48 protein-coding genes and 1 pseudogene (1 of these 49 running past the window's edge) are annotated in these 57671 nt (G+C 65.4%); 17 read left to right on the top strand and 32 right to left on the bottom strand.

Annotated elements, in window-relative coordinates; genetic code table 11:
• From fdxA to HMPREF9056_RS00965, 11 genes are all read right to left on the bottom strand, one after another.
• Positions 1 to 230: the 5' portion of a ferredoxin gene (fdxA, locus tag HMPREF9056_RS01015; RefSeq protein ID WP_009394099.1), read on the bottom strand. 121 nt of this gene lie to the left of the window's left edge; only the first 230 of its 351 coding nucleotides appear in the window; its start codon is at positions 228 to 230; its stop codon lies beyond the left edge, outside the window.
• A 211-nt stretch (positions 231 to 441) separates the two neighbouring features.
• Positions 442 to 2940 carry a VanW family protein gene (locus HMPREF9056_RS01010; RefSeq protein ID WP_009402031.1) on the bottom strand — a complete coding sequence of 833 codons (2499 nt, stop codon included), beginning with the start codon at positions 2938 to 2940 and terminating at the stop codon, positions 442 to 444.
• Between the two features lie 15 nt (positions 2941 to 2955).
• On the bottom strand, positions 2956 to 4878 hold the full coding sequence (gene typA / locus HMPREF9056_RS01005) for a translational GTPase TypA (RefSeq protein ID WP_009402029.1): 1923 nt from the start codon (positions 4876 to 4878) through the stop codon (positions 2956 to 2958).
• A gap of 152 nt (positions 4879 to 5030) precedes the next feature.
• Complete coding sequence (locus HMPREF9056_RS01000) at positions 5031 to 5678, bottom strand: PH domain-containing protein (RefSeq protein ID WP_253269885.1); 648 nt, start codon at positions 5676 to 5678, stop codon at positions 5031 to 5033.
• A 20-nt stretch (positions 5679 to 5698) separates the two neighbouring features.
• Positions 5699 to 7600 carry an ABC transporter ATP-binding protein gene (locus tag HMPREF9056_RS00995; protein WP_009402025.1) on the bottom strand — a complete coding sequence of 634 codons (1902 nt, stop codon included), beginning with the start codon at positions 7598 to 7600 and terminating at the stop codon, positions 5699 to 5701.
• Entirely contained in the window at positions 7597 to 8574 is a 978-nt protein-coding gene (locus tag HMPREF9056_RS00990) for an ABC transporter permease (RefSeq protein ID WP_009402023.1), read from the bottom strand. Before HMPREF9056_RS00990 ends, HMPREF9056_RS00995 begins: the two co-directional genes overlap by 4 nt.
• Positions 8567 to 9496, bottom strand: coding sequence for an ABC transporter permease (locus tag HMPREF9056_RS00985; protein ID WP_009402021.1), 930 nt, complete (start codon positions 9494 to 9496; stop codon positions 8567 to 8569). The genes HMPREF9056_RS00990 and HMPREF9056_RS00985 overlap by 8 nt, the downstream gene beginning before the upstream one ends.
• 16 nt (positions 9497 to 9512) lie before the next feature.
• The gene (locus HMPREF9056_RS00980; RefSeq protein ID WP_009402020.1) at positions 9513 to 11138 is read right to left on the bottom strand and encodes an ABC transporter substrate-binding protein; all 1626 of its coding nucleotides are present in this window, start codon (positions 11136 to 11138) and stop codon (positions 9513 to 9515) included.
• Between the two features lie 162 nt (positions 11139 to 11300).
• Entirely contained in the window at positions 11301 to 12413 is a 1113-nt protein-coding gene (locus HMPREF9056_RS00975) for an LLM class flavin-dependent oxidoreductase (RefSeq protein ID WP_034513272.1), read from the bottom strand.
• Positions 12414 to 12528: 115 nt separating this feature from the next.
• On the bottom strand, positions 12529 to 13137 hold the full coding sequence (locus HMPREF9056_RS00970) for a biotin transporter BioY (RefSeq protein ID WP_009402017.1): 609 nt from the start codon (positions 13135 to 13137) through the stop codon (positions 12529 to 12531).
• 140 nt (positions 13138 to 13277) lie between these two features.
• Entirely contained in the window at positions 13278 to 14294 is a 1017-nt protein-coding gene (locus HMPREF9056_RS00965; protein WP_009402016.1) for an alpha/beta hydrolase, read from the bottom strand.
• Positions 14295 to 14681: 387 nt separating this feature from the next.
• Here HMPREF9056_RS00965 and HMPREF9056_RS00960 point away from each other — a divergent pair, with 387 nt between their 5' ends.
• Positions 14682 to 15272, top strand: a complete 591-nt coding sequence (locus HMPREF9056_RS00960) for an NUDIX domain-containing protein (RefSeq protein WP_009402014.1) — start codon at positions 14682 to 14684, stop codon at positions 15270 to 15272.
• A 2-nt stretch (positions 15273 to 15274) separates the two neighbouring features.
• Here the strand turns inward: HMPREF9056_RS00960 and HMPREF9056_RS00955 are convergent, their stop codons facing one another.
• Positions 15275 to 16240, bottom strand: coding sequence for a patatin family protein (locus tag HMPREF9056_RS00955; RefSeq protein WP_009402013.1), 966 nt, complete (start codon positions 16238 to 16240; stop codon positions 15275 to 15277).
• An 88-nt stretch (positions 16241 to 16328) separates the two neighbouring features.
• Between HMPREF9056_RS00955 and HMPREF9056_RS00950 the strand changes: the two genes are divergently transcribed.
• A complete protein-coding gene (locus HMPREF9056_RS00950; protein WP_009402012.1) occupies positions 16329 to 17435 on the top strand; it encodes an NADH:flavin oxidoreductase/NADH oxidase in 1107 nt (368 codons plus the stop codon).
• A gap of 65 nt (positions 17436 to 17500) precedes the next feature.
• On the opposite strand, the gene HMPREF9056_RS00945 is transcribed toward HMPREF9056_RS00950, so the two are convergent.
• Positions 17501 to 17956, bottom strand: a complete 456-nt coding sequence (locus tag HMPREF9056_RS00945) for a YchJ family protein (protein WP_009402011.1) — start codon at positions 17954 to 17956, stop codon at positions 17501 to 17503.
• Between the two features lie 2 nt (positions 17957 to 17958).
• Positions 17959 to 19338 carry a M18 family aminopeptidase gene (locus tag HMPREF9056_RS00940; RefSeq protein ID WP_009402008.1) on the bottom strand — a complete coding sequence of 460 codons (1380 nt, stop codon included), beginning with the start codon at positions 19336 to 19338 and terminating at the stop codon, positions 17959 to 17961.
• Between the two features lie 80 nt (positions 19339 to 19418).
• Here HMPREF9056_RS00940 and HMPREF9056_RS00935 point away from each other — a divergent pair, with 80 nt between their 5' ends.
• Entirely contained in the window at positions 19419 to 20072 is a 654-nt protein-coding gene (locus HMPREF9056_RS00935; protein ID WP_034513269.1) for an HAD family hydrolase, read from the top strand.
• Positions 20073 to 20162: 90 nt separating this feature from the next.
• On the top strand, positions 20163 to 20765 hold the full coding sequence (locus tag HMPREF9056_RS00930) for a GtrA family protein (RefSeq protein WP_009402004.1): 603 nt from the start codon (positions 20163 to 20165) through the stop codon (positions 20763 to 20765).
• Positions 20766 to 20790: 25 nt separating this feature from the next.
• On the opposite strand, the gene HMPREF9056_RS00925 is transcribed toward HMPREF9056_RS00930, so the two are convergent.
• Positions 20791 to 21510 (bottom strand): peptidyl-tRNA hydrolase, encoded by a 720-nt coding sequence (locus tag HMPREF9056_RS00925; RefSeq protein WP_009402002.1) that lies wholly within the window; start codon positions 21508 to 21510, stop codon positions 20791 to 20793.
• 365 nt (positions 21511 to 21875) lie between these two features.
• On the opposite strand from HMPREF9056_RS00925, the gene HMPREF9056_RS00920 reads away from it, so the two are divergent.
• Positions 21876 to 23150: a M48 family metallopeptidase gene (locus HMPREF9056_RS00920; RefSeq protein WP_009402000.1), complete on the top strand. Its 1275-nt coding sequence runs from the start codon at positions 21876 to 21878 to the stop codon at positions 23148 to 23150.
• 125 nt (positions 23151 to 23275) lie between these two features.
• Here the strand turns inward: HMPREF9056_RS00920 and HMPREF9056_RS00915 are convergent, their stop codons facing one another.
• The 4 genes from HMPREF9056_RS00915 to HMPREF9056_RS14000 all read right to left on the bottom strand — a co-directional run bounded on the left by HMPREF9056_RS00915 (position 23276) and on the right by HMPREF9056_RS14000 (position 27698).
• Positions 23276 to 24634: a PAS domain-containing protein gene (locus HMPREF9056_RS00915; protein ID WP_009401999.1), complete on the bottom strand. Its 1359-nt coding sequence runs from the start codon at positions 24632 to 24634 to the stop codon at positions 23276 to 23278.
• Positions 24635 to 25581: 947 nt separating this feature from the next.
• Complete coding sequence (locus HMPREF9056_RS00910; RefSeq protein ID WP_009401995.1) at positions 25582 to 26649, bottom strand: LLM class flavin-dependent oxidoreductase; 1068 nt, start codon at positions 26647 to 26649, stop codon at positions 25582 to 25584.
• Between the two features lie 323 nt (positions 26650 to 26972).
• Complete coding sequence (locus HMPREF9056_RS00905; RefSeq protein ID WP_009401993.1) at positions 26973 to 27482, bottom strand: isoprenylcysteine carboxylmethyltransferase family protein; 510 nt, start codon at positions 27480 to 27482, stop codon at positions 26973 to 26975.
• 66 nt (positions 27483 to 27548) lie between these two features.
• Positions 27549 to 27698, bottom strand: a complete 150-nt coding sequence (locus HMPREF9056_RS14000) for a hypothetical protein (RefSeq protein ID WP_157184969.1) — start codon at positions 27696 to 27698, stop codon at positions 27549 to 27551.
• Between the two features lie 46 nt (positions 27699 to 27744).
• Between HMPREF9056_RS14000 and HMPREF9056_RS00900 the strand changes: the two genes are divergently transcribed.
• Both HMPREF9056_RS00900 and HMPREF9056_RS00895 read left to right on the top strand, forming a co-directional pair.
• On the top strand, positions 27745 to 28092 hold the full coding sequence (locus HMPREF9056_RS00900) for a PadR family transcriptional regulator (RefSeq protein WP_009401991.1): 348 nt from the start codon (positions 27745 to 27747) through the stop codon (positions 28090 to 28092).
• Position 28093: 1 nt separating this feature from the next.
• Positions 28094 to 30247 (top strand): hypothetical protein, encoded by a 2154-nt coding sequence (locus tag HMPREF9056_RS00895; RefSeq protein WP_009401990.1) that lies wholly within the window; start codon positions 28094 to 28096, stop codon positions 30245 to 30247.
• Here HMPREF9056_RS00895 and HMPREF9056_RS00890 read toward each other — a convergent pair.
• The 7 genes and pseudogenes from HMPREF9056_RS00890 to HMPREF9056_RS14480 form a co-directional block, all read right to left on the bottom strand.
• Complete coding sequence (locus HMPREF9056_RS00890) at positions 30159 to 31874, bottom strand: MDR family MFS transporter (RefSeq protein WP_034513264.1); 1716 nt, start codon at positions 31872 to 31874, stop codon at positions 30159 to 30161. The genes HMPREF9056_RS00895 and HMPREF9056_RS00890 overlap by 89 nt on opposite strands.
• A gap of 72 nt (positions 31875 to 31946) precedes the next feature.
• Positions 31947 to 32651, bottom strand: coding sequence for a TetR/AcrR family transcriptional regulator (locus HMPREF9056_RS00885; protein WP_009401988.1), 705 nt, complete (start codon positions 32649 to 32651; stop codon positions 31947 to 31949).
• Positions 32652 to 33172: 521 nt separating this feature from the next.
• The gene (locus HMPREF9056_RS00880) at positions 33173 to 33622 is read right to left on the bottom strand and encodes an RpiB/LacA/LacB family sugar-phosphate isomerase (protein WP_009401986.1); all 450 of its coding nucleotides are present in this window, start codon (positions 33620 to 33622) and stop codon (positions 33173 to 33175) included.
• A gap of 433 nt (positions 33623 to 34055) precedes the next feature.
• Positions 34056 to 36929, bottom strand: coding sequence for an AAA domain-containing protein (locus tag HMPREF9056_RS13310; RefSeq protein ID WP_087942148.1), 2874 nt, complete (start codon positions 36927 to 36929; stop codon positions 34056 to 34058).
• Between the two features lie 218 nt (positions 36930 to 37147).
• Positions 37148 to 37405: pseudogene (locus HMPREF9056_RS14490) on the bottom strand (pyridine nucleotide-disulfide oxidoreductase); the annotation flags it as partial.
• A complete protein-coding gene (locus HMPREF9056_RS14485; RefSeq protein WP_009401982.1) occupies positions 37374 to 38051 on the bottom strand; it encodes an FAD-dependent oxidoreductase in 678 nt (225 codons plus the stop codon). The pseudogene HMPREF9056_RS14490 and the gene HMPREF9056_RS14485, both read right to left, overlap by 32 nt.
• A 15-nt stretch (positions 38052 to 38066) precedes the next feature.
• Positions 38067 to 38381, bottom strand: a complete 315-nt coding sequence (locus HMPREF9056_RS14480; RefSeq protein WP_143228664.1) for a hypothetical protein — start codon at positions 38379 to 38381, stop codon at positions 38067 to 38069.
• A gap of 360 nt (positions 38382 to 38741) precedes the next feature.
• Between HMPREF9056_RS14480 and HMPREF9056_RS14375 the strand changes: the two genes are divergently transcribed.
• From HMPREF9056_RS14375 to HMPREF9056_RS13300, 3 genes are all read left to right on the top strand, one after another.
• Entirely contained in the window at positions 38742 to 39380 is a 639-nt protein-coding gene (locus HMPREF9056_RS14375) for a type II toxin-antitoxin system RelE/ParE family toxin (protein ID WP_216593588.1), read from the top strand.
• Between the two features lie 3 nt (positions 39381 to 39383).
• Positions 39384 to 39581 (top strand): hypothetical protein, encoded by a 198-nt coding sequence (locus tag HMPREF9056_RS14295; RefSeq protein WP_172635223.1) that lies wholly within the window; start codon positions 39384 to 39386, stop codon positions 39579 to 39581.
• Between the two features lie 71 nt (positions 39582 to 39652).
• Complete coding sequence (locus HMPREF9056_RS13300; protein ID WP_253269884.1) at positions 39653 to 40141, top strand: hypothetical protein; 489 nt, start codon at positions 39653 to 39655, stop codon at positions 40139 to 40141.
• Positions 40142 to 40272: 131 nt separating this feature from the next.
• On the opposite strand, the gene HMPREF9056_RS00840 is transcribed toward HMPREF9056_RS13300, so the two are convergent.
• On the bottom strand, positions 40273 to 41226 hold the full coding sequence (locus tag HMPREF9056_RS00840; RefSeq protein WP_034513263.1) for an NmrA/HSCARG family protein: 954 nt from the start codon (positions 41224 to 41226) through the stop codon (positions 40273 to 40275).
• Between the two features lie 124 nt (positions 41227 to 41350).
• On the opposite strand from HMPREF9056_RS00840, the gene HMPREF9056_RS00835 reads away from it, so the two are divergent.
• Together HMPREF9056_RS00835 and HMPREF9056_RS00830 are read left to right on the top strand one after the other, a co-directional pair.
• Complete coding sequence (locus tag HMPREF9056_RS00835) at positions 41351 to 41716, top strand: helix-turn-helix domain-containing protein (protein ID WP_003780584.1); 366 nt, start codon at positions 41351 to 41353, stop codon at positions 41714 to 41716.
• A 273-nt stretch (positions 41717 to 41989) separates the two neighbouring features.
• On the top strand, positions 41990 to 44623 hold the full coding sequence (locus HMPREF9056_RS00830) for an exo-alpha-sialidase (RefSeq protein WP_009401975.1): 2634 nt from the start codon (positions 41990 to 41992) through the stop codon (positions 44621 to 44623).
• Positions 44624 to 44933: 310 nt separating this feature from the next.
• Here HMPREF9056_RS00830 and HMPREF9056_RS13295 read toward each other — a convergent pair whose 3' ends face one another.
• The 3 genes from HMPREF9056_RS13295 to erm all read right to left on the bottom strand — a co-directional run bounded on the left by HMPREF9056_RS13295 (position 44934) and on the right by erm (position 48464).
• Positions 44934 to 45365, bottom strand: a complete 432-nt coding sequence (locus tag HMPREF9056_RS13295) for a type II toxin-antitoxin system Phd/YefM family antitoxin (protein WP_253269883.1) — start codon at positions 45363 to 45365, stop codon at positions 44934 to 44936.
• 237 nt (positions 45366 to 45602) lie between these two features.
• The gene (locus HMPREF9056_RS00825; RefSeq protein ID WP_009401972.1) at positions 45603 to 47207 is read right to left on the bottom strand and encodes a Na+/H+ antiporter; all 1605 of its coding nucleotides are present in this window, start codon (positions 47205 to 47207) and stop codon (positions 45603 to 45605) included.
• Between the two features lie 453 nt (positions 47208 to 47660).
• Positions 47661 to 48464, bottom strand: coding sequence for a 23S ribosomal RNA methyltransferase Erm (erm, locus tag HMPREF9056_RS13290; protein ID WP_009401970.1), 804 nt, complete (start codon positions 48462 to 48464; stop codon positions 47661 to 47663).
• A 1596-nt stretch (positions 48465 to 50060) separates the two neighbouring features.
• Between erm and HMPREF9056_RS13055 the strand changes: the two genes are divergently transcribed.
• From HMPREF9056_RS13055 to HMPREF9056_RS13990, 4 genes are all read left to right on the top strand, one after another.
• The gene (locus HMPREF9056_RS13055; protein WP_009401960.1) at positions 50061 to 50576 is read left to right on the top strand and encodes a hypothetical protein; all 516 of its coding nucleotides are present in this window, start codon (positions 50061 to 50063) and stop codon (positions 50574 to 50576) included.
• A complete protein-coding gene (locus HMPREF9056_RS00815) occupies positions 50573 to 53647 on the top strand; it encodes a DUF5979 domain-containing protein (RefSeq protein ID WP_009401958.1) in 3075 nt (1024 codons plus the stop codon). The genes HMPREF9056_RS13055 and HMPREF9056_RS00815 overlap by 4 nt, the downstream gene beginning before the upstream one ends.
• Before the next feature lie 174 nt (positions 53648 to 53821).
• On the top strand, positions 53822 to 54490 hold the full coding sequence (locus HMPREF9056_RS00810) for an AIM24 family protein (RefSeq protein WP_009401957.1): 669 nt from the start codon (positions 53822 to 53824) through the stop codon (positions 54488 to 54490).
• Between the two features lie 140 nt (positions 54491 to 54630).
• The gene (locus HMPREF9056_RS13990) at positions 54631 to 54867 is read left to right on the top strand and encodes a hypothetical protein (protein WP_034513262.1); all 237 of its coding nucleotides are present in this window, start codon (positions 54631 to 54633) and stop codon (positions 54865 to 54867) included.
• On the opposite strand, the gene HMPREF9056_RS13280 is transcribed toward HMPREF9056_RS13990, so the two are convergent.
• A complete protein-coding gene (locus HMPREF9056_RS13280) occupies positions 54839 to 55111 on the bottom strand; it encodes a ribbon-helix-helix protein, CopG family (RefSeq protein ID WP_087942147.1) in 273 nt (90 codons plus the stop codon). The genes HMPREF9056_RS13990 and HMPREF9056_RS13280 overlap by 29 nt on opposite strands.
• A gap of 112 nt (positions 55112 to 55223) precedes the next feature.
• Between HMPREF9056_RS13280 and HMPREF9056_RS00800 the strand changes: the two genes are divergently transcribed.
• A complete protein-coding gene (locus HMPREF9056_RS00800) occupies positions 55224 to 55436 on the top strand; it encodes an AIM24 family protein (protein WP_009401953.1) in 213 nt (70 codons plus the stop codon).
• A 677-nt stretch (positions 55437 to 56113) separates the two neighbouring features.
• Here HMPREF9056_RS00800 and HMPREF9056_RS13985 read toward each other — a convergent pair.
• Positions 56114 to 57046, bottom strand: a complete 933-nt coding sequence (locus HMPREF9056_RS13985; RefSeq protein WP_009401947.1) for a hypothetical protein — start codon at positions 57044 to 57046, stop codon at positions 56114 to 56116.
• Positions 57047 to 57671 lie beyond the last annotated feature (625 nt).

Genomic DNA, 57671 nt, shown 5'->3' with positions numbered 1-57671 from the left:
TCGAAGAAGTCGATGTTGGCGCGGGTGTAGTCCTCCCACTCCTCGGGAACATCGTCCTCGTAGAAGATCGCCTCGGTGGGGCACACGGGCTCGCAGGCCCCGCAGTCGACGCACTCGTCGGCGTTGATGTAGAGGCTGCGTTCACCCTCATAGATGCAGTCGACGGGACACTCGTCAACGCAGGCACGGTCCTTGACGTCGACGCAGGGCTGGGCAATGACGTACGTCATAGCAGCAGTGTCCTTTCTCCTCTGGGAATCGCCCGCGCGGGTGGGCGGGGTCGGGGCAAGTATCGTCCTCCAGGGCCCCTCGACCCAAGAGGCGGAAGAGTGGCCGTCAGCACGCCGAAAACTCGGGGTTGTCGCGCCGCCATTACGTCACTTCCCCGGCACGAATGTCGTAGGTAACAGCGGTTTCGGATGCAGAGGCGCTCAGGCCGCGTCAGGAGCAGATCACATTGACGTCGCCGTCGTACTTGGTGGTGAGCACGTCATCGGGCAGGGCCTTGCCGTCGTGCTTACGGGTTCGAGTGACAGTGATGTCGAATCCCTGCTGCCCCCCGGAGCTGGGCTGACAATCGGGACCGGATCCGCGCTCGGTCCTTACTGGACGAAAGTTGGTGCGATCCGAGGAGGTGATGGACACGTCGTAGTACTTGGTGGACCACAGCCGCACGTGGATCTGCTCGCCGTCCAGCCATGCCTGGACCAGCACCGACTGGGAGGTCGAGTTCGTGAACTTCACGTCGAGATTGCCGGTCCACAGGGTCGCCTCGCGCCCGGCCGGGTAGCGCTCGAAGTAGTACTGGTGGGGATGATGCTCGGTGTCATCCATCCCAGCCTCGAAGCCGGCGTTGAAGACGGTGGTGGCCACCTGGCTGAGCCCACCCCCCATCGAGTCAACATGCTGCCCGTTCTGGATGACACCGGCGTCGGCGAACCCGTGGGCGTAGTCGACAGCCCCCAGGGTCTGCTCCAGGGAGAAGACCTCGCCGGGCTTGACCACGGAGCCGTTGACGAGCTCGGCACCGCGGGTGAGGTTCTGGGTGCGCGGCGCGTCCCCGCTGTTGTAGGGAGTGGCGAACTCTCCGACCACCTCGGTGATGCCCCACTCATTCTGCGGCGTCGTCACCGTCGGCTCGGCAACGACCATCGGCAGGGTCACGGTCCGCCCGGCGACGTCGGTGGCGGAGGTACCCGCCTTGAGCAGGCTCTCGGACAGAGCGGCGGTGTCGATGAGGTTTCCCTGGGCGGAGGGAACGTACTGGGGCTGGGCACCGGGCGCACCGGCGGCCGAGCCATCGATCTTCCAGGTGGCGTTCTGGGCCGGCGTCTCAACCTGGCCGACCCTGGCGACGACGGCATCGTGCAGCGCCGTCGTGTCGAAGGTAGCGCTCAGCGCGCCTCCCTCGGAGGAGATCCGCAGCATACCGGCGGTGTCGTGGGGAGAGAAAGCCGCGGCCGCGCCGGTGGCCTTACCCTGCGTGTTGGCGCTCGCCGCATCGACGGTCAGTCCGCTGGACAGCAACGGCGTGAGCGTGCCGTCCACGAACGTGGTGGCCTCCTCGTCAGTGATGGCGGGGACGGCGGTGCCCTCGGGCATGGCGATGGTCTGCTTGCCCAGCGGCCAGGAGCCGGTGAGCTGCTTGACGGAGGCATCGACGTCGAGGCCGATGCCGTTGCTCGCGGGCGTGGTGACGGGCTTGGTGCCCTCCAGGGCGACGGTGGCGGAGACGGCTCCGTTGGCCATCGTGTCGACCCGGTCCTCCAGGGCACCGCGCAGAGTGTCGGCATCGACCCGGATGACGGCGTCGGTGCGCTGGCCGCCCATGCGCTGGACCAAGGAGACGGGGTTGAGGGTGAAACCGGTGAGCCGTTTGACCGAGGCGCCGGCGTCCACCGAGACGCCCGAGCCGGCGGGCACGAGCTCGGAGCTGCCCTGCCCCACGGTGAGGGTCACCGGCTGGGCGAGCTGGTCGCCGACACCCTTGCTGATGCGGTTCTGAGCCTCCTTGGGGCTCAGACCGGAGACATCGACGCCGGAGACACTGGTCCCCGAGGCGATGTGCTGGGTGGTCCACCAGGCGATGCCGCCCCAGGCCAGCAGGAAGGCCGCGGCACCGGCGACGCAGGCGGCGGGGATAAGACTCCGACGACGCGAGGCACTGACTCCTTCAGCCGCCTGATCTGCCTTCTTCGCGGTCTTGGTCGAGGACTTGGAGAAGGCGGCCGGGAACGCGGCCTCCCCCACCGGCTCGATGTAGACCCCGGCAGGCTCGGTCCCCTGAGACGCAGCAGGATCGGTGGACGCGGCGGCCTCGGCGACGACGGCGCCCTGCTGAGGCTCCGATGACGCGGCGGACGGGCTCTTCGGCACGATCGACGGCGGCATGTCGCCGGAGTCGGGGCTCCATACGGCACCCCGCCCGGCACTGACAGACACGTCGGCCCCGGTCTGATCGTGGGGAGAATCGTAGGGGGAAAGGACCTCGGCAGGGGTGGCGGCCGCATCGACTACGTCCACTGATACCGGCGTCTTCACCGGTTCGGCGGCCGCAGGCTGGACAGCGACCGGCTCAGCATCAGCCTCCGCAACCGGCCCAGCCGGCTCATCAGCGGCAGCGGCCTCTCCCGTACTCTGGTCAACTTCAGCGGCAGTGCCGGAGGACTCTTGAGTCTCCTCGACGGGCTGCCGCACGTCCTGAACCTCGCTGTCGGGCGCGCGGGTCCGCCCGCCCTGGGACTCGTCATCGAGGTTGACGGTCGGGGCGTCGTCAGGGCTCCCGGCCTCGGCAGAAGAACCCTCCGTACCGGCCTGGTTCTCGGCGCGATTCTCTTCCGGCTCGACGACGGTCGGCTGTGCGGGCTCGACCGGCTCGACGGACTCGGGGGCGGAGTCTGAGGGGACAGACTTCCCCCCGCGGCTGATGGACTGGCTCATGGGCGGTGATTCCTCTCAGGCCTCGGCACGGCGACGGCGGGCGTTCTCGCGGAAGCGCTCCTGGGAGTTCAGGATGACCTTGCGGATGCGCACGGCGTCCGGGGTGACCTCGACGCACTCGTCGTCGGCGGCGAACTCGAGGGCCTCCTCCAGGGTGAGGCGGCGCGGGGGCACGAGGGCCTCGAAGGTGTCGGCGGTTGAGGAGCGCATATTGGTCTGCTGCTTCTCTCGGACCACGTTGACGTCCATGTCCTCACCGCGGGGGTTCTCCCCCACGACCTGCCCCTCGTAGGTCTCCTGGGTGGGCTCGACGAAGAAGCTACCGCGGTCCTGCAGGCGGATGAGGGCGTAGGCGGTCACGGCACCGGCGCGGTCGGAGACGAGGGAGCCGGTGGTGCGCGAGACGATCTGCCCGGCCCAGGGGGCGTAGCCCTCGGCGATGGAGGAGGCGATGCCGGTGCCGCGGGTGTCGGTGAGGAACTGGGTGCGGAAGCCGATGAGGCCGCGGGCCGGTACGAGGAACTCCATGCGGATCCAGCCGGTGCCGTGGTTGGTCATGGTCTCCATCTGGCCCTTGCGGGCGGCCATGAGCTGGGTGACGGCGCCCAGGTACTCCTCAGGAACGTCGATGGTCATACGCTCGATGGGTTCGTGGCGCTTGCCGTCGATGGTGCGGGTGACCACCTGCGGCTTGCCGACGGTCAGCTCGAAGCCCTCGCGGCGCATCTGCTCCACGAGGATCGCCAGCGCCAGCTCCCCGCGCCCCTGAACCTCCCAGGCGTCGGGCCGGGTGGTGGGCAGGACCCGCAGGGAGACGTTGCCGATGAGCTCACGGTCCAGGCGGTCCTTGACCTGGCGGGCGGTCACCTTGGCGCCCTTGGTGCGCCCGGCCATCGGGGAGGTGTTGATGCCGATGGTCATGGCGATGGCGGGGTCGTCCACGGTGATGAGCGGCAGCGGGCGGGGGTCCTCGGGGTCCACGAGGGACTCGCCGATGGTGATGTCCTCGATCCCGGCGACGGCGACGATGTCACCGGCGTGCGCCTCCTCGGCGGGCTTGCGGTCCAGGCCCTCGGTGACGAGGAGCTCGGAGACGCGGGCCGAGGCGAGCGAACCGTCGTGGCGGGCCCAGGCCACCGTCTGGCCCTTGCGCAGGGTGCCGTTGTGAATGCGCAGCAGCGCCAGGCGCCCCAGGAAGGGCGAGGCGTCCAGGTTGGTGACGTGGGCCTGCAGGGGCGCGCCCTCCTCGTAGGAGGGACCGGGGATCCGCTCGATGATGGTGCGGAAGAGCGGCTCGAGGTTCTCACTGGCCGGCAGCTCGCCGTCGGCCGGGGCCTCGGTGCCGGCACGGCGGGCCTTGGCGGAGGCGTAGATGACCGGGACGTCCAGGACGGCGTCGAGGTCGATGTCGGGGTGCTCGTCGGCCAGGTCGCTGGCCAGGGACAGCAGCAGGTCGGTGGACTCGGCGACGACCTCGTCGAGCCGGGAGTCGGGGCGGTCCACCTTATTGACCACGAGGATGACCGGCAGGTTCGCGGCCAGGGCCTTGCGCAGCACGAAGCGGGTCTGGGGCAGGGGTCCCTCGGAGGCGTCGACGAGGAGGACGACGCCGTCGACCATGGACAGCCCGCGCTCGACCTCGCCGCCGAAGTCGGCGTGACCGGGAGTATCGATGACGTTGATGGTGATGCCCTCAGCGCAGCCGGCGTCCACGGCGGAGGGCCCCGAGTAGTGCACCGCGGTGTTCTTGGCGAGGATCGTGATGCCCTTCTCGCGCTCCAGCTCGCCGGAGTCCATGACGCGCTCGCCGGTGGTCTCCTCAGTGGCCCGGGATCCGAAGGCGCCCGCCTCCCAGAGCATGGCGTCGACAAGAGTGGTCTTGCCGTGATCGACGTGGGCGACGATGGCAACGTTACGCAGGTCTTGGCGCACGCTCATAGGGGGCACTTCTTCCGGTGGGGGACGCCGCGGGCCGGATGCCGCTCAGACATCGACCACAGGGGCATGAAACAGGGGAATACTAGAGGATACCGGCCCTGACCCGCCGTGTCTGGGCCAACACCGTGCCTGTGCACCCACTCACGCTCGCGTCACAGGATCATGGTGACGGCCGCAGCTGTCACGGCGAGCAGCCCGGCGACGACGGCGACCGGTCGGTTGAGGCCACTGCTCAGACCCCTCGCGGCCTCGTCCACGGCCCCGTCGGGGCGGCTGCACACCTGCTCGGCGTAAGCGGTGATGAGCGCTCCGGCGTCGCCGGCGTCGAGGTTGGTGCGGTAGCTCCCCTCCCCCGTCAGGTGCTCCGGACGCACCGCCGGGTCCGGCTCGGGGCCCGGCAGCCCGTCGCGCCGCTCCTGCTGCTCGCGCAGCGCCTGGCGGCGTCGGAAGGACTCGGCCATGCCACCGCGGCGGGGTGCGGCCGAGGCCTTGACCTCGAGGTCGTCGCGGGTGGTGACGGACAGGCCCCAACGGGTGCGGCACATCTCGACCTCGTCCCAGCCGAGCACATGGGTTCGCCAGGCGTTGCGGATGGTGAGGGCCTGCGGGGTCAGGGTGATCTGCGGGGCCCACCACAGCAGCCAGGTGAGGAGGGTGAGCGCTCCCGCCCAGACCATGGCGCGCAGCCCGTGCGCCGCGCCGTCGGCGAGCCCGATCGTCAGGGCCATCGTCGCCGAGGCAAGGCCGATGAGGGCGGTGCCGAGGCGGGCCGGCAGGGAGCGGATGACGACGATGGGCACGGACGCATCATGCCCGGTACTCACTCCTGCGCCGCCTGACCCACGGTCTCGTCGGCCGTTTCGTCACTGTAGAGGTCGATTCCCGCCCCGGGTACGGCCTGGATGAGCTCGCGGGTGTAGTCCTGGCGCGGATTGGCGAAGAGCTCGTCGGCGGCGCCGGCCTCCACGATCCGGCCGTGCTCCATGACGACGACGTCGTCGGCGATCTGACGCACGACGGCCAGGTCATGGGTGATGAACAGGTAGGTCAGCTCCAGCTCGGCCTGCAGCTCGGACAGCAGGCGCAGGATCTGGGCCTGGACCAGCACGTCCAGGGCGGAGACCGCCTCGTCGAGGACGACGATCTCCGGCTTGAGGGCGAGGGCCCGGGCGATGGCGACGCGCTGACGCTGACCGCCGGAGAGCTCATGGGGGTAGCGGCGCATGACCGAGCGAGGCAGGGAGACCATGTCGAGCAGCTCGGCGACGCGCGCCTCACGCTCCTTGGCGGTGCCGATCCCATGGACCCGCAGCGGTTCCTCGATGACCCGGAAGATGGAGTACATCGGGTCCAGGGAGCCGTAGGGGTTCTGGAAGACCGGCTGCATGATGCGCCGCAGGGCGAAGAGCTCCCTGGGGCCCAGGGTGGACAGGTCCACTCCGTCGTGGAAGACCTTGCCGGAGGTGGGGTCGATGAGGTTGAGGATGATGTTGGCGACCGTGGACTTGCCGGAGCCGGACTCGCCCACGAGGGCCGTCGTCGTGCCCTTGCGGATGCAGAAGCTGACGTCGTCGACCGCCTTGAGTGCCTTGTCCTTCCCCTTGGCACCGCGCACCTCGAAGACCTTGGTGAGGTGCTCCACGCGCAGGATCTCCTCGGTGGCGCTGGATCCCAGGCTGGCGCCCAGGAGTTCGTCGTCGGTGACCTGGATACCGCGGGCGTGGGCGGACTCGATACGCCGGGAGGCCAGGGAGGGGGCGGCCTTGACCAGGCGCTGGGTGTAGGGGTGACGGGGGTCCTGGAGCACCTCGAGGCTGGGTCCGGACTCGACGACCCGGCCGCGGTGCATGACGACGATGTGCTCGGCGCGCTCGGCGGCGAGTCCCAGGTCGTGGGTGATGAAGAGCATGGCGGTGCCCAGCTCGCGCACGAGGGTCTGGAGGTGGTCGAGGATGCGCCGTTGGACGGTGACGTCCAGAGCGCTGGTGGGCTCGTCGGCGATGAGCAGATCGGGGCGGGCCGCCAAGCCGATGGCGATGAGGGCGCGCTGGCGCATGCCGCCGGAGAACTCGTGGGGGTACTGCCTGGCCCGTCGGGAGGCCTCAGGCAGGCCGGCCTGCTCCAGCAGGAGGGCCACCTGCTCATCGACGTCGATGCGTCCGCCCGCTGAGGGGACCGGCTTCTCGGCATCGTCAGTGCGCTCAGCGTGCTCATCGTGCTCGGCGAGGAGGTGGGCGAGGCGGTCGTCGGCGACACCGGCCAGGCCGTTGGCCCGCAGCGCCTCCTTGACCTGGAAGCCGATGGACCACACCGGGTTGAGGTTCGACATGGGGTCCTGGGGCACCAGGCCGATGGAGGAGCCGCGCATGGCGGTGAGCTCCTGGGGGCTCAGGTGGGTGATGTCGCGCCCCTGGAAGCGGATCGTGCCGCCGGTGACCCGGCCGGTCCCGGGCAGCAGCCCGATGACGGCGTGGGCCATGGTGGACTTGCCGGAGCCCGACTCCCCCACGATGGCCACGGATTGCCCGGGGTAGAGGGTCAGGTTCGCCTTGCGCACGGCCGGGACGAGCCCGGTCGAGGAGCGGAAGGCGACCTCGAGGTCGGTGATCTCCAGGAGCGGGTCGGCCTCGACGTTCCAGGACGCCGCGGGGGCGAAGGTCTTGCCGGAGGCTGAGGCGGCTGTCGGAGCGCTGGTCGATGTGGATGCGTTGGAGGGAGTCACTTGCGGGCCTTCGGGTCCAGGGCGTCGCGGACGACGTCGCCGAGCATGATGAAGCCGAGCACGGTCAGGGCCAGCGCGCCGGCGGGGAAGAGCAGGACGCTCGGGTGGCTGTTGAGGGCGTCCTTGGCGGCCGCGATGTCCGCGCCCCAGGAGACGACCGAGGAGGGCAGCCCGATGCCCAGGAAGCTCAAGGTGGCCTCCGAGACGATGAAGACGCCGAGCTCGACGGTGGCGGTCACGATGATGGGGGCCGCGGCGTTGGGCATGACGTGACGCAGCAGCATGGCCATGCGCCCCGAGCCCAGGGCCCGCGAGGCGGTCACGTAGTCCTCGTTCTTGACGCTCATGACCGAGCCTCGCGTGATGCGGGCGATCTGCGGCCAGCCGAACAGGGCCAGGACCAGGATGACGGTGAGGATCGAGCGGTCGTTGCGGAACATCTGCATGACGACGATGGCGGCCAGGACGAAGGGGACGGCGAAGAAGATATCGGTGACGCGGGAGAGCAGCGCGTCGAAGAACCCGCCGAAGAATCCGGCCAGTGCCCCGACGGCCGAGCCGACGAGGACCACGACAAGGGTGGTGAAGATGCCCACGCTCACTGAGGCCCGGGCGCCGTGGACGGTGCGGGCGAAGATGTCGCAGCCCTGGATGTCGAATCCGAAGGGGTGGGCCCAGGAGGGTCCCTGGTAGGAGTTGACCAGCGTGCAGTATCCGGGGTCGCGCGGCGCGATGAGGCCGGGGACGAGCGAGAAGGCCACGGCGACGGCGATGAGTACGGAGGCCGCCCAGAAGATGGGGCGACGGCGCAGCTGCCTCCAGGCGTCGAGCCAGACGGAGGCGGGGGCGGACTCGTCGGCGACGGCGTCGACGGCGCCCAGGCCGATCTCGTCGTCGGCGATGACGAAGCGCTCCTGTCCTGGGCGCACGGCGGCAGGCGTGGAGGGCGTGGGGGACGCAGTGTTCTCAGGCATAGCGGATCCTCGGGTCCAGGGCGGCGTAGAGCAGGTCCACCAGGAGGTTGGAGACGATGAAGACGAGCACGAGCACGGTGGTGAAGGACACGACCATGGGGCCGTCGCCGCGGATGATGGCGGAGTAGAGGGTGCCTCCCACGCCCTTGATGTTGAAGATGCCCTCAGTGACGATGGCGCCGCCCATGAGGGCCCCCAGGTCCGCGCCCAGGAAGGTGACGACCGGGACCAGGGAGTTGCGCAGGACGTGGACGATCATGACGCGGGCCCCGCTCAGGCCCCTGGCCCGGGCGGTGCGCACGTGGTCGGCAGTGAGGTTCTCGGCCACCTCGGTGCGGGTCAGGCGCAGCACGTAGGCGAAGGAGACGGCACCCAGCACGACCGCGGGCATGAGGAGCTCGGTGAAACCGGGGCTCTCACCGGCGGTCACCGGCAGCCACCCCAGGCGCACCCCGATGATGAACTGCAGGACGAAACCGATGACGAAGGTGGGCACGGCGATGACCACGAGGGACAGGACCAGGACGGTGGCGTCGAACCAGCCGCCCTTCCTCACCCCGGCGATGAGGCCGAAGCCGATGCCCGCGACGGCCTCGAAGGCCAGTGCCATGAGGGAGAGCTTGATGGTGATCGGGTAGGCCCGCACCAGCACGTCGAGGACGGACTCGGTCCCTCGCAGCGACTGGCCCAGGTCCAGGGTGAACAGCCCCTTGAGGTAGAGCAGGTACTGGACGATGAAGGGCTTGTCGAGGTGGTAGCCGGCCTTGATCTGCTCGATCACCTCGGGACTGAGCGAGCGCTGGCCCCCGAGCGCGGCGATCGGGTCACCCGGAAGGGCGAAGACCATTGCGTAGATGAGCAGCGTGGCCCCGAAGAACACCGGGACCATCTGCAGCAGCCTGCGTGAGACGTAACGAAGCATGTCCACTTCCTTCCGATCAGAACGTGGAGATGGCCTCGGCCCGCGCCCACAGGCGTCTGGCCTCGTCCGGGTCGTAGGTGAGGACCTCGTTGCCTGGCACCTCGGCGGTCCAGCCCGCAACGGTAGGAGCGGTGAAGTCCTTGGCGGGCGTGCGGGTGCCGTAGTAGAGCTTGTCGCAGATGAGATCGCGGTCGATGGCCCGGCAGATGGCGGCGCGACGGGCGCGCCCCTCCTCGTCCATCTTCCAGTGCTCGTGAGTGACGTCGATGGCGAGCCCCTGGAAGTAGGCGGCCGGCTTGTTGATGGCGCGCTCGCCCAGCTGCTTCTGGAAAATGGGCAGGAAGGAGTCGGGGACGGCGTCAGCGATGTCGATGGCGCCTGCCAGCAGGTCGTTGTAGACCGAGTCGTAGCTCGTGTACAGCTTGAAGGTGACGCCCTTGTTCGCCACGGTGCGTCCGCCGGCGTAGGCGGGGTTGGGCTCCATGACGATCCGGCTGTCGTGGTCCCAGGAGATGAGCCGGTAGGGGCCATTGCCCACCGGCTTGGCGCCGTAGGCCTTCATGTCCTTGAAGGCGGAGTCCGGCATCGGGTAGTAGGCGTAGTGGCCCAGGCTGATCTTGAAGTCCGACGCCGGGGCGGTCAGCTCGACCGTGAAGGTGAGGTTGTCGACCTTGGTCAGCCCGGTCAGCTCGGAGTCCTCGTCGTAGGAGAAGCCCTTGATCCGTTCGAAGAAGGAGGAGCCGAGCTGGGCGTTGGACAGCAGCGCCCCGAACTTCCAGGCCTTGATGAAGGAGTCGGATGTCACCGGGCTCCCGTCGGAGAAGGTCCAGCCCGGTTTGAGGGTGATCGTGAAGTGCTGGTTGTCCTCGGTCTCGATGGAGGAGGCGACCTCGTTGATGACCTTGCCGTCCTTGTCGTAGCGGACCAGGCCGGCGTAGATCAGGTCGAGGACGCGCCCACCGCCGATCCCGTTGGTGTTGGTGGGCAGCAGGGAGTTCTGGGGCTCCGTGCTGTTGGCCAGGATGACGCCGTCGTTGGCGCTGGATCGGGCCTCCTCGTAGACCGGGACGGCCCTCCAGTCGAAGTCGACGTCGGAGGCGTTGTGGGAGTAGCCGCCGAACCCGTTCTGGTACCACAGCGGGATGCCGGGCAGGTCGGCGAAGAGCTGGGACTGGGCCTGGCGGAAGTAGCCGTAGGCGGTCTCGGGATCGGTGGCGGCCGCCGCCTGGACCAGGAGGTCGTCGAAGGTCTTCGAGGAGTACTGGGAGTCGTTGGCGCTGGCACCGGTCTGGAAGGTGGCGTTGAGGAAGTTCTCGAGGGACGGGTAGTCGGCCGACCAGCCGCTGCGGAAGGCGCCCAGGAGGGTGTGCTTGGTGATGGCTGCGCGCATCTCGGAGAACTGGGCCACTGGCAGGGGCTCCATGGTGATGCCCAGGACGTTGGACACCGAGTGGCACACGGCCTCGGCCCAGGTCTTGTTGGGGCCGTCGGAGTTGTAGGCCAGAGTCAGCTTGCCGCTGCCGTTGCCCAGGCCTCCTCCGCCCGAGCTTGATCCGCGCGAGCATCCTGAGACCAGGAGCAGGCCGAAGGCGGCCGCGCCGAGCCCAAAACTGCGGCGCGACACTGTCAGGGCGTTGTTCATGCGACCTCCATGGGGCATGGAACTGACTGGGACTGTCACTGGGACACGGGGTGTCAGGCGCCCTGGGGTGCTCAGGCGCCGTCCATGAGCGAAGATCCTACGTCCAACAAGGAAACAGAATCGACATGCGGATACATGTAGGAGGCGTGGGAAAGAGGTTGCTCAGGCATACCAGGCCTCGGCGAGAAGCTCGTAGGAACGACGCCGCAGAGCCGGGTCGTGGGCGTGGGTGACCACGAGGATCTCGTCGAGGTCCCACCGAGCAGCCTGTTCGCTCAGGCGGGCGGCGACATCGTCGGCCGTTCCGACGAAGGACAGGGACATGGCGGCCTCGACGGCGTCCTCCCTGCCGGGCGCGTGGGTGCGCCAGGCCTGCGGATCGGAGGTGGGCGGGTCGAGGGGGCCGGGCCGGTTGCCGACGATGCGGGCGGCGGCGGCCATGGCGGTGCTGAACAGGAGGCGGGCCTCGTCCTCGCTGGGGGCCACCATGACGTTGACGGCGGCCGCGACCCGCGGAGCACCCTGGACTCCTTGAGCGCCTTCCGCCTGGGACTCGAGGACTGAGCGGTAGGTGGCGATGGCGGCCTCGGCCTGGACCGGGGCGAAGTGTGAGGCGACGGCGAAGGGCAGTCCGAGCCTCCCGGCCACGCGCGCGCCATTGACGGAGGAGCCGAGCACCCAGACGGTCGGGTGGGTGCCCTCGCCCGGGATGGCCCTGACCCGTGGACCATCGGTCCCGGCACCGCGGGCGTCGTCGTCGAGGGCGCCGGGGGATCCCAGGAGGAGGGAGCCGGGAACCGCATGGGGGCCCGGGGCCGACTCGTCGCCGAGGTAGGTGAGGATCTCAAGGATCTCCTCGGCGAAGTGGCGCGGGTCGGAGGCTCCGCGGCGCAGCGCGGCGGCCGTGCGCCGGTCCGTGCCCGGGGCGCGCCCCAGCCCCAGATCGACTCGGCCGGGGTAGAGGGTGGCCAGGGTGCCGATCTGCTCGGCGACGACGAGCGGGGCGTGGTTGGGCAACATGATCCCGCCCGAGGCGACGCCGAGGTGTTCGGTGGCCGCCAGGACCTGCCCCATGAGGACGATGGTCGCCGACGACAGGTACGTGGCGGAGCCGTGGTGCTCGGCCAGCCAGTAGCGCTCGTAGCCGGCGGCGTCGGCGGCTCGAGCGAGGGCGATCATGTCGGTGAGGGCATCGGTGCGGCCGCGACCGGCGCTGACGGGGACCATGTCCATGACGGACAAAACGGGTGCGGCCCGCCTTTCGGGCTGACTCATACGGGCACTCTAACCCGCGACGACTGTCCCGAAGCGGGCCTTGAGGCCCGCGTGCCCCGCCGGGAGGAGAGCTCGACGGGGCACGCTGAGGGCCAGAACTATGAGGACGGGACGGTCAGTGAAGCCTGCCGCGCACGGGCAGCAGACCGGTGGCGACCAGGGACTTGAGGACGTCGCCAATGATAAAGGGGACCAGTCCCATGCTCAGGGTTGCCCCCCAGTTGGCACCGGTGGCGATCTTCAGCCAGACGACGCCGGGTACGTACACCGAGGCGGAGGCCAGGAGCATGAGGCCGATGCCGGTGGCGACCCGGCTGACGGTCGAGCCGGAGTGGTTCGACCAGACGCTCGCAGCGCGCCCGGCGATGGTGGCGATAAGGATGTAGCCGACGACGTAGCCGAAGGTGACGCCGACGCCACCGGTCCAGCCCCCCAGGACCGGAGCACCCACGGCGGCCAGGGCACCGAGGAGCAGGGCGGACAGGGCACCTCGACGCGAGCCGAGGACGGCGCCGACACCGAGGGCGGCGAAGGTGCCCATGGAGATCGGCACGGGAGTGAAGGGCAGGGGGATGGTGATCTGGCCGATGAGGATGAGAGCAACAGTGCCGGCCAGGACCAGTCCTGCCTCACGGACGCGGGCAAGAGCGGGGCTGACGGCACCGTCAGCGGAGAGGGCGTCGGCGGTGGAACCGGTGGCGGAGGTGGAGGAGTTCGTGGTCATGCCTCAACCCTACGGGCACGGACGGCGTCACAAACGACCGGATCATGCCGAAGCACCCCACCACCATTTGGAGGAAATCTACAAAGAATGCCAGGGTGCTCCCCGTCGCGACCACACCAGATAGGTGGTTTTCACAGTCCTCACAGGTGGCCGTCGATCCAGGTGAGGATGTCTCCGGTGACCTGGTCCCGGTTGGTCTCGTTGAGGAGCTCGTGGCGCCCGCCCGGGTAGAGGATGACGGAGACCTCCCGCACGCCGGCGCGGCGGTAGAGCGTGGCGGCCCTCTGGACGCCCCGCCCCATGGCACCGACCGGATCCCGGTCGCCGGAGGCCAGGAGCATGGGCAGCTCCGCGGGCACCGCGGCGGCGTGAGAAGCGGTATTGACGACGCCCTGCCCGGCCACGAGGTCGTGGAAGAAGCTGGCGCTGCACACGAACCCGCACCAGGGGTCCGCGACGTAGCGGTCGACCTCATTGGGATCCCGACTGATCCAGTCGGCCTCGGTGCGGTTGGGGGCGAAATGACGCTGGTAGGGGCCGAAGGCGAGCGCGTTGAGCAGCCGGGAGGGGCGACGCGGGCCACGCAGCCGGGACTGTCCGGCACAGATCGCCGTGGCCGGGCCGGTCAGCGCGCCGATTCCCGCGCCGGTGCCCAGCAGGATGAGGCCGGCCAGGTCGTGACCACGGCGCGCGGCCAGGTCCCGGGCCAGGAAGGACCCCCAGGAGTGGCCCACGAGGAAGACGGGAATGCCGGGCCAGGCCCGCCGGGCCGCGTCCAGGACGGTGCTCATGTCGGCCATGACCGTGTCCCAACCATCCTGCTCGGCGACGAAGCCGAAGCCGTCGGGGGCGGCCGTGGCTCCGTGACCGCGGTGGTCCTCGGCCAGGACCGCGTACCCCTCCTCCACCGCGGAGGCGGCGAAGCGGGCGTAGCGCGAGGCGTGCTCGGCCATGCCGTGGGCGATGACGATGATGCCCCGGGGGCGGGCGGCCCCCTCCATCTGCGGCCGGGCCGACACCATGGTGCGGACGCCGGCAGCATCGTCAGAGGCGTCGGCCACCAGCAGGGAGCCGTCGATGAGCCACTCGGGGAGCCAGATGTGCACGACCAGACGCGTTCCATCGTCGGCCGTGAGCCGAGTAAGGCTGGTCTGCATCGGGTCCTCCTCAGGCAGCGTTATCTGTCGTCATCAACGGGGTGTCGATCATGCTCAGGTCGGCATCGGTCATCATTGATCGTGTCGATAGCTGGCGATCGGCAGTGGAACCGGATTCGCGGGCTGGGCCCACGGTCTCCCGTCGCCCCAGGTAGAAGCCTAGTTGCCCGACGCCGAACCGGCAGCGTTACCGCGGAGCGAATCACGCAGTTCCCACGGCGAGCACGCTGCGGGGTTTCCACGGACGGCCATTGATGACTGACTGTGTGGGAGCATCGCCTAACTTCCTGATGGTTTCATGAATCCTCGCCCTCGGTATCCCATTACTTCTCCCCGGCGTTGTTCCCCTCCCGCGCCCGGTAGTGCCCCTGGTCTACGGTGTCGACCATGGCCGTCCACTCCTTCACCCTCGTTCCCGCCGCCTACGTCTACCTCCTGCGCCCCGATCCCAGCGGCCCGGCCAGTCAGCCCGAGCCGACGGACGGGTCAGTGATCGGGCCAGCGAGTGCCTCGACCCAGGTGCTCCTCCAGCTGCGGCGGAACACCGGGTACATGGACGGGCACTGGGCCTGCGGGGCCTCCGGCCACGTCGAGGCCGCCGAGAGCGTCGTCGAGACGGCCCTGCGCGAGACCTGCGAGGAGCTGGGCGTCCGCGCGACGGCCGAGGACCTGATCCCGCTGACGGCGATGCACCGCACCAATGACCTGGGCGGTGCGGCCCTGGAGCAGCGCGTCGACCTGTTCTTCACGCTGCGCGCCTGGGAGGGCACGCCGGCCGTGCGCGAGCCGTCCAAGAACGCGGGCCTGCGCTGGTTCCCGCTGACCGACCCGCCCGATCCGGTGCCGCCCCATGAGCGCTACGTCCTGACCCTTCTGGCCGGCGCCCTCGACGGCGAGAGGCCGGTGCCCTCGATCACCACCTTCGGCTTCGACGCCGGCCAGGACATCGCCCGCTACGGCGTCGCCCTGCCGCACTGACCTCAGCTCGCGAGAAAGGCCTCGATGGCGGGCAGCTCGCGGCGGGCCTGGGCCAGGCCGGCCTCGAAGGCGGTGACGATGCGGTCGTAGCGCAGCTCGCCGTTGGCGATGGGCATGCGCTCAGGCCGGAAGAGGTAGACGCGTCCCTGGCTGCGCAGCCGTTCCAGCTCGTCGACGGTGCGGTTGTAGTTCTCGGGCCGATCGATGACGGCCTGGACGAGGGCCGGGTAGCGGGCGTAGAGACGATGAAGGACCTCGATCTCGTGGCGCCGCATGGGCGGTTTGCGGTAGCCCTCGGGGCGGGTCATGGCCACGAGGAGCTTATTGTAGCCGTCGGCGCGGGCGGCGTCGATCGCGAACCCGCCGGTGGGCCCGACGGCGCCGTCCACGTAGGGGGCACCGTCGACCTCGACCATGGGCATGAGCACCGGCATCGACGACGATGCCCGGGCCCGCACCAGCAGGTCGTCCATGGCGGGCATGTCCTCCAGGCCCCAGTAGACCTCCTCACCGGTGTCGCAGCGGAAGGCACCCAGGCGCACCGTGGCCGGTGAGGCGGCGAAGGTCTCCCAGTCGAAGGGGATGGACTCGTCCGGCGCGGAGGTGTGCAGGTAGATGTGCTCGGAGTTGAAGTAGCCCTTGCCGGTCACGAAGCTGCCCCAGCCGCCGGCCTTCGGGTCGGTGGTCAGGCCCAGATAGGCCTCGCGGGTGCGCCAGGTGTCACGGGAGACGAAGTTGCAGGTGTTCGTGCAGCCCGCGGAGATGCCGCCGACCCAGGGGAAGGAGAGCCCGGCCTCCAGCATGACGCGCACGAGGCCGGCCGTGTAGGCACCGCGCATGCCGCCGCTCTCGAAGACGAGGGCGACGTCGTCGGGGCCGTGGGTGACGGGTGCGGGCCGGTGGTCGGGGTCGGTGACGGGGACGGGCCGTTGGACGGAGTCGGAGACGGGGAGGGGACACGAGCTCACGGCCGGGAGCCTATGGGTTCCATGATGCGATCGCACGGGTGATTCCCGCCCTATGTCTGCCGGGCGGTCGGAAGAGTAGCGTGAGGCCATGAGCACATCGAGCACGCTGCGCATTCTTGAGCCGATGACCATGCGCGGGCTGACCGCCCGTAACCGCCTGTGGCTACCGCCCATGTGCATGTACACGGTCGAGGCGCAGGACGGCGTCGTCACCGATTGGCACGTGGTCCACTACGCCAGCCGCGCGGTGGGTGGCTTCGGCACGGTCATCGTGGAGGCCACGGCCGTCACGCCCGAGGGGCGCCTGTCCCCCAACGACCTGGGGCTGTGGTCCGACGAGCAGGTCGCCGGCCAGCGCCGCCTGGTGGAGGCGATCCACGCCGGCGGGGCGCTCGCCGGTGTCCAGATCGGGCACGGCGGCCGCAAGTCAGGGACCGCGCCGTGGCGCCCCAAGGTGGAGGGCGCACGCACCGGCACCCTGGAGGGTTGGGACCTGCTGGCCCCCAGTGCGATCCCCTACCCCGAGCACGCGGTGCCCGCCGAGCTGGACGAGACCGGGATCAACCGGATCGTGGAGGCCTTCGCGGCAGCCGCGCGCCGCGCCGTTGAGGCCGGGTACGACGTCGTCGAGATCCACGGAGCCCACGGCTACCTCATTCACGAGTTCCGCTCGCCCCTGTCCAACCAGCGCACCGACTCCTACGGTGGGAGCGCCGAGAACCGCCAGCGCTTCCCCCTGGAGGTAGTGCGGGCCGTGCGCGAGGCCGTCGGGACGGACACGGTTCTCGACATCCGACTGTCCGCCTCGGACTGGGCCGACGGCGGCGTCACCGGCGAGGAGACCGCCGCCTTCAGTCGCGAGCTGGTGGAGGCCGGCGTCGACGTCCTGCACATCTCCAGCGGCGGCAACGTCCCGACCGCGGTCCCAGTGGGGCCCGGCTACCAGCTGCCGCTGGCCGAGCAGGTCAGGCGGGCCGTGTCCGGCACCGGCGTCCCGGTAGTGGGTGTGGGCCTCATTGAGGAGGCGGCGCAGGCCGAGCAGGCGCTCATCACCGGCCAGGTCGACGCGATCGCGGTGGGCCGGGCCGCTCTGCGCGACCCCTACCTGCCGCTGCGTTGGGCGGCGGACCTGGGCGTGCGCTCCTGGGACGAGGCCCCCTGGCCCATTCAGTACTGGCGCGGCACCTGGCACTGAATCGGCCATCGAAACAGCCGCTGGCCCCTGCCCAGCACGGCAACCGGCCGTATGAGGTTGCAGCACTACCCGACGGCGTCGAGGTAGAGCCAGCGGCCGGCTCGGCGGGTGAAGCGGGACCGCTCGCGCAGGGCGTCGGCCACCACTCCCCCGTGCCCGTCGCCGGTGCGGTAGGAGGCGATGAACTCCACGACGCCGGTCTCGTCGCCCGCTACGCCGTCGACGATCTCGTGGATGGTCAGGCCCGTCCACTGCGTGCCGGGGTGGCAGTAGGGGCCCTCGGGTCGGGTGCGCGGGTGCCAGGTCCGGAAGAGGTAGTCCTCATCGCCGACCACGAAGGCCGTGTAGCGCGAGCGCATGAGGGCCTCAGCGGTGGGCGCCGGGGTACCGTCGTGGAAGGGCTCGCAGCACTGGGCGTAGGCGCGCCCCGTGCCGCAGGGGCAGGGGGCGGTGCCGCGCACGCCCGCGGCGCGGATCGACGAGTCCGGCTGAGCCCTTCGGTCCGCCTGCCGTCCCACCATGCTCAGTCCCCCAGCCAGTAGGCGTGCAGGGTCCGGGCGAGCCAGGGGCCGTCCTTGACACCGCCCATCTCGCGGGCCGAGTGCATGCTCAGCAGGGGCACACCGACGTCGACGGTGGTGATCCCGAGCCGGGTGGCGGTGATGGGGCCAATGGTGGAGCCGCAGGACACGGCGTTGTTGGAGACGAAGTCCTGGCTCGGCACATCCGCGGCCGCACAGGCCCGCGCCCAGATCGCGGCTCCGACGGCGTCGGTGGCGTAGCGCTGCTGGGCATTGATCTTGAGCAGGGGGCCGTGGTTGATGAGCGGCTGGACGGCCGGGTCGTGCAGGTGAGCATAGGCGGGGTGGACGGAGTGCCCGGCATCGGCGCTCACGCAGGTCGAGCGCGCCAGAAGAGCCTCGATGCCGTCACTGTCAACCCCCAGAACCCCGGCCAGGCGCCGCAGGAGCGTCTCAAGGAAGGGCCCACCGGCCCCGGAGCGGGTGGCGGAGCCGACCTCCTCGTGGTCGAAGGCGACCAGGATGACGGGCTCAGTGGGCTCAACCCGCGCGGCCGCGAGCGCCTCGAGGGCCACGAGTCCGGCGTGGACGGAGGAGAGGTTGTCCAGGCGGGAGGAGGCCAGGAACTCCCCCTCCCGGCCAAAGCGGGCGGGGGCCTGGGTGGGGTAGGTGAGGATGTCGTGTCCGGCGAGATCGGCCGGGTCGATGCCGGCGATCTCGCACAGGTGGGTCTCGACGGCGTCGGGGGCGCTGTCAGGCCCGGCCAGCGACCACAGGGGCAGCAGGTGGGTCTGGCGGTCCAGGTGGAAGGTGTCGTTGACGCTGCGGTCCAGGTGTGGGGCGATCTGGGAGATGCGGGCGATAGGACCGGTGCGCACGAGGTGGACGGCGCCGTCGCGCGTGGTCAGGCGCCCGGCCAGGCCCAGCTCGCGGTCGAGGAGCGAGGCGAGCAGGGGGCCGCCGTAGACCTCGGCGTTGATGAGCTGCCAGCCCGAGCGGGTAACGGCGGCGTTGGGCTTGAGCTTGAGGGCCGGGGAGTCGGTGTGGGCGCCGACGATGCGCATGCCCGCCCTCGGCGTCAGCTCCTCGGGCAGCACCCAGGCCGCGAGCGCGCCGTCGCGGATGACGTAGCCGAGTCTGGGCAGACCCGCCTGCCAGGAGACGGTCTCGTCGGCGCGGGTGAAGCCGGCCACCTCCAGGCGCAGAGCGACCTCGACGGCGGCGTGGTAGGAGCTGGGCGAGGCTGTCACGAAGTCGATGAGCGAGTCGGTGTAGGCGTTCTCGTCGCGCAGGATCTCGCCGGCGTCGGACGGGCGGCGGGCAGGATTGCCGGAGCGAAAGCCGGGAAAGGCGTCTGCGGGTGTATTGGCGGCATCAGTCATGGCCCCAGTCTTCCACTGGTGCACCCGGGATCAGACCGACACCTGCCGCGCGGTCGTGCGGGTTGGGGCAGAATCGGGGTGTGAGCCTCTCTCATCCGGTCATCCCGCCCGCCTCGTCCACTCCCGTGCGCGCCGTTCTGCTCGATGCCGACGGCGTCCTTCAGCTCATCGGCACCCCGTGGGACGAGGCGCTGACCCGCGGCGGCGGCCCCGCCTTCGCCCGAGCCATGATCGATGGTGAGACCGACGCCCTGGCCGGCCGCGAGACCCTCACTGAGCTGCTGGAGCGAGTAGTGGACGATCTGGGGCTGAAGCTGAACGTATCGGACCTGCTTGAGCTGTGGCATCGGGCCACGCCTGACCCTCTGGCCTGGCAGCTGGTGGGTGACCTGCGCGAAGCGGGCTACACCACGGTCCTGGCCACCAACCAGCAGTGGGAACGCCGGGCCTGGATGCGTGAGCAGCTGGGCTACGACGGCCTGTGCGACATCGACGGATACTCCTGCACGCTGGGGGTTGCCAAACCGGATGCCGCCTACTTCCTTCGGCTGCTGGAGCTGGCGGGGGTGGAGCCCGACCAGGCCCTGTTCGTCGATGACAGCGCCCGAAACATCGCTGGGGCCCGTGAAGTGGGCTTGCGTACGATCCACCACCCGGCTGACGCCGGGGGCGAGCTGCTGCGCCGCGAGGTGTCCCAGACCCTGGTACAGGCCGCGTCCGCCCTGCAAGGATGAGCCCGGTCGGCCTCATTCTCTCGAGACTTGCCTGACCGGCGCCCGCGGGGAAGACTCCTGCTGACAGCAGTCACCAGGAAAGGACGGCTCATGGCAGGAACGACGACGGACGACCAGGCCCCCGAGACCACAGCTACCGCTACTGCACCCCCCGCCTCGGCGACGTCCTCCGCCCAGTCACCGACCTCCGGCGCGAGGCGCGCCCCCGAGGTCTTCCTGCGCCTCATCACGACGATCCACTCCGTGCTGCCCGGATTCGTACGCAGCCGGCTGCCGGTGACCTTCATCGGCTACGCGATCATCAACGGCTCGGCCTTCTTCCTGGACGTCGGCTGCCTGTGGGTTATCGAAACCCACCTGCATTGGTGGCATCCAGTGTCCATATCGGTCGGATACGCCATCGCGGGTGTCTACTCCTTCCTGCTCAACCGCTGGTTGAACTTCCAGTCCCACGGGCACCTCGTCAACCAGGGATCACGCTACGCAATTGGTCTCATCAGCCAGTTTTTGGTCTTCGTCCAAGGGCTGACCCAACTGCTGTCCTGGCTCGGGATCAATCTCTTCCTGGCTCGTCTCATCTCGGCTTGCTGCGAGGCCGCTTACCTCTACGTGTTCATTCGGCTGTGGGTGTTCCGCAGCACGCCGGAATCTCAGAAGGCGGCTGTGCCCTCGGACTCCCATGTTGGCGCCTAAGCGCGCAACCTATGAAGGACCGCACTCACCAGTAGGCGCGGGTCGTTTCCGTGGGGCCGTCGAGCTCGGTGAAGCCGGCGTCGGTGACGTGGACGGGCCGGGCGGTGGCCTCCCACTGCTCGCGGCTGGGCACGACGACGCGCACCCGGTAGCCGTCGTCGGCCCAGGCCTGCCGCAGGGCGGGCTCCATTGCCGGGCTCTCCCAGGCGAGCTGGGCGGCGTGTCCGCACTGGGCGGCGAGCTTGCCCGAGGTCATCTCATGCAGGGGCGTGACCTCGATCGTCACGAGAGCCCCGGTGGAGGCCGACGCCGCTCCCAGCGCAATCTCGTCGGCTGCAGCCGGGTCCTTCGCGACGCGCGCGGTGATCGCAGCCGGTGGCGGGGGCAGCTCACTGCCGTCCGGGAAGTGGGTGCCCTCCACCTGGGTCTTGGCCAGGGCTCCGGGCAGGGGGCGCACCGGACCGGGTATGAAGGCGCGCGCCGCGGCCTGCCCCCACCCCACCGGCCCGTCCTGGGTGACGGTGACGCCGTCGATCTCCTGAACCTCCTCCCAGCGCTTGCCGCGGGCGCGGCGCACGAGCTTGCGGATGCGCCCGTCGCGCCAGTAGTCGACGGCCTGGTTCCACGGCCCGCCGGGGGCGGAGGCGGGCGCCGCCAGGAGGGAGACGACGGCGCGGGCGGCGGCCTCGGCGACGTCGATGCGCCGAGGCGGGTGAACCTTGTCGTAGCGCACGGCGATCTGCATGCCCCAGGGCACCGTGTGGTCCACGTTGCCGGACAGGGAGGGCGGCTGCGGCACGGAGGATGGCGACGACGAAGAGGACAGCAAAGGAGACGGTAAGGAGTACGGCACAGTCAGGAGCCTACGGTGTCGTCACCGCGGGCGTCAGGTCGCGCCTCCCGGAGGGCGACCTGACGCCCGCGGGGTCGACGAACCAGCACTATTTCCTACCATATGGCCGATAAATGGCGTGGCGAAGATCCTCCTGCGGCAGGAGAGGGATTCTGAAGCGGGTCGTTTAAGTTGCCATCATGCAACCACCTGTTCCGTCTCACGCCACAGGCGCCTCCGCTCTCACGCCGCCGACCGGGCCGCCCTCCCGCCCCCGGATGTTCAACGGTGCGACCGTTCACGGCATCGCCGGAATCCGCGCTCTGCGCCACCCCGCGGAGAACCCGCTGCTCATCGCCGCAATCCTGACCACTGCCGCGGGCTACGGCATGTGGTTCATCATCGTCAGCTGGCTGGCCTCCTCCTCCGATGCCACAGGAGCGGAGGCCGAGATCCGCAACCTGTTCCTCGATGGAGGCACCCTGTCTCAGGTGCTCCTGGTCATCCCCCTCTTCCCCCTCCTCATATGGATCATCCGCGCCTTCCTGTACGCCCAGCTGAGGGCGACCTCGGTACAGATGTCCCCTACGCAGTTCCCGGAGGGCTACCGGATGGTCGTGGAGGCGGCCAGGGAACTCGGTCTGCGCCGGGTTCCTGACGCCTACGTGGTGCTGGGCAACGGCCAGATCAACGCCTTCGCCGCCGGCCACGGCTTCCGGCGCTTCGTGGCCGTCTACTCCGACCTGTTCGAGATCGGCGGCCAGGCACGGGACCCCGAGGCGCTGCGCTTCATCATCGGCCATGAGGTCGGCCACATCGCCGCCGGCCACGTCTCCTACTTCCGTCTCATCTTCTCCCAGCTGGTGGCCTACGTGCCCTTCCTGGGCCAGGCGTTCTCGCGCGCCCAGGAGTACACGGCCGACAACCACGGCTACGCCTATGCGCCTGAGGGCGTGCCCGGGGCCATGGGGGTCCTCTCCGGCGGCAAGTACCTGGGGGCCGAGGTCAACACCCATGCGCTGGCCGATCGCGCCACGCGCGAGAAGGGTTTCTGGCTCCACATGAGCAACTGGCTCTCCAGCCACCCGATCAACACCTGGCGCGCCCACGCCCTGCGCGACCGCAGCCGCCCGGGACGGCTCATGATCCGCCCGCCGGAGTCGACCGCATGGTTCCCGCCCTCGGCTCCCAGCGGCTACCAGCGCTCCGGTTCCTGGCCGACGCCGGAGCAGATGCTCGCGGTGCTGGACTCCACCACCTTGAGCGTGCTCAGCGAGGAGCAGTTCGGCCGATACCCGGGGGTGTCCTACGAGACTCCCCGCAACGAGCTGCGCTGGGCCTCCCCGGTCCCGATTCGTACCGAGCCGGTCGGGCAGGGGGCCTTCACAGGCGACTCGAGTACGACTGGCTCTGTGGGGCCACAGCAGCCCGGCGCGTACGGGTACACCCCGCCGGCAAGCCCCGCGCAGGAGCAGCACGTGGATACCCCGGGGACAACACCCGCCGACGCTACGCGCCCGGAGACCCCGCACTCCGAGACCGGCCAGAGCTGAGCTCGGCGTCAGCACAATGGCGCCGGTTGGCGAACGGAAGCGTTCGCCAACCGGTGCCGTTGTCCACCCGTACGGCGTTCGCGCTCTGCCAGCGCGTCTCCCCGAGCCGGAGAGTGCCGGAAGCCTCAGCGCGGGGCGACAGCACTGGCCGCTGTCGTGAACGAGCTCAGCGCGCCCCGCAGGTCTGCGGCGCCGTCGGCGACATTGATGGCCTGGCAACGGGCGGCGAGCGCATCGAGCTCGGCCAGGCGGTGGCCGACGGACTCGACCACACCAGAGGCGGCCGCTGAGAGCTCGGCGGCCGCGGCGGGCAGGGCAGGATCGGTGGAGGCGGGCGAACCGGTCCACAGCATGAGGAGCTGGTTGGGAATCGTCATCATGCGACTGGCCTCGCCGATATAGGCCACCGCCTGCGCGGCAAGCGCGCTGTGTGCCCGGGCCTGACGCTCCATCTCGGCGATGCCGTCGTTGAGTGACTCGATGAGGTCCGGAATCGCCTCGGCCGAGTACTGCGGGTCTCCGACGCCGTCGATGAGCTCGACGGTGAACAGCGAGGTGATGGTGGCGTGCAGGCGGGCCAGGGCGATACGGAAGCGGGTCCGGGCACCGTTGGTGTCGAGCTGGGCCAGGGTGTCGACGAGCCGGGTCACCAGAGGGCTGACCAGCCCCTGCATCTGGGTCCACAGGTCCAGCAGGTCGGCGAGGGGCTTGACCCGGGGGTCGGAGCGGTCCAGGGCGGCGATCCGCTCAGGCAGCAGGCGCGGGTCCTCAAGGGTCTGGGTCAGGCCCGTGCCTGCGGCCTTGAGCGAGGCGGACAGCTCGGCGAGCTGCTGCTGGCCGGACATCCATGAGTCGAGCCCGGTGGCGATGGTGGTGACCGAGTCGAGCATGACGCGCAGGTTCCCGGTGGCCCCGGGGCGCACCGGGATGCCGTCGGAGAGCTCCTCACGGCGCGCCACCTCTGCCGGCAGGGCCGCGTTCTGGAACTCCTCGTAGGAGGACAGGCCCGCCCCGGCCAGGAGCTCGGCGATGCGGCCAAGCCCGTGCTCGGCCGCCGCCCGGCGGTTGGCACCGGCACTGATCGCCTGGTCCTCCACCGCACGGGCATCGCGGTAGATGGCGCACGCGGTGTCGAACAGATTGGTGCACACCGGTCGGGTGCGCACCGAGAGGTAGCCGCCGTCGGACAGCGGGGTGACAGTGGCGAAGACGTCGTACTCACTGCCGTCGGCGGCAAGGTTGCGCACGTAGGCCGCGAAGGGGCTGCCGGTCTGCAGGGTGTCCCACATGGCCTTGAAGGCTCCGCCGGGCATCTCCGGGTGGCGGATGATGTTGTGCGGGGCACCGGAGAGCTCATCACGTCGATACCGGGAGAGCTCGATGAATACGTTGTTGGAGTGGCGGATGACGCCGCGCGCGTCAGTAGTGGAGAAGAACAGCTGGTCCACGCCCACCTCGTGGGTGGCTCCGGTGACCTGTGGCATAGTCAAGTGCTCCTTGAAGAGATCGGGGCGCGACGGCGGCCGGCCTGGTGAGACGGATGACCCTCACCTTCCGCCCATTGATTGACGGTTGGACGGCTGAACAATACACCTCGTTTCCGAAACGAGATCTGGCAGTTCGCCGAAACCGACCGACCACACAGCACATCGAGGGCTGATGTGTGCATGTTTTCACTGATCACGATTCGCCATCTCACGCCGACATCACAGTCGTCGATGAGAGTCGAGCACGCCAATGCCTCAGCTTTCGCCATCGAGAGCAACGACCACCGATAAACATCGAAAACAAGCTCTGTTGGAAAGCAAGAGGGAACACTTATGCGTTTAAAATGCGACAAAAACATGGCGTCAACAACATAACACCGGAATTCAAGCAAGAAATCTCATGAAAACAGAAGAAATATATCAAGATACTTCCCAGACAACTTTCAGATATATTGAAGTGCTCCCACAGGAGCAGCGGGTTGCATAGTAACCGCCGCCGGACGGAACTGGTCGCGAGGGTTGGGGAGCCCGATGACCGATCGGATTTCGAGGCCGCTCGGGTTGATAGGGAGCCCGACGCGAACCGCTCTGGCGAAGGAGGGTGAGTCCCCCTGGAGTTATGGGAATCCAGGGCGATACCATCCTCAACGACAGAGGCCTGTGGGCCCGGGCTCATCCCGGACCCACAGGCCGCGTCATTTTTCGACATCATTGCGCCGGTTTCTTCACCGCACTCTCCTCTATCGAATAAGGCGGGGAAGCAGACGATCCTGACGTTCCTGGTAAGCCGGGCGCCCGACGACGTCGGGCCGGAACCTGGGTGAGGCATGCCGAGTGAGGACGGACGCCCCCATGGGCGGCCCGGCCATCGGGGCCTCCTCGCCCGTGTCCTCCACGACGGCACCGTATTGCGGTCTGACGAGACAGTGACCGCCGTCGGGCTGCTAGTCCTCCAGGGAGTAGCCCGTCACCGGTCCGGCCGTGTTGGGCTGCCAGCCCAGTGCGGGAGCGACGTGCTCGGCGAAGGCCTGGAGGATGTGGAGGTTGAAGTCGACACCGAGCTGGCTGGGGATGGTGAGCATGACGGTGTCGGCGGCGTGGAGCGCCTCGTCCTGGGCCAGCTGCTCGATGAGAACGTCGGGCTCAGCGGCGTAGGTGCGCCCGAAGGTCGACTGCAGGCCGTCGATAATGCCGATCTGGTCATGGGAGTCCTCGCCGCGCAGGGCGAAGAACCTGCGGTCGACGTCGGAGACGATCGGGAAGATCGACCGCGAGACGCTCACGCGCGGGGTCCAGTTGTGGCCGGCCTCCTTCCAGGCCTCGCGGTAACGGCGGATCTGCTCGGCCTGGAGGTGGGAGAAGCCCTCGCCAGTGGCCTCGGTCAGGAGGGTCGAGCTCATGAGGTTCAGGCCCTGCCGGGCGGTCCACTCGGCGGTCTCGCGTGAGCCGGCGCCCCACCAGATGCGGCGGTCCACGCCGGGGGCGTGCGGCTCGATGCGCAGGCGGGAGCTGGCGCCAGGGGCCATACCGCCGCTGGTGTCGAGATCGGCCTGCGGGACGCCGCGGATGGCGTCGAGGAACTGGGTGGTGTGGGCACGGGCGACGTCGGCCCCGCGCGGGTCGGCGCTGCCGGTGTAGCCGAAGGTCTCCCAACCGCGCCGGGCCTGCTCCGGGGAGCCCCGGGAGATGCCGATGGCGATGCGCTGGTCGGTGAGCAGGTCGAGGGCGGCGACCTCCTCAGCCAGGTAGAGCGGGTTCTCGTAGCGCATGTCGATGACGCCGGTGCCGACCTCGATGCGCTTGGTGCGGGCGCCGGCCGCAGAGAGCAGCGGGATGGGGGCGGCGGCCTGGCGGGCGTAGTGGTGGACGCGCCAGTAGGCTCCGTTGACGCCGATCTCGTCGGCGCCGGCCGCGATCTCGACGGCGTCCTTGAGCGCCTGGCGGGCGTCGGGGTCACCAGGGCCGCGACCGTGTCCGTAGTGTCCGAAGCTGAGAAACCCGAATGCTTTCATGCAACCTTCAACTACGAGGATGATCGGACCATTCCGACCGGCCGTGCGAGCCGTGTCACCCGGCTCCGACCGCTCCCCTCCCTCGGCTCAGCGCCCGTTTGATGCGGGCGATGGCGGCGGCGCAACCAGAGCGAACGGAGCCCGGAAGGCGTTCGTCGGCGACCCTGTGGGGATGAGTTGAGCAGGCAGCCCGGAGACCTTGAGCCTCTCCGCGAGGCTCGCTCCACCCAGGGCCTTCTGAGTAAAGACGACAGCATCGGCCCGGCCGACCACCAATGTTGGCAACCTCGTCCAGCAGATCATCGTCAAGGGGCTTCCCCTCGTCAGCGGCGCACCTTCGACTCGCGGCCGAGGTCGCCCGGCGATGAGACAGGGACGTTCAGCCAACGAGGAACGGCCTCCTTGTAGTCGAGATAGGCCTGTCCGAACCTCTCCTCCAGGACCTTCTCCTCCGCAGGTATCTGGTATCGGTCGATCAGCCAGACGAAGCCGACCAGCGGGATCACCGCGGACGGGCTCCTGCGCGCGATCGCGTGCGCGAGCAACGTTCCCGCCAGACCCAGGTACATGGGATTGCGCGTCAGTCGGTTGGGACCGTCCACGACGAGGTGCCGCGCGCGTTCGACCCTCACCGGATCAACCGTTGTGCGGTGCCGAAGAAAACTGCCCGCACTTCCGGCGAGCGCGCATATCGAGATCCCGAGTACGGGGGCGGCAACCATCATCGACGACGGCGTCATTCTCCGGCCGCGCGCTATGGCGCTCTGTGCCAGCCCGGCCGCCGCCAGGAGCACCACCGGCGGTAGCCGCCTGAGCTTCCGTTCAACCACCATCTCATCCTTCCTCGGGCTACCGCTCGAGGGCGACTGTACTGCATGACGGGGACAGGCGAAGCGGCCTCAGCCGACGTGGAAGTACCGGGTCATCCGGTCCTCGACCTGGATGCGGGCGTCGGTGTGCTTAACCGCACAGCCCATGTGCACCAGGCTCGAGAGAGCCTCGGCACGGACCTGAGACCACTTCGAGAACGGGGCGCTTCCAACCTCCACCAACCCTCTCCTGACATATTACCGATTCGGTCATATAGTTGTGCCCATGTCACTGTCCTCCTCGGCCTTCTGGATTCTCACCTCACTCGCCAACGGGCGCCGGCACGGCTACCAGATCCTGCGGGAGACGGCGCTGCTCTCCGACGGCGCGGCCCGCCTGAAGCCCACCACCCTGTACGCGACCCTCGAGCGCCTGGAGAGCAAGGACCTCATCCGCTCCGACGGCCAGGAGGTCGTTGACGGCAGGGCGAGGCGCTACTACCGCATCACCGAGACCGGCATCGACCTGCTGACCGCCGAGACGCAGGCGCTGGAGCGTTCCGTGAGAGCCGCTCGGGCTAGCCTGAGTGCCGCGCGCCCCCGGCCGCAGACCGCGCGTTGGGGGGTGGCCTGAGATGGTGGAGGAGCAGTACTACCGACGTCTCCTCCGGTGGTACCCGAGGAGCTGGCGGGCTCACCACGGCGAGGTCCTGCTCGGCATCATGCTGGACGAGGCCGAGGCGCTGGGGCGCAGTCGCCCCACGGTCGGGCAACGGTGGTCGGTCTTTCTCCACGGGATGGGGAACCGGCTGGGCGTGCGGGCCGCCCTGTGGTGCGCAGCGATCGGCCTCTTACTGAGCCTGGCGGGTTTCGCCCTCTTGTTCATCGCGAACGCTACAGAGAGCCAGGGCAACGACACGATCTTCAGCTGGATCCACCAGGCGATGATGACCCTCCCGGGGGGTGTCATCGCGGCCGGATACCTAGGCCTGGCACGTGAGCGCGGAGTGCTGCCTGCGCCTCACGCCTTCGTCGCCGCGGTGATGGCGGCACTGACCTGCGTGGTGGCGACGGTGGCGAACATCGCGGGGGCGATGGCCTTCGAGGCCGCCGAAGCCAATGTTGCCGCCCCGTTCCTTGGTCGTCTGAGTACGCCTCTCATGGTGACCTATGGCGTCATGGGGGTGCTCACCATGGCAGTCGCCGTCGAAGGCACCCTGAGCATCAGGACCCGGTTGCACCCGGTGCTGCGTGCTGCGGTCGCCACTCTGATAGGGATTCCTGCAACAGCGGCGACTATCCTCATGGGGCTGACCCCCATCTCGATCTTTGGTGCCTCCATCGTTCTCACCATCATGTCACTCGCCCTTAGACGGCGAGTGCACCAGCGGCCACTGGCACCGTCGATGTCAGTGGCACCGCCGGTTCCACCGCACCTCTACCCCCTTGACCCAGACATTCCGAAGTACCCGGGATCACTCAACGTTCCGGAGGAGAGCCGGCTGCTTGGCACTCCTCCCGACGCCTATCCCCAGAATGCCGTCGACGACGACACACACCACGGCACGGCACGTCGGATCGGAGTCAGGCTCGGCCGCAGGACAGCCCTGTGGTGCGGTGTCCTGGCGGTTGTCACCTACTTCTGCTCAATGGCCGTCTTCTTCGCCGCCGACTACCTGCCGGGGCGGAGGGTGGCCTCTGCATTCTTCATCCAGGCCTCATTGTCCTGCCTGGTCGGATTCTTCCTGATAGTCGGCACCGTCAGCCTTCTGCGCGAGCGATCCGCAGTGACCCCGCAGCACACCGCGTACGCCACTCTCCTCTCGATGCTTGTGCCGATCGCTGGTGCCGCCTTCACCGTACTGAGCATGGTCGATGCCATCACTGCACGCTCAGGCGCCCAGAGCCACTGGAGCGATCGCACTGCGGGAGTGATTCTTTTCGTTTCCTATTTGCTGGGGGCAGCCGCTGTGGGAGTCCTCATCGACGGCCTGTCCGTCTGCCGGAGGATGGAGCCCGGACTGCGCACCGTCGTCGGCTTGATCATCGGGTCACTGGCCTCACCCCCGCTCTGGGGCCTCCTCATCTTACTGGGGTGGATGGTGAACCTTCCCTGGGCCATCGGGCTCATCGTCATCGGTGCTGTCAGCAGGCCCGCACCTGTCCCGCATCCGGCGGTTCCGTCGGCCATGCCCCGATCGGGCCCCAGAACGGTGAGCATGCTCTCCGGACGCAGAATCATGTGGATACGGCTCCTGGCGGCGAGCGCCGTCGTGCTCGGAGTAGGGGCCATCGCCTGGGGCGTCCCGCACGGGGGAGCCGGCGCCGCGGGCGCTCACCTCGCCTTCATCCCTCTGCTGGCGGCCCTCGCACTGTGGGTCTCTGGAAGGTACCCCGCATCGGCCGTAAGCACATGGGGATCGGCAGCCCTGGCCTGGACGTCCATGGTCGGCTTCGCGGTCAGGGCCTGGCCGCCGCTGCGCGAGGCGCTCCCGATTGCGGGGATCTCCGTTCTGTGCAGCGGTGCGGCGCTCGCTTGGACAGTGTTCACATGGCTCCCCGCGCGGAGGATCCTGCGAATCCTAGCAGGCGCAGGCACCGGATTGACCTACACGATCACCATGGTGCCGACGCTGATCTTCCTCTACGACTACTTCCTCTTCGCCTTCGTGCCCATGCTGACCCCTGCCTACGGTCTCATCATCCTGCGTCGGCCACCGACTCCGGCTCCGCCGGCTCTTCTGCAGGGTTCAGCTCCTGCTCCTGCGATGCCGACTCAGACTCACTGACCTCGGGCTCATCCGCGCTCTCGGCCTCGGCGATCTGCTCCATCGCGGTCTTCTGGGACAGGGGCACCTCGGGTAGGAGGAGAGCGATGACGGAGGTGGCCACGAACAGCGGGATCATCCAGCCGAAGATCGGCAGGAGGGCGTCGGCGTAGGAGCTCGCCACGGCGTCGTGCAGGGCGGTGGGCAGCTTGTCGACCAGGGCGGGGGTGAGCGAGGAGGTATCGGCGTCCTTGAACCGAGCGAGCGACCCCAGGACGGCCGGGTCCGCGCTGCGGGCCAACGCCCCGATCCGATCAGTGAGGTTGGAGGTGAGACCGGAGGAGAAGGCCGCACCGATGAGCGAGGCGCCCAGGGAGACGCCGACCTCGCGGAAGAAGTTGTTGCCGCTGGTGGCCGTGCCCAGGTACCTGGCCGGGAGCGCGTTCTGGACCACGGTGACCAGGAGCTGGAAGAACAGGCCGACGCCCGCTCCCATGAGGAAGGTGGCCGCGGAGATCTGCCAGACGGGAGACGATGTCGTCAGGCGGGAGAGCCAGAAGGAGGCTCCAGCGGCGACCAGTGGCCCCACGATCGGGTAGAGCCGGTAGCGGTTCGTGCGCGAGACGAGGACGCCGGAGAGGATCGAAGAGACGAGCATCCCGATCGTGATCGGCACCAGGAGCAGGCCGGAGCCGGTGGCCGAGTACCCGTAGACCATCTGGAGGTAGGTGGGCAGGTAACTCAGGACACCGATCATGCCACCCATCGCAAGCATGCCGACGAGCGTGGAGACGATGAAGGTGCGGCTGGTGAGGATCGACCAGGGCAGGATGGGGTCGACGGCACGGGTCTCGACGAAGGCGAACAGCCCCCAACAGACCAGGCCGACGGCGCCCAGGCCGATGGTGACAAGGCTGGTCCACTCGTACTGGTTACCGCCCCAGGTGGCCATGAGGACGATGGCGATGGCGCCGGCGTTCAGCAGAGCGAGCCCCCACCAGTCGATGGGGCTGGTCAGGCGGCTGCTGGGCAGGCGCAGCACCAGGGCGATGGCGATGAAGGCGAGGATGCCCAGCGGCAGGTTGATCCAGAAGGTCCAGCGCCAGGAGACCGAGTCGGTGAGCCAACCGCCGATGATGGGCCCCAGGATGGAGGCGATGCCGAACATGGCTCCCATGGGGGCCATGTAGGTGCCGCGTACGCGTGGCGGAATGAGGTCGCCGGTGATCGCCTGGGAGGAGATCAGCAAACCCCCACCGCCCAGCCCCTGGATGAAGCGGTAGATGATGAGCTGGGTCATGGTGTCGGCGGTGCCGCACAGGGCCGAGCCGATGAGGAACAGGGCGATGGCCACCAGGAAGAGGTTCTTGCGGCCCACGAGGTCGCCGAGCTTGCCGTAGACGGGCATGGCGACCGTGATGGCCAGGGTGTAGGCCGTCAGGATCCAGGCCATGTGGGCGGCGCCGCCGAGGTCGCCCACGATAGTGGGCAGGGCGGTGCCGACGATCGTCTGATCCATGGCGGACAGGAACATGACCACCAGGAGCGAGGCGTAGACCGCCCAGAAGCGGCGATCGGGGTGGAAGTCGGCCCCCGGCCCGGCAGGAGCCGTGCCGGTTGGCTCCGACGACGTAGAAGTGTGAGTCACGGTAAGCGCCTTTACGAGATGGAAGGGGTGGGAACTGTCAGAGAAGGAAGAGAAAGAGGTGGCCGGCGAGCATCAGCCGGGCGGGTTCGGCGTCTGGAAGACGGGGGAGGGCCGGTCGGACGGCGCCTGGATGACGACGTCGGAGAGCGCCTCGACCATGGCGCGGACGGCGTCGACCAGCTGGACCTCTGGGGCCTGGGCCGAGGCCTCGGGTACCTCGGCGCGCACTGGCGCCTCCTCGCGGCGCTGCTCCCAGGGATGAGTGCGTCCACACCACAGGTCCACGGCGCTGCGCTGGATCGCCATGGCCAGGGCGACGACCGCGCGGGTGCGAGGGTCGTAAGGTTCCGTGCCCAGGCGGCGACCGGCGGCGTCGGCGAGGGACACGGCGATGGCGCGCAGGCGCTCGTGGATGGCTCGCTCGATCTCCGGGTTGTCCCGCACGATCTCCGGGAAGGACAGCAGCCATCCTCGTTCGGACTCGGCGGCCTCGGCACCGGAGGCGAGCAGGGCACCGAGGTCCTCCAGGAGACTTCCAGTGCCGTTGACGAAGGTCTCGATGGCCTCTGGCTCCGGGGGCTCCAGGCCGACGACGAGGAGGTCGGTCTTGGAGGAGAAGTGGTTGAAGACGGTGCGCCGGGAGACACCGGCGAGGGCGGCGACGTCATCGACCGTCATGGCCGCGTAGCCGCGCTCTCGAGTCAGGGCGAGCGCGGCGGCGCGGATGGCGGCGCGGGTGCGTCGCGCCTGAGTGGCGCGCAGATCGGTTCCGGTCACGCGACCATCCTGCACTCAGTGCAGAATTGCACTCAATGCAAGTTGGCGCGAGGTTCCTCACGAAGGCGCCGTCTCATGCCGCCCACCGGCCCCACCGAAGACTGCGAACCGGACGCCAACGTTGCACAAGCAAGCCATCCATGACACCTTACGACCTAAGGTGTCACAACATAGGGTGTCATCTAACAATAGATATATTGATCCAATAGGTAGCAGGACGCTGCGACGCCATGCACGGCGCGACCGTCCAAGATGTGCTGGGCGGTGTCCAAATCGGATACAAAGGCTCACCCCCAGCTCGGACACACAGAAAGAAACCGCATGATTCCGCGGTTCAGTCAGCGGCCATATCGGACCTCAGGCTCCTTTGTATCCGATTTGGACACGAGCTCCTCCTCCAGGAGCCGGGCGAACCTCAGACACTCTCGTAGACAGCGACCTCGATGAGGTTCTGATCGGGCTCACGCACGTAGAGGCTGCGGATAGTGCCATGGGCACCCGTCCGCTCGACGGGGCCGTCGTCAGGAGTGAAGGCGCGCCTCGTAGGCCTCGATCTCGCCGACCTTGGGGCCGTAGCTGCTGGCCGGGTCGTGGTGCAGGTCGAGCCAGACATCGATGAGCGCCCAGGCGGCGGGCGCCGCGATGACGTTCTGCCCCATGCACAGGATCTGGGCATCGTAGTTCTCCACCGAGCCGCGCACGGTGAGCAGGTCGTGCGCGGTCGCAGCGCGCACCCCGGGCACCTTGTTGGCCGCGATGGCGGTTCCCACACCGGTACCGCAGATGAGAAGCCCACGGTCGACCCGTCCCTCGGCAACTGCCTGGGCGACCTGGAAGGAGACCTCCGGGTAGGTGATGTCCGGCATGGACAGGTCGACGAGGTCGCTCACGCGCTCGTCCTCGACCAACCGCTCTTCGATGGCGTCCTTCAGGAGGGCTCCGTTGCCTGGGGAACCGATGGCGATTCGCATGACCCCAGTGTCTCAGGCCACGTCACGCAAGGCGAGCCCTACGAGGTTTCGTGTGATTCCTGGACTCCTGCCATCACGGTGAAGGGCACCGGAAGCGCCCTGGAGGCAAGATGCTCGCGGACCTCATCGATCGTGCCGTCGCCGACAAGACACAGGTCCACAATACCGGGAACGGGATGAGGCGTGCGAGCGATCAGGTCATCCTCCCCACGGAGGTTAATCTCTCGGTCACCGAAGCGCACCGCTGTCCGCTCCTGCCCAAAGGTAACAACCTCCAGGTCCAGAACCCACGAGCAGAATTCGACGCTCGCGTTAATGGAGGACCGTCGGTTCGATATGGTCAATGCCGGCGATGCGTATCGGACAATTGTCCCAAACCATCCCTAGGAGCACTCGATGTCCGCAACCGCACCTTACTCCCACTCTTATTCAGTTAGGCCAAAATTCGATCGAGTCTATCTCTGATCATCGATTCGATGTTGCTGTCATTGGTTCTCAACGAAAGCATGTCGGCCCCGTAGACGCTTATGATCTGCGCCTTCAACTCATCACGCGCTTGCTGCTCGGGATTGTCTTCATGATATTCAGTTCCGTTGACCTCAATCGCAAGCAGCATTCGCTTGCTCACCTTGTGGTATATAGCAAAATCGACAGCAGACGTAGAACGAACAAATTTTTTCTGCCGTTCGTTCAATCGATCGGTATCAGGCATCAGGTCGCGGAGTCTCACCTGTGAAACCACCTCCAGAAGATCATAAGCAGGATCTTTGAGAACATCCTTCAGAAGGGTCCACACAATATTCTCCGACTTATACTTGCTGCCCCCGTGAACTCGCGAAGCGAACTCGCTGAGACGCTCAGAGTACTCCTGGTAGAGCAGGTCGAAGACTGAAAGTACTCCACTTTCGGTCACCTGATCAGGATCTTGATATCTGACATAGTCGATGAGCGCTTTAATCACCTTGCTCCGAGGGACCTCGTTATGGTTGGTGACAAGAATGAACTTCTCTCTGGCTCGCGAGACCGCAACGTTGATCATTCGTGGATCGTCAACGAATCCTAATTTCATGTGACCATTCCGAGATTCGTCAACAACCGTACTAAGAACCATCACGTTTGCTCCACGTCCTTGAAATTTATGTATAGTTTCACTCAGTGAACTGAATTCGGGAGCAGCACCTGTGCGGTTAATAGCCTCACCGAGACGGTCAGCCTGAAGCCGGTACGGGCTTGTGACACCTAACGCGTAATCACTTCCCGAATCTTCACCTTCGAGAATGCTTCTAAAATCTACACCGTCAACGACACCCCCAAGGAGCTCCTCGACAAGGTCGATCTCACGCTGGCTGTACGTACCTTTAGTAAGGGCTCGACGCAAGGTACGCATATGATTTCCTGGAGCCGTCTTACGAACCATTAAGGCAGGCCATTGGTCGTCAGATTTTCTAGACTTCATGGAAATCAACTCGCCGTCATAGAACATCTTATTGCAGAACTCGATGATCTCAGGCGCGCAGCGGTAGTGTTCGCGCAGCATTGTTCGAGGCAGTTCTTGACCGTAGAGCTCGGTGACGGACGAAAGAATGGAGTGCGCAGCAACGTCGTATGCGGGAAGTGGCGGGGAGATCGACGCCGATTCCAACTTTTTATCGAAAATCGGTCCAAGCTGTTTAAGATCCCCGACCACCACAACATTTCTTGCCTTACTCATCGCCAAAGCAGCGGCATGTAGATTTGTCTGAGTAGCCTCGTCAATAATCACCCAATCTAGAACATGGCCTTCCGACAGGTTACGCCGAATCGAGTGACAGGTCGTAAGAACCACTGGGTACTCAGACAAGAACTCCGGCGTGTGTTTCCATATCGGTTTATTATCTTCATCAAATACGAGACGCGCACTATTCGCGTAGCGTTGCCACAGCGCTAGATCCAGAAGCGCGCGAGAACTCTCTTGGTACTTTCCCCTGATTTCCTCGGAACTGCGATCGCCGATCTCGGCCCGCCAACGTCGCTCTTTCTGTCTCAACTCTTCGATCCGCCTAGAATAAAAGGCTCTTTCTAGACCAAGGATAATATTGGCATCTCTCGTATCCAGATCTTTTGTTCTACCGTACTTGAAGTATCTGCGGATACGAGGAACAAGCCCCATGATGCCTTCAGGAAGATCCGGATGCACAGTAGTTTCAGCCAGATAGTCGAGGATACGCCCAGAGCTCTTGCGCAGCAGAGGCAGCTCACTTAGATCAGGAAAGACGACACCGTCGGCTCGGCGCTCCAGATGAGCAGCTTCCAAAGAGTATTCCTCTATTTTATTGCTCACCTTTGCAAGTTCTCGACAGGAGTTCCATACCCTATGCAGCTGTTTATCTATTTGCTCAAGATTATCCGCCGCCTGCCCTCCAGCGGACCGCACGGCCTCATTCACAGACACCTGGTTCAGCCAACGAACGATGCTGCTTGCTCGCGCCTCTTGATCGGCCAGGAAGGAGGTGACGTATTCTTTTTTACCCATGCGTGCTGCCACGAATCCATATCCCGCCTCATCGAGCTTGTCTTTGACGTTCTCAACAGCAGCGTTACCAAAAGACACAACTCCAACCGTCGCCCCGGGAATCATGAGAATATTGGCGATGATATTGAGAATGGTCTCTGTTTTTCCAGTCCCAGGAGGGCCATCGATAACACTAACCCGATGAGAGAGTGCTCTCTCTACCGCAATCTTCTGATCCTCGTTGCTCTGAAACGGTAGAATAATTGGCAACCGAATTTCTGACGTTCGTGAGTTTGATCCCTCCATGTACGCAGACAACGCACTGTCAGGATGAACAAACTTAATCGACTCAAATGCCGGACGAGTCGGATCATCATCTTCCAGCATGAATGCGGTTTCTTTCCAGTACTTAAAGACGTCAGCACCACCTCCCGCGGACGCGGACGACACCAGTAGTGTGAGGTCGTCGGGACGATACAGGTGACTTTTCCCTATCACCTTGTTGTCGCGATAGAATCGAACAATTGAATACGATCCGTCGTACACATCAGTGAAAGTCGCAATTGTGAGCGGGGGGTACCACACCTCACCTTTCACCTTAACCAGCTCGGTCGATTTGAGAGAGCGAAAACCCGAAACATTCTCGAGAAGGCGTGCCCTTGGATGTCGATACGGGAATGACTGACCACCATTTTTAAATTGAACTCTTACAATACCATTGTCAGGATTGACCCACTCAATGGACTCTGTTCGATCGTATAGTGCACCTGTGTTGTTGTCGGGAACCAATACGCGAATTTTAGTGCCGTCGATCATGTCTCTCTCCCAAGACGAGTTACGGGACGTCTTCACGTTAGCCGCAGCAGAAGTCTTGCAGAGCGTTCTTGACAACCGATCAGAAAGTTTGAATACGTACACAAACCTGAACAAGCATATTTGTAGGAACCACTACTTTCCTGATCGCGATCCTCCCGTGAAGTCACTTCTTTGAGTCTCAGCCACGGGGCGCCGGCTTCGCAAACATCGTTTTTCGTTCAACAACTGAAGTATATACGAAGGACCTCGCTCGGAAGAGACTCGATGAGTCGCAGCCAGATCTCGCTGGCGGTGGGGTAGGCGGGCACGGCGTGTGCAGCCGATGAACCGGGACGCCCCGCAATGATGGCGACGATGGCGGCGTGGACGAGCTCACCCGCACCGGGACCGACGAAGGTGGCGCCCAGCACGGCACCGGTCTGCCGGTCGACGACCAGCTTGACCTCACCGTGGGCGTCGCCGTGCAGGAGGGCAACTCCGGCGGCCGAGGTGTAGCCGACCTGAGCAGTGACGACGTCCTGGCCGGGGTCGCGGGCCCGCTGTCAGGCCGCTGGGGGCGGTGAAGACAACCTGTGGGACCGGGACGTTCTCGGGTACTGGTTCGGGCCCGCAGCCGGCAGAGAGGGCGGTGATCCTCTCCCTTACGACGCGCGCCCGGTACTTGCCCATGTGGGTCAGCTGGGCCTCGCCGCTGGCGTCGCCGACGGCGTAGAGCCAGTCGGGCAGGCGGCCGGCCAGGACGTCGTCGGGCTCCAGGCCGACGACCTCCAGCCCCATGCCGGTCAAGAGGGGGCGACGGCCAGTTGCGACCAGGATCTCATCAGCCTCGATGGTTCGACCGGCGCAGGTGACCGTGACGGGGCCGCCGTGGATGCGACCGAGCCCGGTGTCACTGGCCTGAGGCCGCTCGGCGGCAACCACCTGGGCATCCGTGATGACGGTGATGCCACGGGCGGCGAGAGCCTTCTCGATGAGTCGGGAGGCGAAGGACTCCGCGGCCGACAGGAGGCGGGAGCCGCGCACCAGCATGGTGACGTCGCTGCCCAGGGCGGACATCCAGGTGGCGGCCTCACAGGCGACTACCCCACCGACGACGATGAGGCGCTGCGGGATCTCCTGCACGCCGGTGGCGCAACGCTAGCCCCAGGCCTCAAGGCCCTGGAGCGGAGCAGACACGACGGGCTCCGCGCCAGTGGCGAGAATGACGGCGCGGCGGGAGACCCACTCGTCGTGGCGCGCGAGCAGATCTGGCGCGGACAACTCGGAGGGGCGCAGGCCACTGAGGTTTGCCGACGCCGCGGCGACCTCAATGGGCCCGAGGAGCGCCTTGCTGGGCATACAGGCGTAATACGAGCACTCGCCGCCCAGGGGCTCGCCCTCGACGAGGATCGCGGTCAGGTCGGTGCCCTCGGTGGTGTACTGCGCGACACTCCCCCGGCCCATCACCGACAAAAACGACGTCGTAGGTGCCGGCCTGCTCAGGTACCGTCTCGTTGCTTATGCCACCGATGCTGCCACGCATCTCAGCCGGCCGATCGAACTGTGCGACATGTCGAGCCTGTACCGCCTGCAGCGGGGTAATGAATGGCGTCAATCTGCGTCGAGAAACGATCCTACGCCACATCGGCCCACTGAGCAGCCCGCCCACCACCGAGGTCGCAGCGAAAATCGGTATCATGGACGCCTTGCGGCAAGACTCGGCACACCCTTTTAGACCTTCCAGGTAGTATCGTACTACTGCGCGGAACGTCAACATCGAACTCATCACAGATTGGTTGACTTCGCTGGACAGCGGCTCGCAGGCGCAGGTCGTTGCGGCCTTCGAACTGCTGGAAGGAACAAGGACCTCGGCTCGATCGCCCACTGGTGGACACCATCAAGGTCTCTCGTCACAAGAGCATGAAAGAGCTGAGACCAGGATCAACGGGGAGATCCGAGCTTCGAATCCTATTCGTCTTCGACCCGAAACGTCAGGCAATCCCGTTGATCGCTGGAGATAAATTCGACAATTGGATCCGTTGGTACAAGCGGGACATCCCCATAGCCGACGACTTGTTCGACGAGCACTCAAAAGCTGAGAGGAAAGTAGCCACCACGCCCATGACGATCACAGAGCTCTTAGAAGAGCATCCGGTAGACAGAGAAGAGGTTGATACTCATGAGGAGCAGATGCTTACCGAGATCCGCGCGTATCGTTTGCGCGAGCAGACTGGACTCACTCAGGCACAGTTAGCAGATCGGATCGGCGTCGGGCAGTGTCGGGTGTCAAAAATTGAGCGTGGCGACCTTGAGGAGGACTCGAAGATCGGCACTATCCGGCTATACCTGGAGGCTGTCGGAGGACATCTGTCCATCGAGTACGTGACAGACGATCAAAGAACCCAGGTTTTAGTCCCCAATCACACATCCCGGCGGCGCCTACAGTTCGTTCAGGCCGTTAGCAGGTCGTAGACGGTGACGGCACACACGCCTAGGAGGAGGACACCGAAGGCGGTTGTCAGCGTCGCCGCGGAGACGTTTTACCGGCAGTCCGCCATCGAGGCCGACCGCGCAACACACCAGAAGAGGTGGAACAGCCTATGCCACAAAAGAAAGAACAAAAAGAACGAGTGGCCCGCCTTCTCGAGACACTGGAACGTGATGATATCCTGATCATCTCCTCATCAAAGATTCGACTCACGCTCCGACTCGCGACCTGCCTCATCTTCTTAACGATCAGTACCATGCTCATCGCCTCCCCACTTTTGAGCGGGAGCAGCCCTGCCGCAGCTCCCGCTCTGATCGTTGGCGGAATCATATCCGTGATCATCTCTGGAACGACTGCAGCAGCCACCCATCGACAACTATCGCAGGGAATCCGACTGACACTCACGTCCGAAGAGGTAAGGCTCGAGAACAAGGACGGCGACGTCATTGAAAAAGCGAGATGGCGCGACATCGATCAGTTCACTCCAATACTATCCCAATCTCCTTTGCAGATCACAAAAACCGTTTCCTACAACCTCACCGACACCGGAAGAGAACGTCGACAAGAGTTTCTTGACACTGCCCCCACAGCCCGAAAACAGTATTTTCTTCTTTCATCGCCTTGGACAAGAAACGCCGGGTCCGTCATTTACCCCTCAGGGTTCACCATCTCGAACAGCAATATTTTCGACCTCCTCGAGAGGGCTCACTGGCGCTACCGCAGCAAGAGAGTCCGGTCACATTGAGAGTGCAAGTATCGCCACAGCAAAACAACTCAGTCACATATCCCGGCGCCCGACTATGACGCAGTCGAGCATCAGCCGACGTGACGATCGTCGCACAGGCAAATACCTCATATATCACCCCTTGGAAAATATTATGATCGCATCCCATAAGAACGCGGTTCTCCACGCCAGCCCGTGACACGGAGGAACTGCTCCCACGTGAGCGCTTCCGGGTCGATGCTGCGACTCCACTCCATATCGCGATCCGGTCGAAAATAACCGCATTCAACAGCATAATTGACCATCCCCAGGATCTCCTGCGCATGAAGATCATCAGCAATCAGCTCAGGAAAGTTATACGCCAACCCATCATACGTGAACGCATCGCGATATTCCCCCTTCAGTCCAGTAACATCTTGAAAAATTCTCACCATCTCACGCGGGGAGACAATATCACCCACAACCGGCAGCGTTTCCCCACCATACTTCTCCGGCTTACTGATGATTTCCCGCACAGCCGGACCGGTGGCCGTGACGGGATCGACGAACGGCGCCCGAAAATCTTCAGGAAGATATATGGGGAGGATGAGTGACCCATCCTCAACCCTGGGAACATAGTACTCCATCAAATTGGTGTAGAAGAATGAAAGGATCACAAAAGTGCTGGCTACAGGCAGCCCACTGATGTAGTCCGCAACCCGCGCCTTGTCGGTGAAGTGAGGAGCGAACATCCTCCCGCCTGTGATCTTATCGACGTTCTCAAGCGTACTGAACACAATGTGCTCGACCCCCGCTCTCACTGCAGCATCGGCAATTCGGCACCCTAACTCGTATTCGCGCGATCCCTTCGGAGGGGTAGGAGGAGTGACCAAGAAGGCGGCGCGAGCACCAGAAAAGGCGTCAACCCACTCGTCATCGTTCCCCAACGAAAGCGAACCCGTCACCAATTCAGCGCCCTGACGCTCAAGGCTTTTCGCCATCTGCGACGCAGGATCCCGAGTCATCGCTCGCACCCTATAGTCTCCGCCACGCAGCAAGGACCTCACGACACTGCGCCCCTGCTTGCTGGTTGCACCGGCAACGGCAATAACTGGAGTATCCAACATGTTACGCTCTCTTCCATGTATCATAACGAACACCGGCTGACACAGGACAGCGTCACAGGCGCAAGACTGCCACGTCAAGAACTATCTTCTTAGATAGTCCCACACAACACAGAAGCCTGAACACATGAAGACCGAATGCATCAGCGAGTTTGTCAGCTTCAACGACAAGACCTACCCTTGCCCGATCAGCGTGGCTATGAATCTTGTTGGAGGGAAATGGAAGTCGGTCATCATTTATCACCTGCAATATGAGCCGAAGCGCTTCAACGAGCTACGGAACGACCTCGTTTCAGCGACCGACACGACACTCACCCTCCAGCTCAAGCAACTAGAAGTAGACGGCCTCGTATCGCGCCAAGTATTTGGCGATAAACCGCCTCTGAAAACGGTTTACTCACTCACCGAATTCGGTCGAACTTTTTTGCCTGCCTTACAGGCTCTGACGCAGTGGGGAAACCAAGTGGTGGCGGAGCGAGGTCAATTCGTGTAGACACATGCATGTTTCTCACAACAGACCGTGAGGGACTCGTAACCTTCAAGCACCGCTCTCCATATGAAGTGTGAGCACAGAGTCGTTCGCAGAAACGACGACCCCACGGGGAGAGAGAAACTTAACGTACGGCAGATTATGCGCGTCGCCGACGACTCGCCCAACTTTGCAGAATCGCAACCATCCGTTACCTTATCGCAAGACGTCTGATATCTGTCGTCCACACTCCCCCGTCGCAGGCAAGGCTGCCTCGACTCCCCGAACGGAATACCTATGACATCGCACCATCCTCTCTCCCCGAGGCGCCTGACGGCCCTGCTGGGATCACTCCCCCTGGCTGTCACCGGCCTGATCGCCGCAGCGCCCCCAGCGCACGCCTCCCCCACGACCGATGGTCTCGCCGACATCACCATCACTCAGGTGAACGCTCCCGAGGACGGCCTCTACGCCGTCGGCGACGTCATGACCTTCAACATCACCCTGACCAACACCAGCGGCGAGGCCCACTCCTACGCCCCGGCCTCGACGAACCTGTCCGGGAGCGTCTCCAAGTGCCGCTGGCGCAACGTCCCCGCCGGGGTCACCAAGACCGACTGCGCCGGCCTGGCCACGCACACGGTCACCGCCGAGGACCTTAAGGCCGGCGGCTTCACCCCACAGATCGCCTACGAGGTCAAGGCCGTGGAGTACGCCGGCCAGGTCCTCAGCACCCCGGAGACGATCAGCGGTACGACGATCCCGGTCAAGCCCGCCTCGCTGCGGGTCGAGTCCTTCACTCCGTCGTCGAGCCAGGAGACCTACAAGCTCGGCGATGCCGTCAGCTACACGGTGCGCATCCGCTCGGTGTCGGACAAGACGATCAACGTCGCCGCCACCGGCTCCTCCTTCGACGACCTGGCCCGCCAGTGCCACTGGGGCAATCTCAAGCCGGGCAAGGGCGCGGTCTACAACTGCAAGCCGCTCATGCACACGATCACGCAGGCCGACGTCGACGCCGGCCGGTGGACGCCGTCGATCACCCTGACGGCGACCGGCACCGACGGCGCCGCCCTCCAGACGCTCACCGCGACCGGTAGCCCGATCAGCGTCGTCGGCCAGCACCCGCAGGCCGAGCCCGCCCCGGCGCCCGACGCGAGCACGGACCTACCGACCTCGATGAGCCAGGCCCAGCACCTGGCCGCCAACATGGCCACCGACAACTACCGCATCCCGGCGATCACCACCGCCCCCAACGGCGACCTGCTGGTGGCCTACGACGAGCGGCCGAAGGACAACGGCAACCAGGGCAGCGACGCGCCCAACCCCAACCACATCGTCCAGCTGCGCTCCACAGACGGCGGCAAGACCTGGTCGGCGCCGACCTACATCCACCAGGGCACGGAGACGGGCCAGAAGGTCGGCTACTCCGACCCGAGCTACGTGGTGGACTACCAGACGGGCACGATCTTCAACTTCCACGTCAAGTCCTACGACCAGGGCTGGGGCGGCTCGAGGGCCGGCACCGACCCAGAGGACCGCAACGTCATTCACGCCGAGGTCTCCTCCTCCACCGACAACGGCTGGACCTGGACGCATCGCACCATCACCGCGGACATCACAAAGGACAACCCCTGGGTCTCGCGCTTCGCGGCCTCGGGCCAGGGCATCCAGATCCACCACGGCACTCACGCCGGACGCCTGGTGCAGCAGTACACGATCAAGACTGCGGGCGGCGCGGTCCAGGCGGTCTCCGTCTACTCCGACGACCACGGCACCACCTGGCAGGCCGGATCCCCGGTGGGCACCGGGATGGACGAGAACAAGGTCGTCGAGCTGTCCGACGGCTCCCTCATGCTCAACTCGCGCGCCTCGGACGGCTCAGGCTTCCGCAAGGTGGCCACCTCCACCGACGGCGGGCAGACCTGGAGCGAGCCGGTCTCCGACACGAGCCTGCCCGACTCGGTGGACAACGCCCAGATCATCCGGGCCTTCCCGAATGCGGCCCCCGACGACCCGCGAGCCAAGGTGCTGCTGCTGAGCCACTCGCCGAATCCGCGGCCGTGGTCACGCGACCGCGGCACCATCTCGATGTCCTGCGACGACGGCGCCTCCTGGGCGACCGGCAAGGTCTTCCACGAGCCATTCGTCGGCTACACGACGATCGCGGTGCAGTCCGACGGCAGCATCGGTCTGCTCAGTGAGGACGCCAGTGACGGCGCGAGCTACGGCGGCATCTGGTACCGCAACTTCACAATGAGCTGGGTCGGCGACCAGTGCACGCAGACGCAGACCCCAGGGCCGTCGCCGAGCCCCGCACCGTCCGCCGAGCCCACGACCGCGCCGAGCGCTGAGCCGACTGCTACACCGAGCAGCGAGCCCACCACGGGGCCGACCACTGCGCCCACACCGGAGCCGAGCGGCGAACCGACGACCGCTCCGAGCAGCCAGCCCACTGCAGGGTCGGAGCCGTCCGCCGAGCCCTCGCCGGAGCCGACGACGGAGCCTTCAGCCGCGCCCACCCAGCAGCCCAGCGCTGCACCGTCGGGGCAGCCGAGCGAGCACGCGAGCTCTGCTCCCGCGCCGAGCGCAACGGGACAGGCACCGTCGACGGCGAGCCCAAACGCGACCTCGCTGCCGACACTGACGGGGCAGGCACCCTCGGTCTCGAGCCCGGCGCCGAGCCAGGCTCCAGGGGCAACGCCGGCTCCCAGCACCCAGCCCGACGAGATCGACCGGCCGTCCGACGGCGCCATGGCTCAGCCGACCGATAGTGCAGGCGCTCCAAGCGCCTCAGCGACCGGGGCCGCGACGGCGCCAGGCCGCAGCCTGTCTCGCACAGGGACCAACGCGCTACTGGTCCTGGGCCTTGCGGGTGTCGCGGTTGTTGGCGGCTACCTGCTGCTGCGGGCTCGTCGCTCGAAGAACTGAATACGCGATGAGTCGGCTCGATCCGGCTCTGAGCACTGACTGAGGGGTGGGACGCCGGCGCGTCCCACCCCTCAGTGCGGTTCTCCCCGGCGGCGCGGTTCGGCCGTGGATCGGGCTCGCCGCCGGATGCCGGATGCCGGTTGGTGGCTTCCAGCCGGCAACCGGCCACAGACTGTTGGCCGTCAACCGCAGGCCGCAGGGTGGGGAGTTTTGCGTGCGTGACCGATGCTCACATTCGGCGAGCTGACCTGGCGCAGATCGAGCACAGGTGGACCCGGCGCCGCTGAAGAACCCCAGCAGTCCTCCGTCCTCACCAACGAGACGTCCTATAGTGTCCAAATCGGTGACAAAGGCCTGGAACAGAGCAGAACGGATGAGAAGAACCCGTATGATTCCAACGTTTCTTCGTCTGAGCTGACGACACCGGGGCTCCTTTGTCACCGATTTGGACACCAACACCTTCCAGCGCCCCTGCAATGCGGTCAGGTCGAGTGCGGGAGTCCGTGAGGATCTGTTCGTATGCGTCGAGGAGACGCCGGGCGTTCTTGGGAGACCGAAAGAGGTGGGCGGTCTCTTGCCAGTTCGCGTACTCGTCGGCAGGCATGTGAACCGCGCGGTCATTACTCGAGACGATCTCGACGGCATGGTGACTGGTGGCGACGAGGTCGATGAGCGCCGGCAACGTCCGACACGCTTCGTCGGCACTGACGCTCACCGCCACTCCCCTGGTTTCACACGGCATTGGATCATCGTATCCATCACCTCGCCTCGGATGGTGACAAGGTGGCAAGAGTTGCCGGAGCCGGTGACAGTGGAGCCCAGATACCTCACCGTGCGTGCATGACCTCTTGCTCACACCCAGCAAGGTGAGCTGGCGCGGTTCAGGCTGCGGTGGCAGGACCACAGATACTCGTCGGGCACGTCTTGCCAAGCGAACGGCGCGGAGGCGACCGATGTCACCGTCCAGCGGGCCGCCGGCTCATTCAACGTCGATGGGGCCGTTGATGTGGAGGGTCTCGACGTCGAGGCGCCGGTTGACGTTGGAGGCGGTGGAGTCGTCGATGCGGCCGGAGAAGCGCAGGTCGTGCACGCGCTGACGCAGATGGTCGATGACGGCGAGCCGCAGGGCGCTCTCCGGGTCACCGTAGACGCGCGCCTCCTCCTCTGCGCCGGCGTTGCTCACGGAGGTGTAGCGGCGCTTGTAGTCGGCGCGCACGGCCGAGATGACCGCGTCGTCGTCAACACCGGCGCTCTCGGCGATGGCCTCGATTTCATTGATGGTGTCGCCGAGGATGCCGGCGAGAGCCTCGGTTTCCCGAGACTCGATCGACTCGGCCGTCCGCATGCCGATCGAAGGCCGCTCGTTGGCCCAGCGGACCACGTAGGGCAGGGCGATCCCCTGGACGAGGAGGGACAGGAGAGTCACGCCGGCGACGATGAGGATGATGAGGTCGCGCTCGACGAAGGCGGCGCCGTCGAAAGTGACCGGGATGGACAGCGCCATGGCCAGTGAGATCGCGCCGCGGAAGCCGGCGACCGTGGAGACGACGCGGCCGCGGAAGTTGGTGCGGCGCAGGCGCTGCTCGGGGCGGCGGTCGAGGGCACGGATGGAGTAGATGATGAGGTGGTGCCCGGCGAATCGGCCCGCCACCATGGCGATGTAGATGATGGGGATGAGGACGAGACCGCGAGTGAGGTCGGCGCGCGGAAGGTCGGCTGCGATCCCGGGGAGTGCGACGCCCACCATGACGAAGAGAATCGTGTTGAGGATGTAGGTGAGGATGGTCCAGAACGGAGTCCCGAGGACACGCGAACCGAGAGGCAAGTGCGGTGCGGCGAAGCGGGAGACGATGATGCCGCAGGTGACGACGGCCAGAACTCCTGAGCCGCCGATCTCCTCGGCGAAGAAGAAAGTGACGAACGGGGTGGCCAAGGCGGTGATCGTTGCGAGCATGGGGTCGTCCGTGATGGTGCGGACGCGGATGCCGATCTTGGTGACGACGGCGCCGACGACGGCACCCACCCCGATTCCTCCGCCGAATGACAGGAGGAGCTCTCGTGTGACGAGACCAGCCGTGACGCCGGAGGAGTCCTGAGCGGTCTGGAGGGCGATGGCGAAGACAACCAGGGCGGTACCGTCGTTGAGGAGGGACTCGGCCTGGAGGACGGTGCGGCCGTTGGGGTTGATGCCGCGCCCCAGGCTGGAGACGGCGGTGGCGTCAGTGGGACCGAGGCAGGCTCCGATCAGGAGCGCGGCGCCCAGGCTCAGGCCCGTCAGGACGCCGATGAGGGCGATGAGGGCCGCTGTGATGGCAACAAGGACCGTGGCGCTGAGGATGATGCCGCGCAGGCTTCGCCGCATCCGGTTGAGGGAGACGGACAGCGACTCCCAGTACAGGAGGATCGGTAGGAAGATCGTGAGGACCACCGTGCTGGGGAGGGTCATCTCCCCCTCGAAGGGAATGAATGCGACCACTACTCCTGCGGCGATGAGGAGCACCGGGGCGATGAGGCGAAACCTGTCGGCAATCACGTAGGCGACGATGGAGGCACCGATGAGTGCGACGATCATTTCAATGGTCATAAGGCTGCCGGACTCCCTTCCTGCGCTGAGGGGCGTGGGCCGACTGCGGCCGGCTCGGGGCGGTGCGCAGCCTACAGAGGCATCCTCCGACTCCCCTGTTGATACCTCGATTCGCGTGCGTGTCCTCCGCTCACATCCGGCGAGGTCACCTGGCACGAGTCAAGCGCAGGTGAACGCGGCGGAGCTCGGGGCTGACGATCTCTCAGGCGACGCCGACAGGATTCAGCCAGATGGTGTCCACATCTGTGACAAAGACCTGGGGCGGAGCCGTGTCGACAACGAGAAACCTCATGATTTCAACGTTTCTGCTCACGAGATGGCGACGCCGGGGCTCCTTCGTCACAGATGTGGACACCAACGCCCTACACCGACCCTGCAATGAGATCAGGGGTGGGCGCGAGGCTCCATGAGAGTCCGCTCGCTCGTCGACGTTCTCGCTTCATCGACGGGACCTTACCGAACGTGTCTTCGTGAGGCATTCCGTTGGCGATGCGCGGTTGCCTTGAACAAGTCCACCCACGCCTCGACAGGCAAGTCCTTCGGCAGCCCGGTAGCCGTCATGCCGTGGCGACTCAGCCACGCCTGTGCAGCCCGTGCTGAGCCCAGTGCGGTGTTGCGTGCAAGGATCTGAGCAAGCCCGCAACCAGGACCGGTATAGACACGGTGAACCAGTGCGTGGAACTGGCGTCGCTGCGTCGAGGGAAGCAGCGGATGCTCACGGCGGTAGATGGTGAGGATTCCACCGTCGACTCCAGGACGTGGGGTGAACGCGCGCGATGGAACGCGGGCGTGCAGTGTGAACTCGAACCAAGGCGCCCATTGCGCCGTCATCATCGTTGCACCGCCAAGGCCAGCTCTTCGCCGTGCGACCTCCCATTGCACGAGCAAGATTGCATTTGTCCATACGGGAGCATGCAGCATGCGTCGAAGCATGGCTGTGGTCTGGTGGAACGGTAGGTTGCCGACGAGCACATGGGGATACGTCGGAAGCCGATAGATCAGGAAGTCGTCGGAAACGACGTCCACGTGCGACGGGAGTCGTTCGGACAAACATCGGGCAAGTCGCGCGTCGATCTCAATCGCGGTGACTGGTCGTCCGAGACGAGCCAATGGGATGGTGAGCGCTCCATCGCCGGGGCCGATCTCTACGATCGGCCCCTCTGTGGCAACCACCAGCCGTGTGATCGTGGCGATGATGGATTGGTCAGTCAGGAAGTTCTGGCCGTACTCGTGACGGCCATGTCGATAGGTGGGCACTGTTTGCTCCGTGGTTGTCGCGAAGCCGGGTACGCCAAAAGAGCCGCCCGGCCGTGATTACCGGGGCGGGAGCAACAACGTGGAGTGTGCTCGCCGCCGTCAGCGGGTGCGCAGACGCAGTGAAGCAGTGCCAAGAACCAACATGCCGACCAGTCTAGGCGATCACACTGTGAATCGTTCCAGGTTTGACGGAGGTGGTGATGCGAGGGAAGGATCACTGCTTTGGACTTAGAGACTGCGTCAGCAGGTGCGGTGTGGGACCGGGATGCGGGCGCAAGATCTCGGCAAGAAGTCAGTTGTCTGTACTCGTTCCTGTTCCTGGGAGTGTTTCTTTATCCCCACCCTGCCAACATCGGTAATAGAACTCCTGGAACCAGTTCGCCCAGCTGCTACCGGTCCACGTCGATACCCACCCGCTGGGGTATCACCGACCCGGCTCCCCTGAACAGGTCGTCTTCGACAAGTTCGTCCAGACTTTGGTGCCGGGGGCGGACTATGAGAAGGTCGCCGACTCCACCCACTCGGCAGCCACCATCCAACGCAGACACGACGAGTGGATCGCCGCAGGCATGTTCACCACCTTGGAGTAGGCGGCCCTGGAGGCCTACGACAAGGTCGTCAGCCTGGGCTGGAGGCTGTGTGTCGATAACCGAAGCAGCGCCTGCCCATTACCTTGTGAGTAGCTCCTGGTGGTAGGTGCTGGAGGCTGGGGCAACTGCCGCGGGCACAGATGCGTTTCCCCCGTCTTTATTGATCCGGGAGCGAAAGTCACCTGCGGCAGCCGGGCGCTGGCGACCGCTAGATAAGGGGAACGACCCACCGCAAAATGGCAAAAGTTCTGCGGCCGGTTCGTCCACCGGCTGACCCCGCACCCATGCAGCGAGAGGCGGTAAAAAGATGGATATCGGGGACATCGACGTCTTCACCGGTACCGGGCGTCGGTAAGAGCAAGCGCTGATGTGGACACCAACGCCCTACACCGACCCTGCAATGAGATCAGGGGTGGGCGCGAGGCTCCATGAGAGTCCGTTCGCAGACGCCGAGGAGACGATGTGCTTTCTTAACGATCGAAACAGGTGCGCGACGTTCTGCCGGCTCGCTTACTCGCCGGCGAGCATGAGAACAACTCAAGGCTTAGAGGTCGCATCATGAGACAGGTCAATGGGCGAACCATCGCACCGCGGCTTCATCATCAGCCGAAATCGACCCACACCCTCTCCCTGAATACCTCCCTGACAATACTTCCCGCATTTTGCAAGGCATTCACATGGTGACACCAGCATTTCTTGACACAAACAAACTCACACCCCGACACTTATCCTCAGAGCGAGGCAAGCAGCCTCCAAACTGGGCGAACACAGATGATCACCACCCCTACGAACAGCCCCCGAACTGCAGCGAAAACGCGGAGGAATCCACTTCTGACGCTGTTCCAAGATTTCTTTTTCATAACATTCTCATGACGTTCCGATAACATTCTTGAAGTCGCTGACAGGCGCACCACAAGGCTTGTTCTGAATTTCCTCCTCGCGATACTCTTCGCCGGTTACTCACGGTCACCCCAGGCCGCCAATCCCTAGTGAAGAGGATGTCTACATGCAGGTTCCTGCCGATCTCAGGCGCGCCGCGCCAAGAGGGCAGTCGACAGCCACCTGGCTCGCCCTTCTGACACTGCTTGCGAGCATGATCGTGCCCTTGCAGGCCCAGGCCGCCGTCAACACCGACGTCGAGCTGTCCGGTCTCGCTCTGGTCAAGTCGGACCGAGACGGTAACGACTTCTCATCCGAGGGCCTCACGACGCAGGACGTGGCCAAGCTGTCCTACACGTGGGACGCCACCAAGACCACCATGGCCCCGGGAGACTCCTTCTCCATCGACCTCGGCGCCCATTTCAAGAACCTGGAGAACCCGAAAACCGTCCCCCTCAACCTTCCCTACAACGGCGTATCCACCGAGGTGGGCTCATGCAAGCTGACGGAAAGGACCATGGAGTGCACCTTCAACGAGAAGGTTGAAGAGAGCTCAAGGCAGCGGGATTCAAGGATTTCAAGGGCTCGGGTCAGGCTCTGCTCCTCATTTCACAGGCCACCACGGCCACGTCGGTGGATATGACTGTCAACGGCAGCCAGAAGGTGAGCGTTCGTCTGCCCGGCAACGGCGGCATCAAGGGCCCCGCTGCGCGGAGCTACACGGCTCTCAAGTTCTCCAAAGTCTCCTCGGTCATCACGTCGGCCTCCTCCGCCATGACGTGGGAGGTCAACTTCGGCTCGGACTACATCAAGGAGCAGCTGGCCAAGGGAGGCAGTCCCATCACCTCGGACGGTCAGACCCGTGAGACCATCACCATCACGGACACGCTCGGCCCGGGCATGACCTTCGGTGCCGACAAGAGCAGGTGGTACCTCGGACTGCGTAACAGCGCCGCCGAGCCCGGCATCTCCGGGGTGTCCCTGACCAGTGCGGCGGGCAAGGACCTGAGCGCGAAGTACGGAGACTTCGACCTGGATGTGGACATCCAGGGGCAGGTCGCCACGATCAAGGTGACGGGCCCCTTCGCCCCTGACTCCAACTACAGGATCTCCTACCCGGCGACGTTCACCTCCCAGAACGGCAAGGCCGTCGCCGGTGTGCAGTACACCAACGCCGCCTCGCTCGACCACTCCGAGGCCCGTGGCGAGTTCACGCGCAGCTACACCGATTCCTTCAAGGTGACCGTGGCGATGGCCCCCGGTTTCGGCGGGCTCGAGGTCACGAAGACCCTGGGCGGAGCGGCCCTGGACGCCGTCGACGTCGCCAACACGACTCTGCCGGTCAAGGTCGACTATGTTCTGCCCGGCCCGGCCGGCGACTACGCCGGCTGGCAGGCCCCCGGCACGCTCAACGCCGATGGTCTCTCCGGTACAGCCGTCCTGAACATCAGCATCGGCAAGACCAACACGTTCCAGGGCACTTTCCCCAAGGGCACCGTCGTCACCCTGTCCGAGGACACCGGCCATGCCTCCCCCGCTCCTTCGGGGTACGCCTGGGGAAAGCCGGTCTTCGCGGTCGGGAGGACCACGACGAACACCGTGACCATCGGCGACCGGGTGTCGACCAAAGTGACCCTCAGCAACACGGCCGACGTCGCCAAGGCTCCTGGCACCTTCCAGGTCACCAAGACCATCGTCGGCGACGGGGCCCCTGCGGAGGCTCGAGACAAGGACTTCGCCTTCACCTACACCTGCTCCGACGGACAGTCCGGGCAGGTGCGCGCCAGGGGCGACGGGACGGCCGTCCAGGCAGGGGTGACCTTCCCGCAGGGCACCACGTGCACGGTGAAGGAGGATGCCGAGTCCGCAGGGATCGACGGCTACACGCTCTCCGCTCCTGCGGAGCAGACCGTCACCATCAAGGACCCCGTCGAGCCGGTCGCGACGGCCGCCTTCGCGAACTCCTACACCCGTGACACAGGTGCCTTCTCCATCGCCAAGTCGGTCCAGGACGGTCCACAGGGGGCGGCCAACGGCTCCTACTCCTTCACCTACACCTGCGACGGCGGCGTGCAGGGAACCCTGACGGTTCCCGGTGACGGGACGGCCGTGTCCTCCCCGCAGATCCCGACCGGGGTCTCCTGCGCGATCGCGGAGGACGCCGCGTCGGCCGCCAAGGACGGGTACTCGGTGGCCTCGGCCCTGTCACAGGACTCGGTGACCATCACCAAGGACCAGACCGTGGCCGTCACCGCCACCAACACCTACACCCGCGACACCGGCACCTTCTCGGTCACCAAGAGTGTCACGGGCGACTACGCCCCGCAGGCGGGCGAGGCCGTCAAGGTCGGCTACACCTGCAACGACCCCGAGGCCACCCAGGGCACGCTTGATGTCTCGATGGACGGCACCGCCGTGGGCGGCCCGGCCCTTCCCACGGGGACGGTGTGCACCCTGAGCGAGGACGTCGCCTCGGCCCAGCGTGAGGGTTACTCGGTGGCCACCGCCTACTCGGCGACGACGGCGACGATCGTGAAGGACCAGGTTCCGAACGTGTCGGTGACCAACACCTACACGCGCCAGACCGGGGGCTTCTCGGTGTCCAAGACGGTGGAGGGCGACGGCGCGAAGCTGGCACCGGCGGAGTTCACCTTTGAGTACACCTGCACCGACAAGGTCACCGGCCAAACCGGATCCCCCAAGCAGGTGGTGGTCAAGGCCGGCCAGACCACGCACGTGGGTGACGTGCCGACCGGATCCTGCACGCTCACGGAGAAGGACGCCTCCGCCAAGGGCACGAGCCTGTCGACCGCCCTGGCCGTGGGCGGCACTCCCGTGCAGGGCGGCAAGGCGACCTTCGACGTGCTCGGTGGGGACAACGCCGCCGTGAGCGTCTCGGCCGTCAACACCTACACCCTGGACCGCGGCACCTTCACCGTGTCGAAGAAGGTGGAGGGCGACGGCGCTGAGACCCACAAGGCCGTGGCCTTCACCTTCGGGTACAGCTGCACGTCCGACGTCGAGGACGAGGTGAGCGGCGAGCTGACGGCTCGCGGCGACGGCTCGGCCGTCTCCGGGCCGGCGCTGCCGGTCGGGGCGACGTGCTCGGTGTCGGAGAAGACGTCGTCGGCCCAGGTCAGCGGCTACGACGTGAAGACTCCTGAGGCGCAGAGCGTGACGATCACGGAGAAGGACGCCGCCCTGTCCTTCACCAACGCCTACACCCGTCAGACCGGGTCCTTCTCGGTGCTCAAGACGGTGACGGGTGCGCAGGCCGGTGACAAGGAGTTCACCTTCGCCTACACCTGCACCGACGGGACCGAGGGCACGCTGAAGGCCAAGGCCGACGGCGAGGCGGCCAGCGGGCCGAAGGTGCCCACGGGCACGCAGTGCACCGTGACCGAGGATGCCAAGGCGGCCGCGATCGACGGCTACACGCTGGCGGCCCCGGAGGCCCAGACGGTGACGGTCTCGGAGAAGGACCAGGTGGCCAGCGCCTCCTTCGTCAACGCCTACACCGAGGTTCCGGGTGCGGACTCGCCATTGGAGGACCCCACGGCTTCTCCGTCCGGTGAGCCGACGCCGAGCGACCCGGCACAGGACGACTCCGGATCGGCCCTGGCCCGGACCGGCGCGTTCGTAGGGATTCCGCTCGCCCTGGCACTGGCGGCGATCGCAGGAGGTGCGCTGCTGGCTTACCGCCGCAGGGTCTGAGCTGAGGCGCTGATCGCCGACAGCCGCAACGCCGCAAAGTGAGGGGTCCCTACCCGAGTGGGTAGGGACCCCTCACTGCGTCGTGGGTTTGGGCCCGCCGACGCTCTCCAGTCGGTAGCCTGGGGCTGTCAGAGTCCTATCGACACCCCGACCCTTGGAACAGAGGTGCCTTCCGTGCGCAGCCCCCTTTTTGATCAGGCCAACCGTGAGCAGGAGACCGGTCAGCGCTGGACTGTCCAGTCCAGCAAGATGCTTCGTGTGGCCCTGGGCCCGGAGGTGCTGGCCGCGCAGGGCGCGATGGTCGCCTACCAGGGGAACATCGACTTCTCCTACCAGGGGTCGAGGAGCCTGGGTGGCATGGTCAAGAAGGCTGTGACCGGGGAGGGCGGCAACCTCATGCGTGTTGCCGGGCAGGGCGAGGTGTTCTTCGCCCGCAGTGCGCAGAACGTGTTCCTGCTCCAGCTGGAGGGCGACGCGATCACGGTGAACACGCCGTCCCTGCTGGCCTTCGACGCACACCTGGGCTACGACATCAAGATGCTGGGCAATGCCGGGCTGCTCGCCGGCGGATTGTTCAACCTCATGGTTCAGGGACAGGGCGTGGTGGCAGTGTCCTCCGACGGTCCGCCGATGCTCCTGGACTGCTCGCAGCAGCCGACCTTCGTTGACCCGCAGGCGGCGATCTGCTGGTCGGCGAACCTGCAGCCGCAGATCAAGAGCAGCTTCAAGATGGGCTCCCTCATTGGCCGCGGCTCGGGCGAGTCCTTCCAGCTGGCCTTCCACGGGCCGGGCTTCGTGGTGGTCCAGCCCAGTGAGGGCCAGCCGGTCGTGGCGTCGTCCTGAGCCGGGCAACGACGGAGCGGGCGACTCAGGTAGCCGTGCGATCGGCAACGTAGAAGCCGACCTGCAATCGGTCAGACCACAGAGGGATCGGCACTACCTGAGTGAATCTCATGCATGAACTGTTTCCGAGCCTTCATAGCATGTATCAGCAGTTCGTAGCCGTCGTCGAAAACAAGGACCACGAGCTCCAGTACTCTTCCGGACTCATCGACGCCAAGAACAAGCCACCGACGCGGATCATCCTCATCGTCCAGAGGGCGCGAACTCAGCGCATGATCGAAAGCGTAATACAGATCCTCATCATCGAGATGGTCCTTCGCATAGTGCTTACGGGCAGACCGATGGATATCAGGCTGCGGCATGAGCCCATTGCTTGACAGCCGCTCGTACGGCATCCGACCGGTTCGCGATCCCCTCGTCGGCCGCACGCTTCAATAACGCGGCTAGGAGTTCCTCATCAAGGCGAACAGTCACAACTGTGCCTGGCCCTCGGCCGACTGGGGGCCGCCCAGGGGTCGGTCGCGGCAACTGCCGGAGGTCGTAACCGGCCTCAGCCTCGTCTGCCCAGGCCTGGATCTGCTCGTCGCTCACACGACGTCCGTGGAGAAGATGCTTGCCCATGGCAATATCGTATACGAAACTCGGTCGCAGAGTCTTCCCCTCTACCGCAACACTAGACAGTCAGACACCACCGCTGAATGAGGCGAAGACCCCACCCTTCGACGGTCCGCCGATGCTTCTGGACTGCTCGCAGCAGCTGACCTTCGTTGACCCGCAGGCGGCGATCTGCTGGTCGGCGAACCTGCAGCCGCAGATCAAGAGCAGCTTCAAGATGGGCTCCCTCATTGGCCGCGGCTCGGGCGAGTCCTTCCAGCTGGCCTTCCACGGCCCGGGCTTCGTGGTGGTCCAGCCCAGCGAGGGCCAGCCGGTCGTGGCATCCTCCTGAGCCGGGCGACGACGGGTCAGGGCGCTCGGCAACGAACCCACGCTCGACCAGCAGCGACCACGCGGAGAATACGGACCTACCGGTGGTCGCTCGCTGATCGTGGAGGATCTATGCGAGGTCCCATGTCAGTCTTTCACTCTCCCCATGAGTCTGCTTGCCCACATCGACGTCGCACTGGGCGATTGGCGTGAGCGATGCCTGTCGATGTACTGCCACTGCTCGATTGGAGGAAGCCCCGTAACTGGCTGCGGCAGTTGCCGAAGGTCGTAGCCAGTCTCGGTCTCATCAGCCTATGCCTGGATCTGCTCATCGCTGACGCTGCATGTCAAGCGAACGACGCATTCGATTGAGGGGCTCGACATTCGCCCCCCGAACAGGTTTCCAGACGACTTCATTGTTTGCTCGATAGCATCAAAGGGATCATCTCTTAAATCTACTCAACTATGATTTCACCCTTTTGTACCGCAGAACGATATGAAGGCATCGCAGCGTTGAGACCACCGATACGATGTCGATCCACCCAGCCTCTGGTCGCCAACAACCCGACCACCAGAACACCACCAAAACTGCCGCTAATGATAACTATCTTCTCAAATTTTGAATTCGCAAAAGTTTTGACGCTCTCACCCACGCAAACAAACCCGCCAGCCGATCAAAGTCCCGTTTCGATGAGTTGTCTACCGATACGCCTTAACGTTGCGTTCACTTCGATTTTTCAAAAATGCCCCGACACACGAAACAGCTCCTATCACAAGCAAACTTCCCCAACGATAACTAAATAGGTCATTTTTGTATTCGAGGAAATATTCAGCTACTGCAACGGATATATTTTCTCGAATGAGCGACTCTCTTTCGGCTCCTTGAGCCAATTCCATGCAGTAAACGATGTGAGAATTCTGTTTCAGAAGTTTTTCACTCATTCGCAACCCAAGAGAAAATGGATCCCATTTATGCACCCAGAAAATTGTGACAACAACAATAAAGAGTATCGTGGGGAATATATATTTACGCTTTACTCCACCACTTCCAGCGACCAGACGACAAGACCCAGTACACAGCCCTACCAGCAACCCTAACACACCGAAAGCAGCAGGCAACTTCAGTAACGCGCTTCCGTCAAACAAATCTGAAGAGAATGAGCCACCCCCTATATCCCCCATAAATTTCACCGGAGTCATCGCGGCTGACACGAATCCAGCGATACCTCCAACACCTACACATGTACTCAAATAATCTAAAGTACCTTTAATGTCGACTGGATACAGTAGCCCTAACAGCACGCCAACTATCGCCATAGAAGATATCATAACAAACGATAAAACTATAGCAAAATATCCGAGCACCGCAAGCGTAATTTCGGTCGTCAATTTATTCTCATCGTAGACCGACGGCAAAATTGCCAGAATTATGGCGGAAAGAATTGGAATCGAGGAGACATAAACGAGCCATAAAGGATTATTTAAAGTTTGATTTAATTTACTTGAGTCAACCTCTCTGATGAATTCGCTTTTAAATGCGCTCGAAGAAGGAAAAAGAAAACAAAGTTTTTGGACTGCCTTTTTGACTTCACCGAGATATTTCAAGGCATTGTTGATCAACTCAAACAACAAACTTATCACTCCTTGATGTTTATTGTTCCATATTTTTATCCGTTGTAGACTTTAGATGGAGAGGTCCACTTACAGAGGCGTTTAGGGTATTTTTGTTGATAATTGCATGTTGTTAACAGCGAGGCGACTCGCTCTTGAGAAAATCGTTTGATATTCAAGCCACCTTCATAAAGAGTAGCACGAGAATCCCCTGTTGTGAGGTTGTGGACCTGTGTGAGACCATTTCCGCCGAGAGCCCAACCTGCCGGCGTTCGGGACTTGGGTGCTGGGCGTGTTCCTGTGTGTACCCAATCCTGACCCACCTGTGTGCCACAACCTGTCCCCAGGAGCTGCTCGCCGAGGTCTATGGCGTCTCCCAGCCAACGTCTCACGAGTTATCGCTGCCTACACACCCCTGATCGCCCACGCCCTCAACGACCATGTACCAATCGTAAAGGACCTGGACCCCAAAGCCCAGCTGATCGTCGACGGTACCCTGTCAGTGTCAACGTGGAGGCTGGTTTGTCTGGCGCCGGTGGTTGCCGGCTGGGGTTGGCTGATGGTCTGCTGGACGACATTGTCGGTGTCGGGTAGCCATGCGGTTTCGTGCTCGGTGGGGGTGCGCATGCCGATGGCGGAGTGTGGC

Source organism: Actinomyces sp. oral taxon 170 str. F0386, assembly GCF_000195595.1.
In the GTDB taxonomy this organism is placed as follows: Bacteria; Actinomycetota; Actinomycetes; order Actinomycetales; family Actinomycetaceae; genus Actinomyces.
The sequence above is the reverse complement of the archived record's forward strand: the minus strand, read 5'-3'. Positions and strand labels throughout refer to the sequence as shown.

Bases quoted from the DNA above. Each gene is read 5' to 3' on its own strand.
- HMPREF9056_RS01010 (WP_009402031.1), bottom strand. From the start codon at position 2,940: ATGAGCCAGTCCATCAGCCGCGGGGGGAAGTCTGTCCCCTCAGACTCC.
- typA (WP_009402029.1), bottom strand. From the start codon at position 4,878: ATGAGCGTGCGCCAAGACCTGCGTAACGTTGCCATCGTCGCCCACGTC.
- HMPREF9056_RS00990 (WP_009402023.1), bottom strand. From the start codon at position 8,574: ATGCCTGAGAACACTGCGTCCCCCACGCCCTCCACGCCTGCCGCCGTG.
- HMPREF9056_RS00985 (WP_009402021.1), bottom strand. From the start codon at position 9,496: ATGCTTCGTTACGTCTCACGCAGGCTGCTGCAGATGGTCCCGGTGTTC.
- HMPREF9056_RS00980 (WP_009402020.1), bottom strand. From the start codon at position 11,138: ATGAACAACGCCCTGACAGTGTCGCGCCGCAGTTTTGGGCTCGGCGCG.
- HMPREF9056_RS00975 (WP_034513272.1), bottom strand. From the start codon at position 12,413: ATGAGTCAGCCCGAAAGGCGGGCCGCACCCGTTTTGTCCGTCATGGAC.
- HMPREF9056_RS00970 (WP_009402017.1), bottom strand. From the start codon at position 13,137: ATGACCACGAACTCCTCCACCTCCGCCACCGGTTCCACCGCCGACGCC.
- HMPREF9056_RS00965 (WP_009402016.1), bottom strand. From the start codon at position 14,294: ATGCAGACCAGCCTTACTCGGCTCACGGCCGACGATGGAACGCGTCTG.
- HMPREF9056_RS00960 (WP_009402014.1), top strand. From the start codon at position 14,682: ATGGCCGTCCACTCCTTCACCCTCGTTCCCGCCGCCTACGTCTACCTC.
- HMPREF9056_RS00950 (WP_009402012.1), top strand. From the start codon at position 16,329: ATGAGCACATCGAGCACGCTGCGCATTCTTGAGCCGATGACCATGCGC.
- HMPREF9056_RS00945 (WP_009402011.1), bottom strand. From the start codon at position 17,956: ATGGTGGGACGGCAGGCGGACCGAAGGGCTCAGCCGGACTCGTCGATC.
- HMPREF9056_RS00940 (WP_009402008.1), bottom strand. From the start codon at position 19,338: ATGACTGATGCCGCCAATACACCCGCAGACGCCTTTCCCGGCTTTCGC.
- HMPREF9056_RS00930 (WP_009402004.1), top strand. From the start codon at position 20,163: ATGGCAGGAACGACGACGGACGACCAGGCCCCCGAGACCACAGCTACC.
- HMPREF9056_RS00925 (WP_009402002.1), bottom strand. From the start codon at position 21,510: ATGCAGATCGCCGTGCGCTACGACAAGGTTCACCCGCCTCGGCGCATC.
- HMPREF9056_RS00920 (WP_009402000.1), top strand. From the start codon at position 21,876: ATGTTCAACGGTGCGACCGTTCACGGCATCGCCGGAATCCGCGCTCTG.
- HMPREF9056_RS00915 (WP_009401999.1), bottom strand. From the start codon at position 24,634: ATGCCACAGGTCACCGGAGCCACCCACGAGGTGGGCGTGGACCAGCTG.
- HMPREF9056_RS00910 (WP_009401995.1), bottom strand. From the start codon at position 26,649: ATGAAAGCATTCGGGTTTCTCAGCTTCGGACACTACGGACACGGTCGC.
- HMPREF9056_RS00905 (WP_009401993.1), bottom strand. From the start codon at position 27,482: ATGGTGGTTGAACGGAAGCTCAGGCGGCTACCGCCGGTGGTGCTCCTG.
- HMPREF9056_RS00900 (WP_009401991.1), top strand. From the start codon at position 27,745: ATGTCACTGTCCTCCTCGGCCTTCTGGATTCTCACCTCACTCGCCAAC.
- HMPREF9056_RS00895 (WP_009401990.1), top strand. From the start codon at position 28,094: ATGGTGGAGGAGCAGTACTACCGACGTCTCCTCCGGTGGTACCCGAGG.
- HMPREF9056_RS00880 (WP_009401986.1), bottom strand. From the start codon at position 33,622: ATGCGAATCGCCATCGGTTCCCCAGGCAACGGAGCCCTCCTGAAGGAC.
- HMPREF9056_RS13310 (WP_087942148.1), bottom strand. From the start codon at position 36,929: ATGATCGACGGCACTAAAATTCGCGTATTGGTTCCCGACAACAACACA.
- HMPREF9056_RS13300 (WP_253269884.1), top strand. From the start codon at position 39,653: ATGCTCATCGCCTCCCCACTTTTGAGCGGGAGCAGCCCTGCCGCAGCT.
- HMPREF9056_RS00840 (WP_034513263.1), bottom strand. From the start codon at position 41,226: ATGTTGGATACTCCAGTTATTGCCGTTGCCGGTGCAACCAGCAAGCAG.
- HMPREF9056_RS00835 (WP_003780584.1), top strand. From the start codon at position 41,351: ATGAAGACCGAATGCATCAGCGAGTTTGTCAGCTTCAACGACAAGACC.
- HMPREF9056_RS00830 (WP_009401975.1), top strand. From the start codon at position 41,990: ATGACATCGCACCATCCTCTCTCCCCGAGGCGCCTGACGGCCCTGCTG.
- HMPREF9056_RS13295 (WP_253269883.1), bottom strand. From the start codon at position 45,365: ATGCCGTGTGAAACCAGGGGAGTGGCGGTGAGCGTCAGTGCCGACGAA.
- HMPREF9056_RS00825 (WP_009401972.1), bottom strand. From the start codon at position 47,207: ATGACCATTGAAATGATCGTCGCACTCATCGGTGCCTCCATCGTCGCC.
- HMPREF9056_RS13055 (WP_009401960.1), top strand. From the start codon at position 50,061: ATGCAGGTTCCTGCCGATCTCAGGCGCGCCGCGCCAAGAGGGCAGTCG.
- HMPREF9056_RS00815 (WP_009401958.1), top strand. From the start codon at position 50,573: ATGACTGTCAACGGCAGCCAGAAGGTGAGCGTTCGTCTGCCCGGCAAC.
- HMPREF9056_RS13990 (WP_034513262.1), top strand. From the start codon at position 54,631: ATGTATCAGCAGTTCGTAGCCGTCGTCGAAAACAAGGACCACGAGCTC.
- HMPREF9056_RS13280 (WP_087942147.1), bottom strand. From the start codon at position 55,111: ATGGGCAAGCATCTTCTCCACGGACGTCGTGTGAGCGACGAGCAGATC.
- HMPREF9056_RS00800 (WP_009401953.1), top strand. From the start codon at position 55,224: ATGCTTCTGGACTGCTCGCAGCAGCTGACCTTCGTTGACCCGCAGGCG.